Raw genomic sequence first — 53340 nt, 5'->3', positions numbered from 1 at the left:
ATCTGCCAGAACAGCCAGTTCAGGGTCTCGGTGCGGGCCGCGCCGTCCTTGGGCAGGAACGCCCCGAATTTCTCCGCCAGATGCACCAGGATCGAGCCGCTTTCGAACACCCGCACCGGCTCCGTGCCGCTGCGGTCCAGCAGCGCCGGGATCTTGGAGTTCGGGTTGATCTCCACAAAGCCGGACCCGAACTGGTCGCCGTCACCGATCTGGATCAGCCAGGCGTCATATTCGGCGCCGCTATGGCCTGCGGCCAGCAGCTCCTCGAACATCACGGTGGCCTTCACCCCGTTCGGCGTCGCCAGCGAATAGAGCTGAAAGGGGTGCTCGCCTGCCGGCAGGTCCTTGTCATGGGTGGCGCCGGCAACCGGGCGGTTGGTGGAGGCGAACTGGCCGCCATTGCCTTTTTCCCATTTCCAGACTTTCGGCGGGGTATAGGGGGTGTCGCTCATCTGTCGGGCCTTGTCCTGATTGTTTCCTGTTCCGGGTCACCCGCGCACGCTGGGGCGGCCGGCTCCGGCTGAGATAAGGGGTTATTTGCAAATTCCAATGACTGGAAGGTCTGCGCGCGGAAATTTTACAATCCGCTCACGCGCCTGTCCTCGGCGGACACAGAGCCGTGAGCCCCCCTTCGCATTTGCCGCCGCCGCGGTAATGTCAGTGCCAAGGCCGGTGCAGATGCCGGTGCCAAACAGAAGCGATCACCGATGAAAGGGATGATTTCATGAAGCGTCTTGTTTTTGCTGCTGCGGCAGCGCTGTCCTTTGCCCTGCCGGCCTTTGCCGGGGAGCAGTATGTCGACGGCACCGGCTATGCGGTGTCGGGCTATGACGTGGTGGCCTACCGCAGCCTGGAGATGAACCCGCCCGGCACGCCGCAGACCGCCCCGGTGCGCGGGCACGCGGATTTCACCGCGGACTACAACGGCGCCACCTGGGCGTTCTCGAGTGCGGAGAACCGAGACAAGTTCATGGAAAACCCGGCCTATTACGCGCCGCAATATGACGGCCACTGCGCCTATGGCGTGTCCAAGGGCGGCAAGGTGCCCGCCAACCCGAACCTGTGGCGCATCGTCGATGACAAGCTGTACCTGAACATCACCGATGTGGTTGTGGGGTTCTGGGAGGAAGACATCCCCGGCAACATCAACCTGGCTGAAGGCAACTGGCCGGGGATCGAGCCCAAGGCAGCCTCCGGCAGCGTCATTCCGAATTTCACGTCCGAGGGGCCGGTGGCGAACTGAGGCCGTAAATCCGGCAGCCCTGCGTCCGGGCGGACGTGGCGCAGGGCGGGGCGTCAGGGCGTCCTGCGGCGCTGTCCGGTTAGTTGCTGACCATCAGCGGCTTGCCGGCCTTGCCGATTTGAAAGACCACGATCTTGGCCCGGTCCGTGGTGCTGGCGTTTGAGCCGACCATGCTGACATTCGGCCGTTCGTAAAAGGCTTCGCCGGGGCCGTACTCAACGGGGTCTTCGCCGTCGATGTCGATCTTCACTGTGCCTTCAACCACATAGACGAAGACGTGCCCGGGATGGAAGTGATGGTCGGTCTCCCAGTCCGGGTCCACGTCGAAGACGACAATGTTGGCTTCGGTGCCGGGCATCCCGTCCAGTTCGGTTTTCAGGACCGGTTCAGAAACCGAATCCGCCGCTGCGGGGGCATGGGTCAGGGTGAGCGCAACGCCAAGAGCGGCACAGGCCGCGACTGCTGTGGGTTTCATTTCGGCCTCCTTGATGAAACAGGCCCGCCGCCGCCGAAGCTGCGGCGGACACCGCCATCATACACGTTTTTTCACGTTTCCGGGAGGTGGAGACAGGAGGGCGGAGGCGGGAGGCAAAGGCGGACAGACCGGTTCTCCGCAGCCTGCACGAAAAAGGCGCCCTTGCAGACGCCCTTGTTTCTTTCTCTGGGCGGTGCGCTCAGCGGCGGCGGTCGCGGCGCGACGACATTGGCTGGAAGGCCACGCCCACATGCGCCTCGCAATAGGGTTTGCCCTGCTGCGAGGGCAGGCCGCAGAACCAGAAGTCCTCGGTCGCAGGATCGCCCACCGGCCATTTGCAGGTGCGCTCGGTCAGTTCCATCAGGCCCAGCTTCTTGGCCTTCTTCTCGATCTCGTTCACCTTGGCCAGTGCCTCGGGGCTGATTTCATTGGCCGAGGGCTGCGGCGGCAGCGGCTGGCCGGCCGGAATGATCTGACGGCGCGCAGGCGTCGCCGGCTTGGCGTCTGCCGCAGGCTGGGCCGCGGCCGGGCGGGCCGGCTCTGTCTTGGGCTGCGGCTTGGGTTTGGGCGCGGCCGCAGGCTTGGGCGCGGCAGCGGCGGCGGGGGCTGCTGCGGGCTTTTCCTTGGGCTCAGCCGCCTTGGCGCTGCCGCTGTTGCGGTTGGACAGGCCGAGGCGGTGAACCTTGCCGATCACGGCGTTGCGGGTGACGCCGCCCAGTTCTTTTGCGATCTGGCTGGCCGACTGGCCTTCGCCCCACATTTTCTTGAGCAGTTCGACGCGCTCGTCTGTCCAGGACATCTGTTGCCTTTCCAAGCTAATAGCGGCCCCAGGGGTTCTGCGGCCGCCATCATATTCCGTGTGATCGCTCTATTTTAATCACTGCGGGCGGAGTTACAAGGCATCTTGCGCCTCAAGCGGCAGCCGTTATGCAGGCAAGACAGCAAAAAACGCAAGGGGACGGCATGGCGGATCGGGGATATCAGGTTGAACTGGGCGCGCGCAGGTTCGGGCAGGTGAACTGGCTCGGGCTGAAAGCGCTGGCCTGGCGCGAGGTGAAACGGTTCCTGGTGGTCTGGACCCAGACCCTGCTGGCGCCGCTGGTGACTGCGGCGCTGTTCCTGATGATCTTCAACATTGCCATCGGGCCGAAGCGCGGCGATGTGATGGGGGTGCCGTTCCTGACCTTTCTGGCGCCGGGCATCATGATGATGACGGTGATCCAGAACGCCTTTGCCAATACCTCCTCCTCCATCGTGATTGCCAAGGTGCAGGGCAATATCGTCGACACGCTGATGCCGCCGCTGTCGGGGCTGGAGATCCTGCTGGGCTACCTGGCGGGCGCGGTGGCGCGCGGCACTCTGGTGGCGCTGGGCATCGGGCTGGGGCTGATGGCGGTCCTGCAAATCGTGCCCGCGCATCCGCTGACGGCCTTGCTGTTCATCGTGCTGGGCGCGACCTTCCTCGGCGGCTTGGGCATTGTGGCCGGGGTCTTTGCCGACAAGTTCGACCAGATGGCGGCGATCACCAACTTCATCGTGACCCCCTTGGCGTTCCTGTCCGGCACCTTCTATTCGGTGGAGGCGCTGCCGCCGGTGCTGAAGGCAATCTCGCATCTGAACCCGGTGTTCTACCTGATCGACGGGGTGCGATTCGGGGTGATCGGGACCTCCGACAGCCCGCCGCTGCTGGGGCTGGCGGTCTGCGGCGGTGCAACCTTTGCCGTCTGCCTGCTGGCCTGGGTGATGCTGCGCACCGGCTACCGGCTGAAACCCTGACGCCGCGGCGCCGCTACTGCGCGGGCAGCGGGTCATCGGCAGGCAGCGGCGCGGCCCTGTTGCGTCCCAGCCGCGGATGCAGCTTGCCCGCCAGCAGGGCGGCAAAGGCCATGGCGCCGGCCCCTGCGGCAAAGATCCCGGCCAGCGGCGACACCATCAGCACCAGCCAGGCCGCCCCCGGCGTCACAATGCCGGAGATATCGCGGTAGCTGGAATAGACCGCCGACATCTCCGTGCGCTCGGACGGTTTCACCGCCATCAGAAACGGCAGCCCGCCGCAGATGTCGAGCAGGATCAGCGCCGCCGACCCGGCCATCAGCAGCGCCACCGACACCGCAGGCCAGCCCTGCAGCGCCGCCGCCGCGCCGAAACAGAGGGTGACGGCCAGGAACCCCGTGCGCACCGCGATCCGGATCGAATGCCGCTGCACCCAGCGCTGCAGCAGCGGCGCGGCAAACAGGCAGCCGTTGGTGATTGACAGCAGGATGCCGCCCAGTTCCTGCCCCAGCCCCTTCTCGATGGCAAAGATCGGCAGGTAAACCACATAGATCCACCAGCCGGAGGAGCGGATCACCGCAAACAGCCAGCCGGTCACCAGCCGCGGCTGCTGCAGGAAGCGCGGCAGGTATTTCAGCGGGCTGGAGGCGGGGCCCCGGGCACGGGCGATCTGCTTGCCGTTGCCCATCCGCATCCACCAGAAAGCCGCCAGCATCACGAGGGCCGCCGCGGCGGAGATCAGAAAGGGGGCGGGCGCCCAGACCTCCAGCAGCAGCACGCCGGTCATCGGCCCGGCGGTCCAGCCCAGTGCCGAATAGAACATCCGCGAGGTCTCGCATCTGCCCAGCTCGACCCGGGCGATGTAGTCCAGCACATAGGCGTTGAAGCAGACGAATGTGGTGACCGCCGCCATGGTGTTGAGCGCCAGCGCGGCCAGCACCGACGCGGGGCTGCCTTCGATGGCAAAGCCCGCCGACAGGACAAACATCAGCGCGCCCAGGCTGTAGGCCCAGCGGCGCGGCACCAGCCGGACCAGCGCGGGCACCATCAGCCCGGCAATCAGCGACAGCACGCCGACCGCGAAATAGGAGGCGGAGACCAGACCCGCATCCCCCAGCGCCCGGTACATGATCAGCGGAAACACAGAGATCAGCGTGCCGCGCACCACCGCCTCAAGCCCCGCCAGGATCCCGAAGTCCCGCACCGAGGGCACCGGCGCATGGCGCAGCCATTCTGGAATCCGTCTCTCATGCATCTGCGTGCTCCTGTCCTGCTAAGGGGCAGGGTGGCGCGCCGGGCAGGCGGAGAATGCCGGTTTTCGACGCAGATGTCGCCCATGGGCCAGCGGCGGAAATATCTTTCCCGCGGGCCGCGGTCCGCCGGGTCTACTTCCCGGCGGCTGCGGCGCGGCCCGCAGGCGGACGCACCCGGCCTTCGCGCCAGGCCAGCACGGCGGCCCCGGCCAGGATGATGCAGGCGCCGAGGACGGAGATGGCATCCGGCACCGCGCCGAAGCCAAGGATGTCATACAGGGCGGCAAACACCAGCGTGGCATAGCTGAAGGGGGCCACGAATGAGGCATCGGCGCGCGCCATGCCGTTGATGAAACAGGCCTGCGCGCAGGCCATCAGCAGCCCCAGCACCGCCAGCGCCGCCCATTGCGCGGAGCTTGGCATCTGCCAGACCGGCAGCACCGCGCAGCTGGCAATCGCCAGCCCCAACAGGTTGTTGACCCATAAGACCTGCAAGGGCGCTTCGCGGCCCGCCAGCTTCTTGATGAAAATCAGCTCCAGCCCCATCACTGCCGCCGCGCCCAGGGCCAGCAGGGCTGCGGGCTGGAAACTGGCGGGCGTGGGCCGCAGCAGAATCATCGCGCCGAGCATGGCAATCAGCGCCGCGCCCCAGCGCCAGGGGCCGACCCGCTCGCCCAGGAGCGGGATCGCCAGCAGCATGCCGAAGACCGGGTTCAGAAAGGTGATCGCGGTGGCATCGGCCAGCGGGATATAGGCCACGGAGGCAAACATCAGCGTGACACCCGCCCAGCCAAAGGACGTGCGCCCGATGTGATAGCCCCAATGCGGCCGGGTGAATTTGGGCCGCAGGATCAGCACCGCCGTTGAGATGGCCATGAAGGCAAACAGGAAGCGGCCATGGCTGATCTGCAGCGGGTGCAGCGGCGCGCCCAGCAAATCCGTCCCCAGCGCCTTGGCCATCAGCGTGGTGCCGGCAATGAAGGTTGTGGCTGCCAGGATCAGGGCAGCGGCCAGGGGCGGGTTTTCAGCGGTGTCGCGGCGCATGTGCAAGCGGTGCGGCAAGCCGCCGCGGGATGCAAGGGGAAAGGCTTCGGCCGCGGCTGTATTCTGCGGGCGCTGCCCCGCTTTCTTGCACAGGGCAGGGGCGCTGCCCCTCTTGGCCTCAGGGCCAATTCACCCCGGAGTATTTCGCCAAAGGTGAATGGGACGGGCGGCGCGCCGCGGCGGATTGGCGGATCGAATGACACAAATGGGGTTTTCTTTCGGCGAAACCTCCATTATGGAACCCATCCATGATCAAACGCGCAGATATCACCGTTTCGCGACGCCGACGCCGCCTGGCGTGACCGGCCCCTGATCTGTTGCGCCTTCTCTGCGGCGCCTCCCCCCTCGAATTCCATTGATCCACCGTTGACCCAAGGCCAGGCTTACGTCACAGCTTTGGCTTCTACCTTAGAAAAAGGATGATCCCGATGATCCCGTCCGTTCTGCCGACCTACAACCGTGCCCCGCTTGAGTTCGTCAAAGGCGAAGGCGCCTGGCTGACCACGGCGGACGGGCGCCGCTTTCTGGATCTGGGGTCGGGCATCGCCGTGAACGCGCTGGGCCATGCCCATCCGGCACTGGTGGAAGCGCTGACGGCGCAGGCGCAGAACCTGTGGCATGTTTCCAACCTCTACCAGATCCCGCAGCAGCAGGCGCTGGCGGACAAGCTGGTGGAGCACACCTTTGCCGACACCGTGTTCTTCACCAACTCCGGCACCGAGGCCTGCGAGCTGGCGGTGAAGATGGCGCGCAAGTATTTCCACGACAAGGGCCAGCCGGAACGTGTGGAGATCATCACCTTCGACGGGTCTTTCCACGGCCGGTCCTCTGCCGGGATTGCCGCCGCGGGCTCCGAAAAGATGGTCAAGGGGTTCGGCCCGCTGCTGCCCGGCTTCGTGCATCTGACCTTTGGCGATCTGGACGGTGTGACTGATGCGATCAGCGAACGCACCGCCGCGATCATGATCGAACCGGTGCAGGGCGAGGGCGGCATCCGCCCGGTCCCCGACGCAGAGCTGAAGGCGCTGCGCCGGATCTGCGACGAGCACGGCCTCCTGCTGATCCTGGATGAGGTGCAATGCGGGGTGGGGCGCACCGGCAAGCTGTTTGCCCATGAATGGGCGGGCATCACGCCCGACATCATGATGGTGGCCAAGGGCATCGGCGGCGGCTTCCCGCTGGGCGCGGTGCTGGCCACTGAGGACGCCGCCAGCGGCATGACCGCAGGCACCCACGGCTCCACCTACGGCGGCAACCCGCTGGGCTGCGCGGTCGGCTGCGCGGTGATGGATCACATCGCCGACGACGCCTTTTTGGCCGAGGTGAACCGCAAGGCGGGCCTGCTGCGGCAGAAGCTCGAAGGGCTGGTGGCCGACCACCCCGAGGTGTTCGAAGAGGTGCGCGGCGCCGGCCTGATGCTGGGCCTCAAGTGCAAGGCGGCGAACGCCGATGTGGTCCAGGCGGGCTATGGCAACGAGCTGATCACCGTGCCGGCAGCGGACAACGTGATCCGCCTGCTGCCGCCGCTGACCCTGACCGATGAGGACATCGCCGAGGCCGTCCGCCGCCTGGACAAAACCGCCGCCCAGGTCGCCGCCGCCTGATTTTCACCTTTTCATAAATACTCCCGGGGGTCCGGGGGCAGGCAGCCCCCGGCCTTCGCCAGCCAGAAGCGATAGAACTATGAACCATTTCCTCGACATTCACAAAACCGGCCCTGCCGATCTGCGCGCAATCATCGATCAGGCCAAGGCCACCAAGCAGGCGCGCCTTGGCCGCCCCAAGGCCGCACTGGATGATGAGCTGCCGCTGAAAGACAAGATGGTGGCGCTGATCTTCGAGAAACCCTCGACCCGGACCCGGGTGTCCTTCGACGTCGGCGTGCGCCAGATGGGCGGCCAGACCATGGTGCTGTCGGGCAAGGACATGCAGCTGGGCCATGGCGAGACCATTGCCGACACCGCACGCGTCCTCAGCCGCTATGTCGACATGATCATGATCCGGACCTTTGACGAGACCGTGCTGACCGAGATGGCGGAATACTCGGACGTGCCGGTGATCAACGGCCTCACTGACCGCACCCACCCCTGCCAGATCATGGCTGACGTGCTCACCTACGAAGAGCACCGCGGCCCGATCCAGGGCAAGAAGGTGGTCTGGTGCGGCGACGGCAACAACGTCTGCGCGTCCTTCCTGCATGCGGCCGGCCAGTTCGGCTTCGACCTCACCTTTGCAGGCCCGGCGCAGCTGGACCCGGAGGAGGAATTTGTCGGCCTGGCGCGCAAGGCGGGCTCCAAGGTGGTGATCGAGCGCGACGCGGCCAAGGCGGTCGAGGGCGCGGACCTGGTGGTCACCGACACCTGGGTGTCGATGCATGACAGCCAGTCCTCCAAGGAACGCCGCCACAACATGCTGCGGCCCTATCAGGTCAATGCGGAGCTGATGTCGCACGCCAAGCCGGATGCGCTGTTCATGCACTGCCTGCCGGCCCACCGCGAGGAGGAGGCGACCAGCCAGGTGATGGACGGGCCGAACTCGGTGATCTTTGACGAGGCCGAAAACCGGCTGCACGCGCAGAAGGCCATCATGCGCTGGTGCGCCGGCAGCTGAGGCCGGCGCCTGCATAGCCGCCTGCACAGCCAAGCTTGAGGCCAGAGGGCCGCCGGCAGGGCGGGGCTCTCCCGCCCGCCGCGCCCCCTTCGCTGGAAGGGGGCGTGCCGGTTGGGCGTGGCGCCGGGCCTGCGGCCCGGCGCGGTGCCCGGACCGCAAGGGGGTGCGTTTAAGCCCCCGAACCCCTTGTCTGGGGGGCGCATTGCCGCCACCATCCTGCTGCCGGACAGGGGGAGGTTCCGCGATGGCAGACACATCATCAAAACCGCTTGCACTGATCGTCGGCGCAGGGGCGGGCCTGTCGGCCTCCCTTGCCCGGGCGCTGTCCCGGGAGGGCTATGCGCTGCATCTGGCGGCGCGGAGTACTGATAAGCTGCACGGGCTGGCGGCGGAAACCGGCGCCGCGTTGCACGTGCTCGACGGCACGGACGCTGCAGGAACTGCTGCCCTTGTCGGCAATCTGCCGGGCGATCTGCGGGTGGCCTGCTATAACCCGTCTGCCCGTGTCCGCGGCCCGGTGGCAGAGCTGGAACCGGAAGCGGTGCGCAAGGCGGTGGAGGTCACCGCTTATGGCGCTTTCCTGCTGGGGCAGGCGGCGGCCCGGCGGATGCTGGCGCAGCAGCCCGAAGACGGGCGGCGCGGCACCATCCTGTTCACCGGCGCCTCGGCCGGGGTGAAGGGCTTTGCCCAGTCGGCGCCCTTTGCCATGGGCAAATTCGCGCAGCGCGGGCTGGCGCAATCAATGGCGCGGGAGCTGCACCCCAGGGGCATCCATGTCGCCTGGGTCAATATCGACGGCGGCATCCGAAACGCCGCGCGGCCCGAGCGGACAGAGGCCGCGGACAGCCCGGACAGTATGCTGGACCCGGAGGCGATAGCCCGCGAGTATATGCACCTGATTAACCAGCACCGCTCGGCCTGGAGCGACGAATTGGTGCTGCGGCCCTGGGTGGAAAGGTTCTGAGCGCAAAAGAAAAGCCCCCGCAGGCGGATGCTGCGGGGGCTTTCTGATGTCACGGGCAGAACTGTCAGCCGATGAAGGTGTTCAGCAGCAGGTAGATCACCGCCGACAGCAGCGCGGCGGCCGGAACGGTGATCACCCAGGCGGCCACGATGGTCATGAAGTGGCTGCGGCGCACCAGCTTGCGGCGGCGGCGCTCCTCCGGCGCGATGCGTTTCTCTGCCGGGCGGCCTGCGGCGGTTTTCTTCAGGCGGCGCTCCATGTGCCACTCGCGGAAGAAGCCGACGCCGAACACCGCACCTACCGCGATATGGGTGGAGGAGACCGGCAGGCCCAGCCAGCTGGCCACGATCACGGTGATCGCTGCGGACAGCGACACGCAGTAGGCGCGCATCGGGTTCAGCTTGGTGATCTGGCTGCCGACCATGCGGATCAGCTTGGGGCCGAACAGGAACAGGCCGAAGGAGATGCCGAAGGCGCCGATCACCATAACCCAGGTCGGGATCGCGACTTTGGTGGCAAAGTCGCCGAACTCGGTTGCGTGCACGATGGCGGCCAGCGGGCCGACCGCATTGGCCACGTCGTTGGCGCCATGGGCGAAGGACAGGAGCGCGGCAGAGATCACCAGCGGCAGGCCGAACAGCGCCTTCAGCGACTTGTTGCGGTTCTCCATGCCCTTGGACTGGCGCTTGATCAGCGGCGCGGTGATCACATAGGACAGGGCGCCAACGCCGGCGCCGATCAGCAGCGCGGTTTCCAGGTCGATCTTGACGATCTTCTTCAGGCCCTTGAGGGCCAGATAGGAGGCAAAGGCGCCTGCCATGATCGCGACCAGCACCGGCACCCAGCGGCGGGCGGCGGCGATCTTGTCGTCCTGATAGATGATCTTGGCCTTGATGAAGGCCAGGAACAGGGCGGCAATCACCCCGCCCAGCACCGGCGAGATCACCCAGCTCGCGGCGATCTTGCCCATGGTGGGCCAGTTCACCGCGGCGGTGCCTGCGGCGGCCACGCCTGCGCCCAGAACGCCGCCCACGACCGAGTGGGTGGTGGACACGGGCGCGCCGACCCAGGTGGCCAGGTTCACCCACAGCGCCGAGGAGATCAGCGCCGCCATCATCGCCCAGATGAAGACGTTGCTGCTGGACACCGCGGCCGGGTCGATGATGCCCTTGGAGATGGTCGAGACCACATCGCCGCCCGCCAAGAGCGCGCCGGCGCTTTCGGCAACGGCGGCAATCACGATGGCGCCGCCCATGGTCAGCGCGTTGGCGCCCACTGCCGGACCCATGTTGTTGGCCACGTCATTGGCGCCGATGTTGATCGCCATGTAAGCGCCAAAGGCAGCGGCGGCGATCACCACCATGCTCATGGCGGAGCCGCCGAAGAAGACACCGGCGCCGAGGCCTGCCAGCACGATGAAGGCCAGCGCAATGCCCGGCGCCACCAGCGGGCGGGAGACATAGGCGGTGGCGAGTTCGAGCTGGGAGATCCGGTTCAGGTCCTTGTCCAGCGTGGTCCATTGCGTGCGCTGGGGTGCATCGCTCATAGTCGTATTCCTGATTCTGAGGTCTGCGGACGCGCCTAACCCCGCTGCGGGAGCGGTTCAAGCGTTTGACATGAAAATGTCACATAACTTTTACAATTGACGCAGCAGCGCCTGCAGCTGCGGCTCCTGCACCAGTTCCGCGGCCTCCTCCGGGCGCATCCACCGGCGGGTGCGCTGGTGGGACTCGGGGTAATCATCGGCAAGCGCCTCGACTTCCGCGGCAAAAATCAGCGTGGTCACCGGCTCATCGGCGCCGTGGCCGCGGCGCTTGAGGTAATTGAACTCGCCTATCGGCTGTTTGGAAACGCGGGCGGAGCGCACGCCGGCCTCTTCCCAGGCTTCCTGCAGCGCCGAGGCCGGCCCGTCCTTGCCCTCGACCGGCCAGCCCTTGGGGATGATCCAGCGGCCGGTGCCGCGGCTGGTGATCATCAGCACCTCCTTGCCGTGCGCGCGGGTGCGGTAGCACAGGGCGGCAACTTGCAGGCGGTTCGGTCGTTTCAGCATCGGCCTGAGGATTTCCTCCCAGGCGCGCGTCAGGGTGCGGGTCATGTCTGCTCAGCCATTGGTGTGGGGTTGGCCCCGTGTTCTTGTGTGCAGTTGCGGAAAGGTATGCAGGCTTGCCCGCAATATCAAGGCTGCCGCTTGAACGGCGCCGTCCCGCGCGGTTTTGCGGCTGCGGATTGACGGCCCGTTTGCGGCATCCTGCGCAGTCTGGCAGGCAAGGGTGAAAAAAGCACTTACCAGGCAGGTTCCGGTGCGGCGGCGGCGCTCCCGCCCGCTGTCCGCGCATCGCAGATGCCGCCGCCAGCCGTTGGGCCGGGCAGCGCGCCTGCGGCCCGCTGCGGGCCTGCGCCGCGCTGCAATGGGCTATTTCCGCCGTTTCGCGCGCAGGGTCGGGTCTTCCTGCGTGGGGTCCTCGGGCCAGGGGTGCTTGGGGTATTGCGCCCGCATGTCCTTTCGCACATCCGCATAGGAGCCGGCCCAGAAGCCGGGCAGGTCGCGGGTGATCTGGATCGGGCGCTGGGCCGGCGACAAGAGCGACACCTTCAGCGGCACGCCGCCTGCGGACGGATGGCGGGTCACCCCGAACATTTCCTGCAGGCGGACCGAGATTTCGGGGATCTCGCCGTCATAGCTGATCGGGATCTTGCGCCCCAGCGGCGTGATGAAACTGCCCGGCGCCTCGCGGTCCAGCAGGTGCGTCTGCTCCCAGCTGAGCGCCGCCTTGAGCGCGGGCAGCAGATCGAAGCGCTTCCAGTCCTCCGCCGATTTCACCCCGCCGAGCATCGGCAGCAGCCAGTCCTCCAGCGTGTCCGTCAGGCCGGGGAGGGAGAAATCAGGCAGATCGAAACCTTCCGCCCGCACCAGCTCCACCCGCGCCGCCAGCCGCGCCGCAGCGCCCGTCAGCCGCAGGCCCAGGTCGCGCACCCCGTCCAGCATCGCCCGCGCCACGGCGTCCGGCGGCACGTCTTTCCAGATCCGGTCGTCCAGCACCATGGCGCCAAAGCGCTCCTGCTGGCGCGCCGCCACCCGGCGGTCGCGTTTCGACCACGCGCAGACATCCGTCCAGACGATCTGATCCGCAAACAGTTCGCGGATTTCCGGCAGGGAAATCTGCGCCGCCATCCGGATCTTCGCCTCGCGCGGGTTGCCGTCGGTGTCGAGCGCCACGATGAACGGTGCGCCTGCCAGCGTATCGCCGCCGTCGAGGATGGCGCCCTTGCCGCCCGACAGCACAAAGCGCGGGTTGTCGCCCTTGCGGCGCTGGCCCACACGGTCGGGATAGGCCAGTGCCGCCATCATGGCGGCGGACAGCCCCGCATCCCGGCGGCCCGCCTGTTTCTCCAGCCGCCGCGCCTCGCTCTTGATGCGCTCTACGACCGGGCGGTTCAGCTGATAGGGGTGGCTGCGCTCAAACCCCTTGATGTCCCTCAATGCCTTCAGCCGCAGCGACAGATCCGCAGGCGCGCCGCGCAGCGGATCGCGCTCGCCCAGAAGCGCGGCCAGGGGTGCCGCCGCGGGTCCGGCCTGCAACAGCATATGGCCAAGCCGCGGATGCAGCGGCAGGGTGGCCAGCGCCTTGCCATGCCCGGTGATCCGCCCCTGCGCGTCCAGCGCCCCCAGCATGTGCAAAAGCGCCTGCGCCTCTGCCAGCGCGCCTGCGGGCGGCCGGCTCAGGAACGAGAGGTCCTCCGGCGCCGCGCCCCAAAGGGCCAGCTCCAGCGCCAGCGCAGTGAGGTCGGCGCTTTCGATCTCGGCCGGCGGAAACGCCATCAGCGCGCCTTCCTCGCCCTTGGTCCACATCCGGTAGCAGATGCCCTCCGCCACCCGCCCCGCGCGGCCCTGGCGCTGGGTGGCCTCGGCGCGGGTCACCTTCTCCGTCACCAGCCGCGACATGCCGGAGCCGGGATCGAACCGCGCGCGGCGCGCCTGGCCCATATCCACCACCACCCGGATGTCCTGAATGGTCAGCGAGGTCTCGGCGATGGAGGTCGCCAGCACCACCTTGCGGCCCTGCGCCTCGGGCTGGATCGCCGCGCGCTGCTCGGCAAAGGGCAGGGCGCCGAACAGCGGGCGGATATGGCAATGGCCGGGCAGGCGCTTCTCCAGCGTCGCGGCGGCGCGGCGGATCTCGCCCTCGCCGGGCAGGAACACCAGGATGCCGCCGCCGGTGGCCTTTGTGTCTCTCTCCGCCTGCACCACCAGATCGGCCAGCGCATCCGCGCGCCGTCCTTGCGCGGGCAGGGGGCGCTCCAGCCAGCGGGTTTCCACCGGATAGCTGCGCCCCTCAGACGTTACCATCGGCGCGTCCATCAGCGCCGCCACCGGTTCGGCGTCCAGCGTCGCCGACATCGCCAGCAGCATCAGGTCCTCGCGCAGCGCGCCCGCCACCTCCAGGCACAGCGCCAGCCCCAGATCGGCGTTCAGGGAGCGTTCGTGGAATTCGTCAAAGATCACCGCGCCGACGCCGGGCAGGTCCGGGTCCGATTGCAGCATCCGGGTCAGGATGCCCTCGGTCACCACCTCGATGCGGGTCGATTTCGAGACCTTGGCATCGCCCCGCACCCTGTAGCCGACGGTCTGGCCCGGTTTCTCCCCCAGCGTCTCCGCCATCCGCTCCGCCGCGGCGCGGGCGGCGAGGCGGCGCGGTTCCAGCATGACGATGCGGCCTGCGGTCAGGCCGGCCTCCAGCATCGCCAGCGGCACCCGCGTGGTCTTGCCCGCACCGGGCGGCGCCTGCAGCACGGCACGGCCGCGGGCGCGCAGGGCGTCCAGGAGGTCGGGGAGGGCGTCTTCGATCGGCAATCTGGTCATGCCCGCCTTATCGCCAAAGGGGCGGGGGAGGTCTAGCGGTGTGTATGGAGCCTTGCCTCGGAAACACGCGCTAAGGGCAGAGCCCGTCCGCGGGCGGAAGCGAAGCGCCCGCCGTTTTGCCGGAGGCAAACCTCCGGTTTGACGGGGGCGGACGGGCGCTGCCCGGCGTGCAGCCGGGCGGACCAGCCCATTTGCGTGATAGTTTTGAAACGCCTTTGGGGTGTCGATCCGTTACTCCCACTGCGCAAACCGCACCAGCCGCGGCGGATTTGCCGCCTTTCCTGCAGCGGCGTCTGATGTAGGGTGCGCGCCAGACCGCAGGGGGCTGGACTTTGCGGCACGGCTTGCGACAAGGTCCGCCCATCACGACAGGAAGGCACGCATGGATACCGAACAGCTGACGCAGAAGATCCTCGATGGCGACCGCCGGGCGCTGGCCCGGGCCATCACCCTGGTGGAAAGCGGCCGCAAGGATCACCGCGCCAGGGCGGGCGAGCTGTTGTCGGAGCTGGCAAAGCACAAGCGCCAGTCGCTGCGCATCGGCCTGTCGGGCACGCCGGGCGTCGGCAAATCCACCTTCATCGAAAGCTTCGGCATGATGCTGACCGGGCTTGGCCTGCGGGTGGCGGTGCTGGCGGTCGATCCCAGTTCGGCGCGCTCCGGCGGCTCCATTCTGGGCGACAAGACCCGGATGGAACGGCTCAGCCGCGACAAGAACGCCTTTATCCGCCCGTCCCCCAGCCAGAGCCATCTGGGCGGCGTCGCCCGCCGCTCCCGCGAGGCTGTTGCCTTATGCGAGGCGGCAGGCTTTGACGTGGTGCTGATCGAAACCGTCGGCGTCGGCCAGTCGGAAACCGTGGTGGCGGAGATGTCGGACCTGTTCCTGCTCTTGCTGGCGCCCGCGGGCGGCGATGAGCTGCAGGGGGTGAAGCGCGGCATCATGGAAATGGCCGATCTCATCCTGGTGAACAAGGCCGACGGGCCGCTGAAACCCGTCGCCACCCGCACCTGCGCCGATTACGCCGGCGCCCTGCGCCTCTTGCGCAAGCGCCCGCAGGATCCCGAAGGCTTCCCCAAGGCGCTGATGGTGTCCGCGGTGGAGGAACACGGGCTGGACAAGGCCTGGGAGGAGATGCAGGCGCTGGCCGCCTGGCGCAGGGAAAACGGCCACTGGGAGCGCCGCCGCGCCGATCAGGCCTGTTACTGGTTCGATCAGGAGGTGCGCCAGGCGCTCCTGGCGCGGCTGGAGACGCCGGAGGCCAAGGCGCAGATGGCGGAACTGGCTGCGACCGTGGCGAGCGGCGGCAAAAGCCCAGGCGAGGCGGCGCGGATCATGCTGCAGGCGCTCGGCGCTGCCTGACCCCGGCTGCCGGGGTGAAAAGGGCGGCCGCAGGGGCTTGCGGCGGGCCGTGAACGGGTGCAGTAAGCCCGGTAAGAAAGCTGAGTTGAATCACTTGACGCTGTTGCCGGTTGAGCGTAAGAGCAGCGGACCAGTTTTCGGGCGCAGCCAATGGCCGCGCCCCTTGTGATTTGGCGCCGGACTGCCAGCGCCTCCAGAAACGAAGGATGAAGATATGTCGCGCCGTTGCGAACTGACCGGAAAAGGCCCGATGACTGGCAACAATGTCAGCCACGCCAACAACAAAACCAAGCGCCGCTTTCTGCCCAACCTGAACGACGTGACCCTGCAGTCCGAAGTTCTGGGCCGCGGCGTCAAGCTGCGCATCTCCGCAGCCGCCCTGCGCTCGGTCGACCACCGCGGCGGCCTGGACGCGTTCCTGGCCAAAGCCAAGGACGAAGAGCTGTCGGCAAACGCGCTGAAAGTGAAGAAAGAGATCGCCAAGGCACAAGCCGCTCAGGCTTAATTTCCTGGCCTGATCCCTTCACCGGATCGGATTACGCACACCGCGCAGGGGCACCCTTGCGCGGTGTTTGCGTTTGCGCAATCTGCCGCAGGGTTGCGCCTTGCGGGGGCCGCGCCGCGGGGGCATATCTTGCGGTGATGATCCGTGCCTTGCGCATATCCCTTGGCCTGTTCCTGGCCCTGACGGTCACCCTGACCGCCCACAGCGCCGCCGCCCGGCAGGGGGAGCGCGATGCCGCCGGCCAGATGGTGATCTGCACCGGCACCGGCCCGGTCACCATCTATGTGGACAGCGAGGGCCAGCCGGTAAAGCCGCCGCACCATTGCCCCGATTGCGTGGTGCATGTGCTGGACGCGGTGATGCAGCCTCCGGGGCTGGTGCTGCCGGTTGAGGTTTGCGGCACGGTGACGGCGGGCCGGCAGGCGGTGCCAGCCTCCGTTCAGCAGATCCTGCGCGCCACCGCCCGCGCGCCGCCGGCCATCGCCTGACCGGCCAAGCACACCACCAATTTCAATACCGAATACCTACCAGGAGGAGACAGGATATGTCCCTGAAGTCTGTTGTCTTTGCAGCCGCGGCTGCTGCTGCCTTTGCCACCTCCGCCTTTGCGGGCGATGCCATGATCATGGTGCACGGCCAGTACGCGCGGGTGTCCTCGCCGGCTGCCAAGGCCGGTGCCGCCTTCATGGAAATCATGAACAAGGGCGAAGCCGATGACCAGCTCATTGATGTGCGCTCGGACGTGGCCGCCAAGGTGCAGCTGCACACCCACAAGGAGGGCGATGACGGCGTCATGAAGATGATGCATGTGGAGGAAGGCTTTGCCGTGCCCGCAGGCGCGACCCATATGCTGCAGCGCGGCGGCGACCACATCATGTTCATGGGCCTGAAGCAGGCGCTGAACCACGGCGACGTGGTCAAGGTCACGCTGGTGTTCGAGAAGGCCGGCGAGGTCGAAATTGACGTGCCGGTTGATCTGGAGCGCCAGGACGGGGCCCACGGAAACATGGACCACTCCACCAGCACCAACTAAGGCCCGCAGGGCAGGGCGGGCGCGGCGTCAGGCTGCGCCGCAGCCCTCCTTCGCGCCCAAAGCCCGCCCTTGCGGCGGGCTTTTTGCCGCTTATGGCCGGCCCAGCAGCTCCGCCACCCAGGCGGGCACGGTTTCGCTGGCCGGGCCGAAGCGGCGCTCAGCAAAGCGGGAGGCAGCGGCCGACGGCGCGAGGTTCAGCTCCACCGTATGCGCACCCGCCAGATGCGCCTCATCGACAAAGGCCGCGGCGGGGTAAACTTCGCCGGAGGTGCCGATGGCGGCGAACAGATCCGCCTCCGCCAGATGGGCATAGATCTCCTCCATGAAATACGGCATCTCGCCGAACCAGACCACATCGGGCCGCCCGGCAGGCGCGGCGCAGGCGGGGCAGGGCTGGCCGGTCTGCATCTCCAGCGGCGCGGCCCAGCGGTGGTTGCAGGCCGCGCACAGCGCGCCTGCCAGCGTGCCGTGCATATGCAGCACCTGCGCGGCGCCGCCCGCTTCATGCAGGGCGTCGACATTCTGGGTGACAATCACCACCTCGCCCGTGTGCTCCGCTTGCAGCCGCGCCAGCGCCCGATGCGCCGGGTTGGGGTCTGCCCCTGCTGCCTGCGCCCGCCGCGCATTATAGAAGCCATGCACCAGATCCGGGTTGCGCGCGAAGCCTTCCGGCGTTGCCACATCCTCGATCCGGTGCTGCGCCCAGAGGCCGCCCTCGTCGCGGAATGTGCCCAGCCCGCTTTCGGCGGAAATCCCGGCGCCGGTCAGAATGACGATCTTCGCGCTCTTTTCCATTGCCCTGAAACCCCCTATCACTGCTCCCGTCCAAAGGAGCCGTTTGCCCATGCCTACCCGTATTCTGTTCGTCTGCCTAGGAAACATCTGCCGTTCCCCGGCCGCCGAGGGCGTGTTCCGGGCGCTCTGCCCCGAGGCCGAGACCGACAGCGCAGGCACCGCTTCCTATCACGTGGGAGAGCCGCCCTACGGCCCGATGCAGGCGGCGGCGCGGGCGCGGGGGCTGGATATCTCGGACCTGCGCGCGCGGCAGTTCCGGCGCGCTGATTTCGACAGCTTCGATCTGATCATCGCCATGGATGCCAGCAACCTGGAGAATATCGAGGCGCTGCGCCCCGCAGGCAACGAGACCCCGGTGCGCCTGTTCACGGACTACGCGCCGGAAAGCGGCGCGGACCATGTGCCGGACCCCTATTACACCCGGGATTTCGGCGGCTGCCTGGACCTGATCGAACAGGCCGCCAGGGGGCTCAAGGCGGCGCTCTGATTACTCCGCAATCACCCGGAAGCCGCCTGCCAGGAACGGCAGCTGCTGCACCGCGGGGTCGATCATCTTGCTTTGCACCAGGCGGCGCACGGTCTCGGCCACATCGCGCGGCACCCGGTCGGCCCAGTCGGCGGCAGTGAACAGCGAGATCGTCCGCGACATCTCGCCAAAAGGCAGCGGGAAGGCGTCGATCTGGTCGTGGAAGCGCCCCGCGCGCATGAAGCCCAGCGGCGTGGTGATTGCCCATCCGATCCGCCGCGCCACCATCGCCATCAGCGCCAGATGCGAGCCGACCTCGAACCGGTCCTCGAACTCCAGCTTCTGGCGGCTCAGCAGCGCTTCGATCTGCTGCGAGATCAGCTGCTCGCGGGCATAGCGCAGGAAGGGCAGGCCGCTCAGCTGCTCTGCCGCCTGCGCCGCATCCGAGACCGCGCCGCGCGGGGCCACCAGGATGAAGGGATCGCGCACCAGCGGATATTCCACCAGCCCCTCGTGCAAGCCCCCGGCGGTGGCGGCGACGGCGATGTGCAGCTCGCGCGCCTCCAGCGCGCGGATGATGTCATGGCTGGAGGCGGTGATCATCTTGAACCGGCATTGGGTCAGGCTGTCGGCCAGGATGGTGGCCAGCCGCGGCGTCAGGTCATTGTCGAAATCGTCGATCAGCCCGATCGACAGCGCCTGCAAGTGGGTCAGGTCCATCACCGTCAGCTCGCTCTGCGCCAGCCGCAGCTCGCCCAGCACCGCCTCGGTCCGCGACAGGAAGCTGCGCCCCGCCGCCGTCAGCACCATCGGGCGGCGGCCGTGGTCGATCAGTTCGCTGTCCAGCGCCTTTTCCAGATTGCGCATCTGCTGGCTGACGGCGGGCTGGCTCAGGCCGGTCAGCTCAGCCGCCTGCGCCACCGAGCCGGTCTTGGCCAGGGCCTCGAACACTTCCAGCCCGCGCAGGGTAACACCTTTGATCAACATCTGAACTGCTCCAATACCTTGCGCCGTTGTTTCCGGTTTTGGGGCAGTGCGGTCAAGAGGGGCGGGGCCGAGGCCCCTGGGCGCTGCGAAAATGCCGCAGCGAAAATGCATCAAAACAGCGAAAAAAGGCGCCCCCGCGGGACGCCTTTGCACGGGCCGGGCCTGCGGTGCGGCTCAGCCGCAGCTGCGCGCCGCGTGGTCGCCAAAGGCCTTGTAGCGCTGCCACAGCCGCTCGTCATTGCGGTTGCTGGACTGGCGCACGACCTGGGCCTTGTGCGGGTCGGCAAACCACTTGGAGACGGTCTTGCGCTCCGCGCGCGTCAGGCTGCGGTTGGCCACATTCTGGATGCAGCTGCACAAGGACGGCGTCGCGGCGGTGCGGTCCGACTGGCGGCAGGCGCGCTCAATGGCGCCGGCCGAGACGCCTGCGGGCGCCAGTGCTGCAAGCAATCCTGCGCAAAGCGCGGCTGTCAGGAAAGGTTTCATCTGCTCATGCCCCGGTTCTTGGCAAGCGGGTCTGATGCCCGCGGGAATGGACCGCAGTATGGCGCAAGCCGGGGCGCGTTTCAATCGTGGTGAACGGGGTGTTTCAAAGGCGCTGGAGCGCTGCGGCGTGCGGCGCTCCAGCGGTCTGGCGCTCAGGTCTGGTTCGGCCCGCGCATGGCGCGCACGGCCTGGCGCACGGCTTTCCAGTCTGCGGCCTCGGCGTCCTTGCCGGCTTCTTCGCATTCGCGCATTTTCTGCGCGGCTTCGGCCTCGGCCTTGTCGCCATGCGCGCTGTAGAGCGCGCGGGCATACTCAGCGGCTTTGATTGCATCCATGCGGGTCGTCCTCCTTTGCTGTGGTTATCACCCGTCAGCGGGGCGCGCGTCTCGCGGTAGGCATGGAGTATAGCGCATTTTGGCCGGGCGTGCAGGGAACCGGGAGAATTTGAGGGGTTCGGGCGCATGGCGGCGGGCGCAGAGGCCAAGGGTGGTGCCGCAAATCGGAGGGCAGCGCCCGGTCCAAGGGCGGGTGCCAAAACGGGGCCGGTCCAGACCTGCCCGGTACAAGTTGAGCAAATGCTTGCGTGTGATTGGCGGCACACTCGCTTTTGCCCGTTCGGGCAGCCAGAAGATGCAAGGCATGGCCCTTACAAAAGTGCGTGCGGCAACGTGCCTTCAGTGCCAGTCAGGGAGGTCCAAAGCACGGTCTGCTGCCTCATTCAGTGACGCTTGATTGCCCACTCAATTCTCCTTGACCAAACCCCGAATCCAAATCATATGCCTGAGCATGACTGACCTCGCTCACATCCGCAATTTCTCCATCGTCGCCCATATCGACCATGGCAAATCCACCCTCGCTGACCGGCTCATCCAGGAGACCGGAACGGTGAAGGACCGCGACATGAAGGAACAGCTGCTCGACGCCATGGACATCGAGCGCGAGCGCGGGATCACCATCAAGGCCAACACCGTGCGCATCGACTACACCGCGCAGAACGGCGAGACCTATGTGCTGAACCTGATCGACACCCCCGGCCACGTCGACTTTGCCTATGAGGTCTCCCGCTCCATGCGCGCGGTTGAGGGCTCGCTGCTGGTCGTGGACTCGACGCAAGGGGTGGAGGCGCAGACGCTCGCCAACGTCTATCAGGCCATCGAAGCCGATCATGAGATCGTGCCGGTGCTGAACAAGATCGACCTGCCGGCCTCCGACTGCGACCGGGTGGCGGAGCAGATCGAGGATGTGATCGGTATCGACGCCTCCGGCGCCATCCAGGTCTCGGCCAAGACCGGCCAGGGCATCCGCGAAACGCTGGAGGCGATCGTCCAGCACCTGCCCGCGCCCAAGGGCACCCGCGACGCGCCGCTCAAGGCGATGCTGGTGGACTCCTGGTACGACAGCTACCTCGGCGTGATCGTCCTGGTCCGCATCATGGACGGCGTCCTGAAGAAGGGCATGCGGGTCAAGTTCATGTCGAACGGCACCCTGCACCACGTCGACCGCATCGGCGTCTTCCGCCCCGCCATGCAGGCGGTGGACGAACTGGGGCCGGGCGAGATCGGCTTCCTCACCGCCTCGATCAAGCAGGTGCGCGACACCCGCGTCGGCGACACCATCACCAACGACCGGAACGGCGCCGAAAAGGCGCTGCCGGGCTTCAAACCCGCGCAGCCGGTGGTGTTCTGCGGCCTGTTCCCGGTCGACTCGGCCGAATTCGAGGACCTGCGCGACGCCATCGACAAGCTGGCGCTGAATGACGCGTCCTTCTCCTTCGAGATGGAAACCTCCGCCGCGCTGGGCTTCGGCTTCCGCTGCGGCTTCCTGGGCCTGTTGCACCTGGAGGTGATCCGCGACCGGATCGAGCGCGAATACGATATCGAGCTGATCACCACCGCGCCCAGCGTGATCTACCACGTCTTCATGAAGGACGGCGAGCAGATCGAGCTGCACAACCCCGCCGACATGCCCGATCTCTCCAAGGTCGACCACATGGAGGAGCCGCGCATCAAGGCGACGATCCTTGTTCCGGATGAATACCTCGGCGACGTGCTGAAGCTCTGCCAGGACCGCCGCGGCATCCAGATGGACCTCTCCTATGCCGGCTCCCGCGCGATGGTGGTCTATGACCTGCCGCTGAACGAGGTGGTGTTCGACTTCTACGACCGCCTGAAATCGGTGACCAAGGGCTATGCCTCCTTCGACTATCAGATGATCGGCTACCGCCAGGACAACCTGGTGAAAATGTCGATCCTGGTGAATGACGAGCCGGTCGATGCGCTCTCCACCATGGTCCACCGCGACCGGGCAGAGATGCGCGGCCGGGCGATGTGCGAGAAGCTCAAGGAGCTGATCCCGCGCCACATGTTCAAGATCCCGATCCAGGCCGCCATCGGCGGCAAGGTGATCGCCCGCGAGACCCTCTCGGCGCTCCGCAAGGACGTGACCGCCAAATGCTACGGCGGCGACGCCACCCGGAAGCGCAAACTGCTGGACAAGCAGAAAGCGGGCAAGAAGAAGATGCGCCAGTTCGGCAAGGTGGATATTCCGCAGGAGGCGTTTATTTCCGCCCTCAAAATGGACAGCTGAGGCTGTCCATTTCCGAGGGAGCGCGGACGAAAGCGGTTGCCGCGGCCAACTGCGTGCCCGCACCCCGGCGTTCTGCGGCGGAAACGCCGACCAATCAAACAGTTGCAAGACGGGGCTTCGGCCCCGTTTTCTGTTTCCGGCCTATCCAAAGCCTCGCCCGGCCGAGAGGCCGGGCAGCGCCCGATCCGCCCCCACGGGTGGACTTCCTTTTGGTCGTGAAGATGCACTGAATAAGTCAATTGACTTAGCAAATTCGAAGCGCCCGTTGTCCACTGGAAACAAACTCAAAGGATAGGGTGAGTGGTTGAATTTCCATGCTGCAAATGGTTGAATGGACAATGGGTGGGAAAGCAGTTTTACTATGTGCGCAGGGTGGGGGAGAAGTGTGATGGGCGACCCAGATACTTTTGAGCAGTTTTCGTATGATCAGGCTTTGAAGCGTGTTACTGACCTCAACAAGTTTTCATTCAACTATAGGTTTCTGTTCGCCTCGATTGTGGCAGGATACTACACTGCGATTAACTTTATCGTTGGGGGCGTTGGTGAGCCGTCAGTACTGTCCTCATTAGACTTTTACATTGTTTCGCTGTTGGCTGTAACAGTGGCCGCCTTTTGCGGCATTGTGGTGATTTCCTTTTTTGACTTCATCTTTCAAGAGTTGATCGAAAATGCCTTGCGTAGCGTCACTGCTATCGAGAGCAGATATCCAAACGAGAACGCGGGGTTTGCTTTTATATCAAACAAGGGTGGAAAAACAGTTTCGCTTAGAATTTCTGTAGTGATGACACTGTTCTACTCTATTCCGGCTTGGTGCTTGCTGGGGGTGGTGATCCTGTTGTGCGCGTTTTGCTTTTCTGAAGTTGGAGATCCGACATTTGATTATTTCTCTAAAGCAATCTGCAGCAACTTTAAGAAAGGGGGAGTGGCTTCGGATCTTAGTTCGTGGGGTGGATCACAGGGTGGTCAAATCATTTGCAGCGGTGACTCTTATTTTTACACTGTCAGTTCTTGGGTTCGGAACTTGGCTAGTTTTTCCCTAATTGTAACAGTAGTTTTATCGATCTATTTTACTTATTTTTCTGTCTGGCGAATTTACATACGCTTTGCCTTGATGTGTCAGTCGTATTTCGAGATGGAGGAAAAAAGGATCGCTCAAGCAAAGAACGCTCAAGCAAAGAACGCTCAAGCAAAAATGGACGAGGATGGTGGAGGTAATACTGAGGCAGTAGGTGAGCCAGTTGAAGCGGGGCGTCGCTCGTGTAGTAAGAGTCGTCCATGTCTTGGCTGGTGCCTTGCCGGCTTATGGGTTCGGATTGCACAGTTGCTCGCTGAGGGTTATCGGAAAGTAGTAATTTTTCTCGGGCCGGCGAAAGTACTGAATGATGATCGTCTTCTCCCGGGTAGGATTCTACACTTGTTATTGGGGCGTTATGTTCGAGGTTTTCGAGGGAGCGACAAGTTCACCCAGAACATCAATATTTTCTTTCGTTGGCTAGGGGGGGTGCTTTTCGTTTTTGTTTTATTGGGTCTGCTGTTTATTCTGTTCGCGAGCGTCTCTGTCGAAAGCATTTTTAATGTTCTGATGTATAAAGCAATTGGTTAGTAGGTTGAAGGAAATGCCGTTCTTAAGGCCTCCCTCACTCCCCGCAGAGCGGGCAATCCTGCCTGCCGCTTTCTACAGCCGCCCCCCATGCGCCACTCTCCGCCCATCCGCCGCCGCCCCGCAACTCTCCGACTGAAACCGCCCCCGTTCCATGCTATCCTCCACCCCGTTCACCTGGGGAGGATAACACCATGAAACACCTGACTTTGGCCGCCGTGATCGCTCTGCTGGCGTCGCCGGTGCTGGCCGCTCAATGCCCCGCCGACATTGCCGCCATCGACGCGGCACTGGCCGCCGGGACCGACCTGTCGGAAGAAGATCTGGCAACCGTCCAGGAACTGCGCGACGAGGGCCAGGCCCAGCATGACGCGGGAGAGCATGACGCCTCGGTCGAGACCCTGGCCGAAGCCAAGGCGATGCTGGGGATCGAATAGCCCGCAACAGAAAACGCCCGGCGGCGGGCCGGGCGTCTTGCGCAGTCTCTGAACTGGTGGAAGGGCAGGGCGGCTCAGAAGCTGTCCTGCACGTCCTGCGCGGCGCCGCTGATCGCCTGGCCGGCCTTGGAAATGTCGCGCCCCGCGCCCTTGGTGGTCTCGCAGGCCGCCAGGCCCAGCAGCATCAGCGCACATGTGAAAATCCGGATCATCGTCGAAGGCTCCTCATCTCTGCTCAAACCCGTCGGCAAATGTCTAGCAAGCCGCCCCGCCGCAGGCCAGCGGATTTGACGCCGCGCGGTTGAGCCAGGTCAAGGCCGCGCGCCCGGCACCGGGCTACGCTGCGCAGGTCAAAACAGGAGGCAGACACAATGGATCTTTCCACCCGCAAACAGGCGCTTGAGGCGCGCCGGGCTGAACTGACCGGGCATCTGAGCGAGGTTGAGCACACGCTGGACGCACCGATGCCCAAGGACTGGGAGGACCGCGCCTCCGAGCGGCAGGGCGACGAGGTGCTGGAAAGCCTCGGCAAGGCGGAACTGGACGAGCTGCGCCGGATCGATGCGGCGCTGGCCCGGATCAAGGCGGGCACCTACGGCATCTGCGCCTCCTGCGGCGAGAGGATCTCCGACGCGCGCCTGGACCTGCTGCCCGCCGCGCCGCTGTGCAAGATCTGCGCCGCGGAGGAGGCAGGCTGAGCCTGCGCCCCCGTTCTGCGGGTTTACCAAAAATTTGCAACTTATAGGGTAGTGCAATCCTTCGAAATCGCGAGTATTTTGATCTGGATCAAGGCCATGGCTTTGACCTCACGGCACGTTGCGCGAAAATTGAGCTGGAGGGTATGGACTATGAACTTTTCCGCCAGAAAACAAACACTTGAGGTTCGCCGGATGGAGCTGGCAGGGATTCTGTCACAAACCGGGCTAGAGGCCGGGGCGGCCGCGGCCTATGCCGCGCCGCGTCTGCAGCGGGCCCCCGCCGTCGCGGTGCCGCCCAAGGCCAGCCTGGACGAGCTGCGCCGCATCGACGCGGCACTCGCCCGCCTGCGCGAGGGGTCATACGGCTTCTGCCAGATCTGCGGCGACGATATCGCCGACGACTGGCTGGACCAGCGCCCGGCCTCGCCGTTCTGCAAAAGCTGCGCCCTTTAGCCGGGGCGGGGTGCGGGCCGCCCGCAGCCGCCGGAACCCCTTAGTTTACCACAGCCAGCGGCCGCCCGGCCCGCTGGCTGCTGCCGTTTGCGCCCGGCCCGGCGGCGGCGCGCCGCGGCAGCGCTGCACCAGTTGCGGCTTTCGCGCCAAAGGCCCCGTTGCCGTGCCTGCCGGGATGTGCCACAACCTGATGCAACAGACTGAACACATGAGTTTAGCAAATGCCTGATTTCGCCGAACGCCGCCGTATGATGGTGGACACCCAGGTCCGCCCGTCGGATGTCACCAAATACCCGATCATCGAAGCCATGCTGGCCGTCCCGCGCGAGCAGTTCGTGCCCGCCGCGCAGCGCGAAGCGGCCTATGCCGACCAGAACGTGAGCCTCGGCGGCAGCCGGGTGCTGCTGGAGCCGCGCACCCTGGCCAAGATTCTGGATGCGCTGGACATCCAGAATGACGAGCTGGTGCTCGATGTGGGCTGCGGGCTGGGTTATTCCACCGCGGTTGCGGCGCGCGTGGCGCAGATGGTGATCGGCGTCGAGGAAGACGAGGATCTGGCCGAAGACGCCCAGGCGCTGCTGTCCGAGACCGGCGCCGACAATGCGATCGTTCACACCGGCCCGCTGGCGGAAGGCGCGGCCGAACACGGCCCTTACGACGTGATCCTGGTGCAGGGCGGGGCAGAGGAGCTGCCCGCGCCGCTGCTGGCGCAGCTCAAGGACGGCGGCCGGATCGCGGCGCTGATGATGACCGGCGCTCTCGGCGAGGTGAAGATCGGCTACAAGAGCGGCCGCGGGATTTCCTGGCGGTTCGACTTCAACGCCGCTGCGCCGGTGCTGCCGGGCTTTGCTGCTGCGCGCGAATTTGCGCTCTGACCGCACCGGTCGGACACGGCGGCTGACGGGGCGGGGCCGCCGCCACAGGGGAGAGGCCGGGCGCCGGTGACGCTGGCGCCTGAAGAGGGACAACTCACCGCGGCTGGCGGCGCGGCAGAACAAAAGGCAGGCAATGCGAATGAAATTCCCGGCGAGTGTGTTTAAGGCTTTTGTGTTCGCCGGCGGCGTGGCCGCCACGGCGCTGATGCCGCTTCAGGCGGCGGCGGACAACCTGTCCGACGCCATGATCAGCGCTTATAAGACCAGCGGTCTGCTGGAGCAGAACCGGGCGCTGCTGCGGGCCGCGGACGAAGACGTCGCAATCGCGCTGTCCCGGCTGCGCCCGCTGGTCCAGTGGACGGTGAACGCGGCCAACTCCTATAACGAGGGCAACTTCAACGAGACCCGCAACACCCTCTCCACCCAGCTGGAGCTGACCCAGCTGCTGTTCGATGGCGGCGCCAGCCGCCTGGACCGGCTGGCGGCTCAGGAAATCGTTCTGGCCACCCGTCAGGCCCTGCTGAGCGTGGAGCAAACGGTGCTGTTCCAGGCGGTGCAGGCCTATGTCGGCGTCCTCCAGTCGCAGGAAAACGTGTCCCTGCGCCGCAACAACCTGCGGCTGCTGCAGGAAGAGCTGAAGGCCGCCCAGGACCGCTTCGAAGTGGGCGAGGTCACCCGCACGGATGTGGCGCTGGCCGAAAGCCGCGTTGCCGCCGCACGGGCGAACCTGACGGATGCCGAGGGCACCTTGCTGACCGCCAAGGCGACCTACCAGCAGGTTGTGGGCCGGGCGCCGGGCGCCATTGCCGGCCAGCCGGCCTTGCCGCGCCAGCAGGTGTCTCTCGACGGCGCGCATACCGTCGCGCTCAGGAACCAGCCGGATCTGCTGTCGCAGCAGCACGTGGTCAAGGCGCGGGAGCATCAGGTTGCGTCTGCAACCGCGGGCCTGGGGCCGACCGTGAGCCTGCGGGCCAACGCCGGGGTCAGCCAGGACGTGCAGGACGGGCTGGGGGCCGCGAATTCTTCCAGCATCGGCATCACCATGTCGCAGGATCTTTACGCCGGCGGCCGCAATGCCGCCGTCCGGCGCCGGGCCATTGCTAACGCCGACGCAGAGCGCGGTGTGCTGATCAACACCCAGCGCGCCGTCCGGCAGGCGGTGAGCGAAGCCTACTTCAACGTCGAAACCGCGCGCGCCAGCCTGGTCTCCTCGGGCGAGCGGGTGCGCGCCTCCAAGGTCGCCTTTGACGGCATCCGCGAGGAGGCCACCCTGGGCGCCCGCACCACCCTCGACGTGCTGCAGGCAGAGCAGGAATACCTCGACGCCCAGACCGAGCAGGTGAACGCCCGCGCCAACCAGGCGATTGCGGCCTATCAGTTGCTGCAGGCGCAGGGCCTGCTGACCGCCGAGCACCTGGGCCTCGCGGTGGAGATTTACGACCCGACGCTTTACTACAATCTGGTCAAGGACGCCCCCGCCCACCGCAGCAAGCGCGGCAAGGATCTGGACCGGGTGCTCAAGGCCTTGGGGCGTAACTGATAATTCATCCTATCTGTTGTGCGGTGGCAGGAAGGCGGCTACACTTTCCGGCAAGAGGCAAGAGTGGTTTATAAAATGTCCGACCCAGTTACCCATGCTGAGATTGAAGATGTATTGTCCTCGATCCGCCGCCTGGTGAGCGAAGACAGCCGCGGCCAGCCCGCGGCACCGGAACCAGCGGCCCGTCTGGTGCTGACACCTGCGCTGCGGGTGAAGGATCCGCAAACCCGCAGCCCGGAAACGGCCGTTCGCGCGGACACCGCGGGCGGCACGCCGCCGAGAGATGAGGCGCCCGCGCCGGACGCCGCCGCCGCGGCCCGCCCGGCACAGGACGCTGAGCCTGGGCAGGACGCTGACCGCACGGGATATGCGGCAGACGGAACCGCAGCGGACGCCTCTTTTGCCTTTCGCCACCGCGACGCGCGCTCCGGTGCCGCATCCGGCCCGGTTATCCTGCGCCCCGCGCAGCAAAGCGAACCGGAGGCCGAAGCAGAGCCTGCGCAACCCGGCGGCGTTGCCGCGCAGGCGCCCTGGGCCGACCCCGATGCCACGCTGTTTTCGGCCGCATCCGGCACGCCGCCGCAGGACACCCCGGCCGGGGGGCTGGCGGACGATCTGGCGGGCGGCACAGCCGGCGCCCGCGCCGCCTCGGTGGTGCGCAAGATCGCCGAGCTGGAGGCCCGCATCTCCGGCGCGCGGGATCAGGCGCAGCAGCAGTGGGAGCCTGACAGCAAGACCGAAGCCCCCTTTGCCGCTACCCTGGTCGATACCATCGAATGGCGCGATGAGCCGGCACCTGTCCGCAGCACCGATCAGGCGGACTTTGGTGCTGATTCCAGCCCTGCGGAGGAGATCCTGGAGACCGCCGGGGACCCAGCGGGCACCGCGGACACTGACAGCGCGGCGGAGCCGGTCATCCAGGCCGCCTTCACCGGCGCTGCCATGGATGCGCTGGCGGAGGCTGGCGACAGCTATCTCGACGAAGACGCCCTGCGCGATCTGGTTGCCAGCATCGTGCGCGAAGAGCTTCAGGGCCCCCTGGGCGAGCGCATCACTCGCAATGTGCGCAAGCTGGTCCGGCGCGAAATCCACCGGGCGCTGGCCGCGCATGATCTGCTCTAAGGTTTAACGGCACCGGGCAGGCTGATAGGCACCGGGCAGTCCGCGGCCCGGGCGCGGTTCCAGCAAGGCACGCCAAGGGCGTGCCTTTTCCGTTCGGCGTGTCAGAACATACCGGCAAGGGCGGGAGCGCCGCCGCAACCGGCGGGGTCAGAGTTTGACGGGCTGCGCCAGCGCCAGCAGCTGGTCCAGATCCATGTAGCGCTCCAGATGAGCGGCCAGCGCGTCCAGCGTCTCCTCGACACCGTCCTCATACCCCGCCTGGCTGTCATGCCCCAAGGCCCCCAGCACGCTGGCGCGGAAGGGATCCGAGGAAAACAGCCCGTGCAGGTAGGAGCCTTTGACGCGCCCGTCGGCAGAGGCCGCGCCTTCGGGACGCCCGCCGATGCTGAGCCAGGCGCGGGCGCAATCGGCGCCGGTGGTGCGGCCCATGTGGATCTCGTAACCGCTTACAGCCAGGTTGCCGTCACGGGTCACCGCCTCGGTCAGCGTCACCCGCTTTTCGCCTGCCATCACCGTATGCACGTCCAGGAGGCCGAGGCCCTCCACCTTGCCGGGCCGCCCGTCGACGCCCTCGGGGTCGTCGATGGTCTTGCCCAGCATCTGGTAGCCGCCGCACAAGCCCAGCACATGGCCGCCGCGGCGGCGGTGCGCCAGGATGTCGATGTCCCAGCCCTGCGCGCGCATGTAATTCAGGTCGCCAATGGTCGATTTGCTGCCGGGCAGGATCACCAGATCCGCATCGCCGGGCAGGGCGCGCCCCGGCGGCACGATTTCCACCGTCACCGCAGGCTCCGCCGCGAGCGGGTCCAGATCGTCGAAATTCGCCATCCGCTCCAGCTGCGGCACCACCACCTTGCACGCGCCGCCCTTGTGCGAGGCGATGTCCATCATGTCCTCGGCCGGCAGTTTCCAGGCATCCCAGAACCACGGCACCACGCCCAAGCTGGGCCAGCCGGTGCGCGCGGCGATATCGTCCCGGCCGCCGTCAAACAGGCTCAGGTCGCCGCGGAACCGGTTCACCAGGAACCCCGCGACCCGCTCCAGGTCCTGGCGTTCAAGCACCGCATGGGTGCCGACGATCTGCGCAATCACCCCGCCGCGGTGGATGTCGCCGGCGATCACCACCGGCGCCTCTGCCGCGCAGGCAAAGCCCATATTGGCAATGTCGTTCTTGCGCAGGTTGGTCTCGGCAGGGGAGCCCGCACCCTCGATCAGCACCAGATCCGCATCCGCCGCCAGCCGCCGGTAGCTCTCCAGCGCCGCTTCCAGAAGGCCCGATTTGTCCCGCATGAAGGATCCGGCACCCTGGCTGCCGCGGCGCTTGCCCTGCACGATCAGCTGGGCGCCGGTATCGGTCTCGGGCTTCAGCAGCACCGGGTTCATGTCGGTATGCGGCGGACGCATGGCAGCACGCGCCTGAAGCGCCTGCGCACGGCCGATCTCGCCGCCCTCGGGCGTCACCGCGGCGTTGTTGGACATGTTCTGCGGCTTGAACGGCGCCACCTTCAGCCCGCGCCGCACATAGGCGCGCGCCAGCCCCGCCACCAGCAAAGACTTGCCGACATTGCTGCCGGTGCCCTGGATCATGATCGAACGCGCCCGTGTCATCTTGCTGCCAGCTCCCTGCCTGCACCCCGTATGTCACGGGCCTGCATAGCAGGTTAGACGCCGCCGTCCATAACGGCTGCGCCGGAACCGTCGGCACGCTGTCCGGGGGCGACCGGTTGACGCCGGGGAAATGCGTACAGGCAAAAGAAAAACGCGCCCGCTAAGGGCGCGCTTTTCAAAACTGCAGGCAGAAACCTTTAGGCGGCTTCAGCCTGCGCAGCGTTGCGGCGTTCGCTTTCCTCGCGCGACAGCGCGACCGAGGTCCGGACCCCGCGGCCTACGAAGTCCATCAGGCCTTCGACCACCCGTTCGTTGGGGTCGATTCCGGCGCAGGACAGCACTTCGCGGCCATCGCGCGAGCGCGCCCAGCGGGCGATTTGTTCCGGGCCATTGCCGTATTTCTTGTCGTCGGCGATGGCATCATCCAATGCGGCCAGGACCACGGCAGCAAACAGTTTGCGGGCGCGGTTGCCTTGCTCGTTGTTATAAGCGGTGCCGTCTACGAAATCTCGCATCTCGTATCCCTTGTTGTTCTTGCTATTGCAATTTGCGGCGTAGCGCTGCTTATGGCGGAATTGTGACGATTCGGATAGGGCACAGATGCATAGCTTTCATGCAAATTGCGCATACCTTTTTCACCGAATCCACACCATATCCTTGTCTTGCCAGCGCCAAGCCCGCCAGATATAGGGGCTGGTAAGAATTCATCAACCATCTGAAAGGCATTTTTCCATGCCCAAGATCAACGGCAATGAAATCCGCCCCGGTAACGTCCTGGAACATAATGGCGGCCTTTGGGCAGCGGTGAAGGTCGATCACGTCAAACCCGGCAAGGGCGGCGCCTTTGCTCAGGTCGAGATGCGCAACCTGCGCAACGGCTCCAAACTGAACGAGCGATTCCGCTCCGCCGATAAGGTCGAGAAGGTGCGTCTGGAGCAGAAAGACCAGCAGTTCCTCTATGAGAGCGACGGCATGCTGGTGTTCATGGACGCCGAAACCTACGAGCAGATCGAACTGCCGGCAGAGCTGCTGGGCGACCGCCGCCCGTTCCTGCAGGACGGCATGACCATCGTGGTGGAATTCCACGAATCCGAGGCGCTGAACGCGACCCTGCCGCAGAAAGTCACCTGCAAGATCGTCGAGACCGAGCCGGTCGTCAAAGGCCAGACCGCGGCAAACTCCTTCAAGCCCGCGATCCTCGACAATGGCGTCAAGGTGATGGTGCCGCCGTTCGTCGGCCAGGACGAGATGATCGTGGTCAACACCGAGACCATGGAGTATTCCGAGCGCGCCTGATCCAGGCCGCGTTCCGGACGTGAGAAAGCCGCCCTCCCTCGGGGGCGGCTTTTTCCGTTTCCGCGCGGCGCCAAGGACGTTTCTGAAACCCCTTGGCAGACGCTTTCAGAAACCTTTTGCACCGTCATCCGCCGGCAGGCGGATCACCCCGCAGGCAGCGCCAGGCTGAAGCCGCATTCATCCATCATCTTGCCATAGGCGGCGGTGAACCCGCTGAGCGAGGCTTCGTAAACCATGTCGTTCCCCGCCCAGATCTCCACCCAGCGGCCCTGCTTCATCGCTTGCAGCATCGGCAAATGGTCCTCAAACTTCAGCACGCTTTCGGCCTCCGCCAGACCTTCCTCGGTGATCCTTGAATTGATGCCTGCCGCGATGGAAAACGTCCGGTCGAAGTCAAAGATGAAATCCACCGTGCCGCCCTGCTGCATCATGGTCGGGTAATGGCGCGGCGCATATTCCTGCACCTGGGCCATCGGATAGGCAGCAGGCGGGCCGGCATCGCCGGAAAACACCTCCAGCGCCAGGACCGGGTCGCCATCGCCGCCGGTCCAGGCGCGGCAGGTCAGATAGCTGTCCTGTTCCGACACCTGCGGCTCTGTGGCGGTATGCCAGTCATTGTAATTCCAGTAATCCGCCAGCGCGGGGGAGGCCGCCAGCGCAGCCAGGCAGGCCCCGAATATCAGTCGCATGAAACACCCTTCTCGTTCATCACCCGCAGGTTCTGCCTGCGACCCTAGCGCAAGGATGTGAACAGAGGATTGTCAAACACCCAGCGCCTCCAGCCGCGCCTCCACCATTCCCCGGTAGCCGGCGCCGAACAGCCGCAGATGCACCAGCGCGGGCCACAGCTGATAGATGGCACGGCGCGCCTCATGCCCCGGCTCCAGCGCGCCGTAAGCTTCGTGAAATGCGGCAGGCGGCGTGCCGAACAGATGCAGCATCGCCAGATCCGCCTCGGCGTCGCCCCAGTAGCAGGCCGGGTCGATCAGATAGGCGCCAGCGCCGCTGAACAGCACATTTCCCGTCCATAAATCGCCATGCAGCAGGGCGGCAGGCGGCGCGGCGGGCAGCAGCTCCGGCAGCCGCGCGCACAGCGCCTCAACCCGCAGCCGCAGATCGCGGGGCAGGGCGTCCGGGGCAGCCAGCAGCCGGCGGCCCGCCCAGAACGCCGGCCAATCGGGCAGCGGCGCATTGGGGATCGCGACGGCGCCAAAGGCATAGTCCTCCGCCCAGCCGTACTGCGGGCCTGTCACCGAATGCAGCTGCCGCAGCGCACCGCCCAAGGCCTGCCAGCCCGCCGCGCCGGCCGTGGTCTCCTCCAGCGCCTCCATCAGCAGCACATGACCGGCAACGCCCAGCACCTCAGGCGCAGGCGCGCCCGCGGCCCGGATCGCGCGCAGCATCGCCGCCTCCACAGCCACCAGCGGCCCGGTCTTGGCCACCACCCGGCGGCCATCGTTCAAGGAGAGGAGCTGCACCTCCGACAGGTCGCCGCCATGCAGCGGCCGGGCGCCTGCAACTTCCGCGCCCAGCAGGGACAGAACCGTCTGGTTCAGCCCGTTCACGGCGTCCAGGTAACGCGGGCGTCTCCCGCCTGCATCTCCCCCTTGGCGCGGTCGAACCGCAGGTAGGCAATGCCCTTGCCGCCCGACTGGGTGAACAGCGTGCCAGCCGGCTTGCCCCCGGCGGTGATCTCCGTTCCCACCGGCGCCGCGCCCTCGACCTCAACCGTGCGGAAGCCCTTGCGCAGCTCGGTCTTGTGCTTCATCCGCGCGGTCACCTCCTGGCCGACATAGCAGCCCTTGCGGAAATCCACCCCGTTCAAAGCCTCAAACCCCGCCTCCAGGATATAGCTCTCCGGCCCCAGCTCGACCCCGGTTTCCGGGATGCAATGGGCCACCCGGATCGCGCCCCAGTCGCTGCCGTCATCGCCGCCTTCAAGCCCGTACAGCCGCCAGCCCATCGCCGGGTGGCGCGGATCGGCCAGCGCGCCTTCCGGGGCCGCCCCGGTGCCGCGCTTCACCTGCAGCTCCGTCATCTCCACCTGCACATCGGCGCGCAGCCGGTACATGTTCAGCCGCTTCAGCAATCCCTCGGCCAGCGGCGCGTCCACGTCCAGCAGCACCGCATCGCCATCGGCGGCCAGAAAAAAATCCGCGATGTACTTGCCCTGCGGCGTCAACAGCGCGGCATAGACCAGCCCGTCGTCCAGCCGGTCGACGTTATTGGTGACAAGCCCTTGCAGGAAGCTCTTGGCGTCGCTGCCGCTCAGGCGCAGGATACGGCGGTCGCTCATGTGTTTTCTCCTGTGTGCCTCTCGGGGCGTTTCACTGCTTGGCCCAGTGATATAGGAAGCAGGGCGGAAGAAAACAGCAAATCCGCAGAGGAAGCCCCCATGCCCGCGCCGGTCAGCATCGTGATCCCGACCCTCAACGCCGCAGAGGAGCTGCCAGCCTGCCTGGAGCATCTGATGGAGGGGCTGGGCGCCGGGCTGATCCGCGAACTGGTCATCACCGACGGCGGCTCCACGGATGAGACGGGCGCCATCGCTCAGGCCGCAGGTGCCGAGTGGATCAGCGGCGCGCCGTCGCGCGGCGGCCAGCTGCGCCGGGGCTGTGCGGCGGCCAGGGGGGAGTGGCTGCTGGTGATCCATGCCGACACCCGCCTGGAGCCGGGCTGGGCCGCAGCGGTGGCGCAGCATGTGCAGGAGGGGCAGGGGCATCCCGCCTATTTCCGGCTGCGGTTCCGGGCGCGCGGGCTGATGCCCGCCTGGGTCGCGGGCTGGGCCAACCTGCGCGCCAGCCTGTTCGGGCTGCCCTATGGCGATCAGGGCCTGCTGATCCGCCGCGAAGACTATGAGGCCGCGGGCGGCTACCCCGACCAGCCGCTGATGGAGGATGTGGCGCTGGTGCGCCGCCTCACGGGGCTGACCGCCTTGCCCTCAGCGGCGCTGACCAGCGCGGCGCGTTATCAGCGCGCCGGCTGGTTGCGGCGCGGCGGGCGGAACCTGTGGACGCTGATGCGGTATTTCCTCGGTGCGGCCCCGGAGAGGCTGGCAAAGTCCTACAGCAAATAGCCTGTTCCGCCCGGCCGGCAGGCCGGGCGCTGCCCTCAGTGTTCAAAAGGAAAGCTGGAGTTCAGCCGAACACCTTGCGGGCAAAGCGGCGGAACCAGCGCTCCTTGCCGTTGTGCGCCGCGCCTTCCGGCACCTGTTGCGCCTGGGCGGCGATGCTGGCGGTGTCCACCAGCGTCTTGCCGTCCTGGAACTGCAGCCGGTACAGATCGGCATAGATGCCGCCGCGCGCCAGCAGCTCGTCATGGCTGCCCTGATCCACCACCTGGCCGCGGTCCATCACCACGATCTTGTCGGCGTTGCGGATGGTCGACAGCCGATGCGCGATCACCAGCGTGGTGCGCCCGCCCGCCAGCCTGTCCAGCGCCTGCTGCACCACTTTCTCCGACTGCGCATCCAGGGCCGAGGTCGCCTCGTCCAGCAGCAAGACCGGCGTGTTGCGCAAAAGCGCCCGCGCGATCACCACCCGCTGCCGCTGGCCGCCCGACAGGGCCGAGCCGCGCGGGCCGACCCGGGTTTCCAGGCCATGCTCCAGCTTGGGCAGGAAATCTGCCACATGCGAGGCATCCAGCGCCGCCTGCAGCTCTTCGTCACTCACATCGGTGCGCCCCAGCACGATGTTCTCGCGCAAGGTCTCGTCAAACAGCATCGCATCTTGCGTCACCACCGAAAACAGGCTGCGCAGGTCTGCGGTGTTCAGGTCCTGGACCTCGACGCCGCCGACCGTGACGGAGCCCGTCTGCGGATCGACCATCCGCGTCAGCAGGTTGAAGATCGTCGACTTGCCCGCGCCGGAGGCCCCCACCAGCGCCGTGGTCTTGCCCGCCTCGGCCTCCAGGTTCAGCCCCTGCAGGATCCGCGCATCGCCATAGGCCAGGCCAACGCCCTCCAGCCGGATCTCCGGCAGCCCTTCCGGCGCCGGCTTCGGCGCGGCAGGCTCGCTCAGCAGGATCGGCGCGTCCAGCAGCTCCTTGATGCGCTCCAGCGCCGCCGCCGCGCCCTGCCACACGCCCGAGATATTGGCCAGCCGCCGCATCGGTTCAAACGACAGCCCGATCGAGGTGAAGAAGCTCATGAACTGGCCGACGGTCTTTTCGCCGGCGATGATTTCGTTGCCGCCATACAGCAGCACCGCCATGAAGCCGACGCCCGCCATGATGTCGGTCATCCCGGAAATCGAGGAGGTGCCAAAGGCCGCCTTCACCTCGGAGCGGACAAATTCGTCCTGCCGCTCGCCAAAGCGGCGGGTCTGATACTCCTCCAGCCGGTTCAGCTTGACCGGCACGATGCCGTGGAAGATCTCGTCCAGCCGGGTCGCCAGATCGGCGCCCAGATCGCGCGCCCGCGACGCCTTCTTGCGCACGTAGCGCTGGATCGAGGCGATCGGCAGCAGCAGCACCGGCACCCCGATGAGCAGGATCAGGGTCCAGCGCCAGTCGATGCTGAAGGCCACGCCCAGAACCGCCACCAGCGCCACCAGATCGCGGCCCGCGCCGGTGATGACCGCCTGCCAGACCGCGTTGATCGCCCCCACGTCGCTTTGCACCCGCTGCAGCAGCAGCCCCGGCGGGTGCTGCTGGTGAAACGCCGGGTCCTGGCGGATGAGCCGGGCCAGCATGTCCTTGCGCAGATGCGCGGCAGAGGTCTGCGAGACCTTGCTCAGCAGCACTTTCTGGGTGACGCTGGACACGCCGCGCAGGGTGAAGATCGCCAGAAACGCCAGGCTGACCCAGACCAGCGCGTCGGAATTGCCCGCGACAAACACCAGGTCGAACATCGGCTGCATCATATAGCCAAGCGCGCCCATGGTGGCGCCTTCCACCAGCATGAAGATCACGGCGACGCCCAGCAGTCCGATGTAATGGCGCAGGTATCCGCGCCACAGCCAGCTGAACAGCTCGCGGGAGGATTTGTGAGGCTTGCTCATGCGGGGAGGATCCGGCAGGGAATTCGGGTCATTACGGGCCTTTTCTGACATGCCGCGACCATTTAAGCAGCTCCGGGGCAGGGCGCAAGCAATTCGCCGTGACGCTGCGCACTGCGGAATTGACCCGGCGCGCCGGGCGGCTAGTGTGGCAGGACAGATCAACCGCGGCGGGCAGGGGCGTCCTCCGCGCTGCAAGGAATACCAAAAATGAGCGGATCAGTGAACGCAGCCGCAGGCCGGTCCTACCTGGCCATCCCCGGACCTTCGGTCATTCCGGATCAGGTGCTGCAGGCGATGCACCGCCCGTCCCCCAACATCTACGCGGGCGAACTGGTGGAGATGACCGCCACCCTGATCCCCGGCCTGCGCCGGGTCGCGCGCACGCAGCATCAGGTTGCGATCTACATCTCTAACGGCCACGGCGCCTGGGAGGCGGCGCTGCAAAACACCCTGCAGCCGGGCGACAAGGTGCTGGTGCCCTCGTCGGGCCGCTTTGCCATCGGCTGGGCGGAAATGGCTGAGGGGCTGGGGATCGAGACTGAGATCCTGGATTCCGGCAACCACGCGCCCTGGGACATGGACCGGATCGCCGCGGCGCTGGCCGCCGACACCGGCCACCGCATCAAGGCGGTGCTGGGCGTGCATGTGGACACCTCCAGCTCGATCCGCAACGACGTTGCCGCCCTGCGCCGGGCGCTGGATGCGGCCGGCCACCCGGCGCTGCTGATGGCCGATTGCATCGCCTCGCTCGGCTGCGACCGGTTCGAGATGGACGCGTGGGGTGTGGATGTCATGGTCACCGCCTGCCAGAAGGGGCTGATGGTGCCTGCGGGCATGGGCTTTGTGTTCTTCAACACCCGCGCCGCGGAGGCGCGCCGGGCGCTGCCGCGGATCAGCCGCTACTGGGACTGGGAGCCGCGCGCCAACCCGGAAGAGTTCTATCAGTATTTCGGCGGCACCGCGCCCACCCATCACCTTTACGGCCTGCGCGCCGCGCTGGACATGATCCACGCCGAGGGGATGGAGGCGGTCTGGGCCCGCCACGCCCGTCTGGCCGGCGCCATCTGGGCCGCTTGCGAGGCCTGGGGCCGGGACGGCCCGCTGAAGATGAACGTGCCGGACCGCGCCCTGCGCTCCCATGCGGTCACCGCGCTGCGGATCGGATCGCCGCTCGGCACCGAGTTGCGGACGTGGCTGGAACAGAACCTGGGCCTGACCCTCGGCATCGGCCTGGGCATGGCGCCGCCCCGCAGCCCGGAATGGCACGGCTTCTTCCGGCTTGGCCACATGGGCCATGTCAACGGGCATATGATCATGGGCCTGCTGGGCGGCATCGAAACCGGCCTCAAGGCGCTGGACATCCCGCACGGGGGCGGCGCGCTGGAGGCCGCGGCAACCGCGCTGGCAGGCCGCTAGACTCCCGGCCGGGCGCAGGCAAAAGGCGGCGTCACGCCTTTTGCGACTTCAGCCGGATGTCCAGCCTGGTGATGAAATGGTTGATCAGCACCGCCAGCACCAGCACGGGAACCAGCCCGTACATCACCCAGATCACAAAGAAGATCCACATCAGGTTGATCCCGGCAAAAGTGATCGCGGCAGTGAAGAAATCCGGCATGCCTTCCGGCAGTTCGTGGTCACGCATGACTAATCTCCAGGGACTACATATAAATGGTAGGTCTGGAGTGGTGAATGTCCGGTAAAACCGCCGCGATCCGGGCGCCGCTGGCAGAATTCAGCCGGCGCGGCGCGCGGCCTCCAGCGCCCGCGGCAGCGCGGCGGCAAAAGCGTCCAGCTCCGCCTCCGGCCCGCAGCTCACGCGGATGCAGCGGTTCTGCGGCGCGGCAAAGGGCATCCGCACGAAAATCCCCTGATCGACCAGCGACTCCAGCACCGCCTTGGCAAAGGCGCCGTCCCCGCCGCAGTCGATCGCCACGAAATTGGTGGCGGAGGGCAGGGCGCTCAGGCCGTTCGCTGCCGCAATCTCCGCAATCCGGCCCCGCGCCGCCTCGATCTGCCCGGCAATATGCGCCAGCCACTCCTGATCCAGCAGCGCTGCCAGCGCGCCTGCCTGCGCCGCCCGGTTCATGCCGAAATGGTTGCGCACCTTGTTGAAGGCGGAAATCAGCTCCGGATGCCCCAGCGCATATCCCGCCCGCGCCCCCGCCATGCCGTAGGCCTTGGAAAACGTGCGCATCCGGATCACCCGCGCATCATCGGCGCTGATGGGGGCCGCGGTGCCCTCGGGCGCGCATTCGACATAGGCCTCGTCCAGCAACAGCAGGCAGCCCGCAGGCAGGCGGTCCAGCGCCGCGGCAATATCTGCGCCCTTGTGCCAGCTGCCCATCGGGTTGTCGGGATTGGCAAGATAGACGATCTTGGCGTCAACCTCCGCCGCCTTGGCAAACAGCGCGCCGTAATCCTCGCGGTCGTCCTTGTAGGGCACCGTGTGAATCACACCGCCATAGCCCGACACATGGTAATTGAATGTCGGATAGGCCCCCAGCGAGGTCACCACCGCATCGCCCTGGCCGATCAGCAGCCGCACCAGGTAGCCAAGCAAGCCGTCGATGCCTTCGCCAACCATGATGTTTTCCGGCTGCACCCCGTGATGCGCCGCCAGCGCCAGGCGCAGGTCATGGTTCTCGGCATCGCCGTATTTCCAGATCTCCGCGGCGGCCTGCGCCATCGCCGCAACCGCCCTGGGCGAAGGGCCGAAAATGTTTTCATTCGCCCCCAGCCGCGCGGTGAAGGGCACGCCGCGCGCGCGCTCTTGGGTTTCAGGCCCGACAAAGGGCACGGTGGCGGGCAGGGAGAGGGCGAGCGGGGTGTAACGGGGGCCAGTCATGGCGGCAGATAACCCCAAGCGGCGGCGCGCGGCAAGGCCTGCCGCGCAGCGCCGCGCCCCGCGTCTGCCTGCCCCGACGTTGCACTGGAAACAGCCTTGCTTCCGGGGCAGGCTGGCCGGGAAAATTTCAGCGGGGAGAAGACCATGGCCAGAGTAACCACCGGCTACAAGGACAACATCGCCTATGTCACGCTTGACCGCCCGGACAAGCACAACGCGCTGGACGAGGAGATGGTGAACGCGATCATCGCCGCCGGGCAGGAGGTGGCCGCCTCGGACGCCCGCGCGGTGGTGCTGTCGGGGGCCGGCAAAAGCTTCTGCGCCGGGCTCGACATGGCCAGCTTTGCCATGCTCGCGCAGCGCGACCTCGACAGCTTTGTGATGGACCGCACCCACCACGACGCCAACGCCTTTCAGGAGGTGGCGATGGTCTGGCGGCGGGTGCCGGTGCCGGTGATCGCCGCGGTGCATGGCGCCTGTTTCGGCGGCGGGCTGCAAATCGCCCTGGGCGCCGATATCCGCATCGCCCACCCCGAGGCAAAGCTGTCGGTGATGGAGATGAAATGGGGGCTGATCCCGGACATGGGCGGCATGGCGCTGCTGCCGCGGCTGGTGCGCTCCGACGTGCTGCGCCGCCTGACCTACACGGCGGAAAAGATCGAAGCGCAGCAGGCGCTGGATTGGGGCCTGGTGACCGAACTGGCCGGCAACCCGCTGTCGCGCGCCTCTGAACTGGCCGCCGCGATCGCCGCGCAAAGCCCCTCGGCGATCCGCGCCGCCAAGCGGCTGATTGCCCAGGCCGAAAGCGGCGCCTCCCAGGCCGAGGTGCTGCTGGCCGAAAGCGCCGAGCAGCTGGCGCTGATCGGCAAGCCCGACCAGATGGAGGCGGTCACCGCCCAGTTCCAAAAGCGCCCGCCGAACTTCCGCTGAGCGCAGGGCGGTCCGGCGCCGCGCCCGCCCCGCGCCGGCCGCATTCGCGGGCCTGGAACCCCCCGCCCCGCCGGGCGGGGCGGCAGCGCCCGGCAAGGGCTTTTTGCTGGATAAGCGGCCCCGGAAACTGCAACGGCGGGTTTTTGCCAAATTTTACGTAAATCCGCCGACGCAAGCGGAAAACCGCCGCCAGCAGGCGGGATAATGCCGCGTAAAACCAGCAGAAAGACCCGTTAACCTTTTGGCAACCTCTGGGCGCAAAACCTGACTTCAAGAGGGCGCAACAGGGGCAGATCCAGCACCTGGCAGACGGACAGCGGGGGACCCGGACGACTGCGCGCACCCTCTGGAACTGCAGTGGAACCGGCCAGGCTGAAACCGCCTTGGGCCGGGCTTCAGAAAGGAGTGAGGCTGATGCATCTGGTGCGTAAGAAGTGGTTTATTTTGTTTGAGAGCGGCGCCTTGCTGTCCCGGACCGGGGACAGGATCACATATTTCTATGACGAGGCCCTGAGCTTCGGCAACCGAGAGGAGGCGCAGCGCTATCTGGCCTCAAACGAAAACCGGGTCAGCTGCACTGGCCTGCGCCCATCGCTGACCGAAGCGGCGTGAGCGGGTGGCTTGCCGCCAGCCGGATAGCGGAGCGGCACACCGCGGCAGAGGCGCGGATGCCTAGCTCCGCCCGCTGGCTGCTCGCCTTCAGCGGGGTTCTGATCTCCGCCGCGGCGCTGGTCTTCTGGGTCTGGCTCGGCGGCGCCGGCCAGGCACCGCAGGCGCAGCCCGGCTGGTTCACCGTGGCGGCGCTGCGCTACTTCTGGCTGCCCTTCCTCAGCGGCGCCGGGCTGGTGCTGGCGGTCTGCTGCGCCGGGCGCTCCGGGGTCTGATCTGCCGCCTGACCCCGGGGCGCAGGCCGGCAAGGGCCGCGCCCGCCAGCCAGCCTGTATAAAACCTGCATAAAAAAAGGGCCGCAGCCTCAGCAGGCGCGGCCCTTGCCAGTTCCGGAACCAGCCGGATTACAGCGATGCGTCGTAGATCTTGGAGATATTGGCGCCAAGCGCGGCGTCATATTCCGCGTCGCTCATCGCCGCATTCAGGCCCTCGGTCAGGGCGCGGCTGAAGGAGGCGATCATCTTGGGGTTCTGCGCCAGGCGCGCGCAGGCGTCATCGGTGCTGTAGCCGCCCGACAGCGCCACGACCCGCACCACATTGGCGTGGTCCGCCAGCTCGTCATAGAGGCCGGCCTTGGACGGGATGGTCAGCTTCAGCGCCACCTTGGCATCGGACGGCAGCGCGTCCAGCTGTGCCTTGATCTCTGCCTTCAGCAGCTCTTCCGCTTCTGCCTTGGTGGCGGAATTGATGTCGACTTCCGGCTCGATGATCGGCACCAGGCCGGCCGCAACGATCTGCTGGCCCACTTCGAACTGCTGCGCGACAACCGCCTTGATGCCCTCGGCATTGGCGTCCTTGATGACAGAGCGCATCTTGGTGCCGAAGATGCCCTTGTCGCTGGCGCGCGCCAGCAGCGCGTCCAGTTCCGGCATCGGCTTCATCATCTGCACGCCGTTTTCCTCGTCCGCCAGGCCCTTGTCGACCTTCAGGAACGGCACCACGCCGCAGTTTTCCCACAGGAACGCGGCGGTCGGCTTGCCTTCGATCTCGCTGTCCATGGTCTTTTCAAACAGGATCGCGCCCAGGATGCGGTCCTTGGTGAAGCTCGGCGAGGTGATGATGCGGGTGCGCATCTTGTGGATCTCGGCGAACATCTCGTCGTCGTTCGAATAGGCGTCCTCGTTCACGCCATAAAGCTTCAGCGCCTTCGGGGTGGAGCCGCCCGACTGGTCCAGCGCGGCGATAAAGCCCTTGCCGTTGGCGATGCGGTCGAGTTGTTCCTGCTGTACGGAAGCGTCTTTGGCCATAATGCCTCACTCTCTTGCGGATGGTGTGATGTCTTGGCGCTGTCTATAGCGCGAATTGCGCCGGAAACAACGGGGTGTTGCGCTAACGGAAGAAGGATTTCCGCGCATCGCGCGCCATGTTGCGGCGCATTTCCAGATCCGAGATCCGCGCCATCGCCGCCCGGCGCGCCTGCGGGTCCGTCAAGGCGGCATAGTCCTTGCGCGCCGCGTCCAGGTCCGCCTGCAGCCGGAACTCCTCCGGCACCACCCCGGCCTCAGCCATGATCCGCAACCCCGCCGCCAAACCTGCATCCAGATGCGCCTCGCCGCTGCGGTCGGGCAGCGGTTTGCCTTCGCCTTTCAGGCCCTGCAGCTGCCCTTCGGCCTGGGCCTTGGCCAGCTGCCGTTCGATCAGGTTGCGGAAGGCGCGGATCATGCGGAACCTCCTTGCGGGTACGGCGCAAGCTTACCAGCCGCAGCTCATCCCAGCCAGTCCTTGCGGGTGACCGCATCGTTCAGCGCCATCAGGTCCGCGCGCAGCTGCTCCAGGCCGGCCGGCCCGCCCAGGCACACCCGCACCGCCTCCTGCGGCAGGCCCGTGACGGTGAAGGCATCGCTGGGCATGATGCCGATCTGGCGCCCCGCCATGCGGCCCATCACCTCGGCCCGGCTGGTGCCGCGGGGCAGGGTCAGCCACAGGTTGAAGGCCAGCGGATCGCTTTGCGTAAAGCAGTCCTTCAGCACTTCCCCGGCCAGCGCCTGCCGTTCGGCGGCGGCCTTGCGCAGCGATTTCTGGATCGCCGCCGCGGTGCCGTCCTCGATCCAGCGGCCCAGCAGCGCCAGGCTCAGCGGCGAGACCATCACATGCATCGCGCGCAGCGCCTGGCTGAACTGCCCCGGCGCGGTGCGCTCCGGCACCGTGGTGTAGGCCAGCCGCAGCCCGGCGCCAAAGCACTTGGAAATCCCCGCGATATGCCAGCCAAGGCCGGGAATCAGGCTGCTGACCGGCTGCGGCGCGCCATTGTCGACAAAGCAGTAGGCGTCATCCTCGATCAGCGGCAGGTCATGGGCTTGCAGCACCGCCGCGACCTCCTGCCGCCGTTTGGCGGGCATGGTCCGGGTGGTCGGATTCTGCAGTGTCGGATTGAGGTACAGCGCCGCGGGCCAGTGGTCCTGGATCGCCTTGGCCAGGGCCTCCGGCCGGATGCCGTCCTTGTCGCCCGCCAGCCCGACCAGCCGGAGGCCCAGCCGCGCCGCAATCGAGCGCAGCCCGGGGTAGGTCACATCCTCGCACAGCACGGTGGAGCCCGGTTCGCACAGGACCGTCAGAATCGCATAGATGCTGGCATGGGCGCCCGGCGTGATCACCAGGCGCTCCGGCGCGCAGGGCAGGCCGTTGGCCTGCATCCATTCCGCCGCGATGGCGCGGTCCTGCGGGCTGCCGGTCACCGACTGATAGCGCAGGAGCGGCAGGAGGCTGGCCGAGACATGCTCCAGGCCCTTTTGCATCCGCGCCAGCAGGGCCGGGTCGTCCGGCTCCGGCGGCATGTTCATCATCGGGTCTTCCTCCAGCGCCCGGCGCGGATCGGGGCGCGCGGCCAGGGCCTCGGCGGCGCGCACAAATGTGCCGCGGCCGACAAAGCTCTCGATATAGCCGCGCCGCACCGCTTCGGCGTATCCCCTTGAGACAGTGGAGAAATCCAGCCCTGTCTCCTGCGCCACCCGGCGCTGCGGCGGCAGCCGGTCGCCGGGTTCCAGCACGCCTGCCTCGATGTCGGCCCGGATCGCCTCGGCGATTTCCAGATAGCGGGGCTTGCCGCTGTCCAGCCGGGCAGGAGTCCATTGTTTCATCGCGCTGCCTCCGGGGGCGGTTTTGTGTCAGGATTGATTGGTTCAATGCATGACTGCGGCATTAAATGCAATATCAATGATTGCATATTGTTTGCATTCAATTGCGGAATCGCGGTATCAGGCGGCCAAACCCAAGGAGACGCCGCGATGACCGGGATTGATCTAGCCGAACAGGAGCCGCGGGAGCTGAAGCCCGCCTTGCTGAAAGGGCTGCAGCTGCGCTGCCCGAACTGCGGCGGCGGCAAGCTGCTGCACAGCTATCTCAAGGTGAACGACAGCTGCACCGAGTGCGGCCAGGAGCTGCACCACCAGCGCGCCGACGACGGCCCGGCCTATCTGACCATCCTGGTGGTCGGCCACATCCTCGGTTTTGCGCTGCACATCGTCTACACGCAACTGCGCCCGGACCCCTGGACGCTGGCGATCATCATGTCGGTGATCACCGTCGGGGCCTCGCTGATCATGCTGCCGCGGATGAAGGGGCTGGTGGTGGCCTATCAGTGGGCCAAGCGGATGCACGGTTTCTGAGCACGCCGGAAACGCATTCAATCAAAATGCAAAAGGCGGGCCAGGGGCCCGCCTTTTTCTGTTCTTTCCCAGCGCCGCCTTGGCGGCGCCGGGCCCAACGGGAGCCGCGCATGTGTCATGCGCAGGCGACGGGCGGGAGCACCCCGCCTGCCGCGCGATCCCTCAGACCAGCCGCGACGCCTCTTTCGCGGCGCGCACGAAACCGTCGAACAGCGGATGCGGCGCGAACGGCTTGGATTTCAGCTCCGGGTGGAACTGCACGCCGATGAACCAGGGGTGGTCTTTCCACTCCACGATTTCCGGCAGGCGGCCGTCCGGCGACATGCCGGAGAAGGTCAGGCCGCATTTTTCCAGCTGCTCGCGGTATTTGGTGTCGACCTCATACCGGTGGCGGTGGCGCTCCTCGATATGGGTGCTGCCATAGACCTCGGCCACCTTGGAGCCTTCGGCCAGGGTCGCGTCATAGGCGCCCAGGCGCATGGTGCCGCCCTTGTCATCGCCGACTTTGCGCTCGACGGTCATATTGCCCTGCACCCATTCCTTGAGGTGGTAGACAACGGGTTCGAAGCGCTTCTTGCCGGCCTCGTGGTCGAATTCTTCCGACCCCGCCTCGGCAATGCCCGCCACGTTGCGCGCGGCCTCGATCACCGCCATCTGCATGCCGAGGCAGATGCCGAGGTACGGCACCTTGTTCTCGCGCGCGTACTGGGCTGCCTTGATCTTGCCCTCGGTGCCGCGCTCGCCAAAGCCGCCGGGCACCAGGATCGCGTGGAAGCCCTGCAGGTGCGGGGCGGCGTCTTCCTTGTCAAACAGCTCCGCATCGACCCATTCGATCTTGACCTTGACGCGGTTCGCCATGCCGCCGTGGGTCAGCGCCTCGGCGATGGATTTGTAGGCGTCTTCCAGCTGGGTGTACTTGCCGACGATGGCCACCCGCACTTCGCCCTCGGGGTTGTAGATGCGGTCGGCCACATCTTCCCAGCGCTCCAGGTTCGGCTTGGGGGCAGGGGCGATGCCGAAGGCGTCCAGAACTGCCTGGTCCAGACCTTCGCGGTGGTAGGCCAGCGGTGCTTCGTAGATGGATTTCAGGTCCTGCGCGGCGATCACCGAATCCGGGCGCACGTTGCAGAACAGCGCCAGCTTCTCGCGCTCTTTCTTCGGGATCGGGCCTTCGGAGCGGCAGACCAGGATGTCCGGCGCGAGGCCGATGGAGCGCAGCTCCTTCACGGAGTGCTGGGTCGGCTTGGTCTTCAGCTCGCCCGAGGCCTTGATGTAGGGCAGCAGCGTCAGGTGCATGAAGATGCACTGGCCGCGCGGCTTGTCCTGGGCGAACTGGCGGATCGCCTCGAAGAAGGGCAGCCCCTCGATGTCGCCGACGGTGCCGCCGATCTCGCAGAGCATGAAGTCGACCTCATCCTCGCCGATGGAGATGAAGTCCTTGATTTCGTTGGTGACGTGCGGAATGACCTGGATGGTCTTGCCGAGGTAGTCGCCGCGGCGCTCCTTCTCCAGCACGTTGGTGTAGATCCGGCCCGACGAGATCGAGTCGGTCTTGCGGGCGGGCACGCCGGTGAAGCGCTCGTAGTGGCCAAGGTCGAGGTCGGTCTCGGCGCCGTCGTCGGTGACGAAGACCTCGCCGTGCTCAAACGGGCTCATGGTGCCCGGATCAACGTTCAGATAGGGGTCCAGTTTGCGCAGGCGGACAGAGTATCCGCGCGCCTGCAGAAGCGCCCCCAGTGCTGCCGAAGCCAGGCCTTTGCCCAGGGATGAAACAACACCGCCAGTGATAAAGATGAAACGCGCCATATGTGTTCGGCTGCCCCCGTGAGAAGTCAGATTTCAGCTGCCCGGCGGTGATCGGAATCATTCCAAAAACCGCAGCATCACGGGACTTCATATATAAAGGATTCGCACGAAATGCGCAAGGGAACCGCAAGATGCTGTTGCGGTTCCTATAACCCTCTCAAGGTGTAGTAGGTTAGTCGGCGCTGGGAACCAGCGGTGCGTTGTCGCCTTCGCTGGGCGGCAGCAGATCGCTGCCCAGCGGCGCGGGAACCGCCGGTGCGCCGCCGTCTTCGGACTGCGGAACCGCCAGCCGGTCGGTGACCGAGGAGCCTGCGGATTTCTGTGCCGCCATGATGGTCAGGGTGATCGAGGTGCAGATGAAGGCAATCGCCAGCAGCCAGGTCACCTTGCCAAGCGCCGTGGCCGCCGCGCGGCCCGAGATGGCGCCGCCGCCGCCGCCGCCCATGCCCAGACCGCCGCCTTCGGAGCGCTGCAGCAGCACCACGGCAATGAGGCCGAGAGCCAGAAGAAGATGGATGATGAGAACAACGTTTTCCATGGGTCCCTGCGGCGGTTGGCTGAGTATCGGGCGGTAAATAGGCAAGATTGCCCGGGGGGGCAAGGGCGGAGTTTGCCTGACACCGGGCAGCGGCTGTGACGTGCAGTCAGAGGCCGCTGTCCCGGTGATTTGCGGCTGGACGCAGGCCCTTGGGGCAGGGCAGAGTTTTTTCATGCCTCATGATCATCACGACCACCCGCACGCCCTTTTGCCGCCGGACCCTGCCTTGAGGGTCAAGGCGCTGGAGACGATTCTGACAGAAAAGGGCCTGATCGACCCCGCCGCGCTGGAGGAGATCATCGACACCTACCAGAACAAGATCGGCCCGCAGAACGGCGCCCGGGTGGTGGCCCGCGCCTGGAGCGATCCGGCGTTCAAGGCGGCGCTGCTGGCGGATGCCGATCCGGTGCTGGCGGAGCTGGGATATTACGGCCGGCAGGGCGAGCATATGGTGGTGGTGGAGAACACCGCCCAGCGGCACAATATGGTCGTGTGCACCCTGTGCAGCTGCTACCCGTGGCCTTTGCTGGGCATTCCGCCGGGCTGGTACAAATCCGACGCCTACCGCGCCCGTGCAGTGCGGGAGCCGCGCAAGGTGCTGGCGGAGTTTGGTGTGGCCTTGCCCGATGAGACCGCGGTGCGGGTCTGGGATTCCACCGCCGAGGTCCGTTACCTGGTGCTGCCGATGCGGCCTGAGGGTTCCGGAGGCCTGGGCGAGGAGGAACTGGCGGCGCTGGTCACCCGCGACAGCATGATCGGCACCGGTCTGGCGAAGGCACCGGGGGAGGCGGCGGCATGACCCGGGTGCATGACATGGGCGGGCGATTCGGCGACGGGCCGGTGCTGCCCGAGGCCGAGGACGCGCCGGTCTTCGCCGAGGACTGGCACGCGCGTGCCCTGGCGGTGACGCTGGCCTGCGGCGCGCTGGGGCAGTGGAACATCGACACTTCGCGCCATGCGCGCGAGAAGCTGCCGCCCAAGGATTACGCCCGCTTTTCCTATTACGAGAAATGGATCGCGGCGCTGGCGGATCTGCTGGTGGAGAAGGGCGTGCTGACGCGTGCGGACCTGCAGGGCAAGGGGGCCGCGGGCCTGCATAAGCTGGCGGAGCGGGCCCTGAAGGCGGAGACCGTCGCCGGGGTGCTGGCCAAGGGCGGACCGGCGGACCGCGCGGGCGGGCCGGCGCCGCGGTTCTCGCCCGGGCAGGCGGTGCGGGCGCGTATCCCCGGCGGCAATGCGCTGGTGGATGGCGGCCATACCCGGCTGCCGCAGTACGCCACCGGGGCGCGGGGGTATATCCTGCGGCTGCATGGCACGCATGTCTTCCCCGACAGCAGCGCGCATGGATTGGGCGAGGCGCCGGAGCCGCTCTATGCGGTGCGCTTCTTTGCCCGCGCGCTGTGGGCGCATCCCGAGCATCCCGATGACGAGGTGGTGCTGGATCTGTGGCAAAGCTACCTGGAGCCGCTATGAGCATGTGTCCCGAGGTTGCCGCGCCGGAGCCTGTCTTTGCCGAACCCTGGCACGCGCAGGTATTCGCGCTGACCGTGCATCTGAATGAGGCCGGGCGGTTCGGCTGGGGCGAGTGGGTGGAGCGGTTTTCGGCCACCTTGAAGCGCCATGGCCTGAGCCGCGAGCTGGATGGCGGCGAGGATTACTTCCGCGCCTGGCTGGAAACGCTGGAGATGTTTCTGGCGGAGGACGGCGCCGCGAGCCGTGCCGAAGCCGAGGTGATGCGCAGCCGCTGGGAAGAGGCGTATCTGAGCACGCCGCATGGCGCGCCGGTGCGTCTGCGCGGCTGAGCGCGCGCAGGTTTGGCCGCCGGGGCCTGGGCAGCCTGGGCGGTTTTGTCTTGTTTCGTCCTGTGTCTTTGGTCCGTTCCGCTGTGCCTGTGACCCATTTAAGGGGGCGGCGCCGCCGGGTGGAGGTGGACAGACCCCACGGGGGGCCTGCTCGGACAAGCTCGCTTGGACGACCCCCTTTTTATCAGGGCCGGTCTCCGGGTGTTGCGCAGGCAGCTCCACAGATGCCTGGGCCTCGTATCATGGCCCCGCGCGCGGGAACCATGGCTGGGGGATCGCGATCGTCTGGGAGCATGGCATAAGGCCGTGAGGATCGCGTGAAGGGGGCGTACGGCGGGGACGCAACACCCTGCCCGGAATCAAGGCGCGCAGCGCCGCCGGGCTGCGCCTGCCTGCCCGTCACGCCAAGGCGTGCTTCCAGCACGGCGGCAGGCGCATTCGCGCCCGCCCAGGCAGGCGCAGCCCTCTGCGATAGAGCGAAAACCTTGGCGAAGCTGCCTCCTGCGGCGAATTTCCGGTTCCACTGCCTGCGCAGCATCGCTATATGAGCGTGGGTTTGAACCAGACTGTAAAGGACCGGATATGGCCAATGTCGTCGTAGTCGGCGCCCAGTGGGGCGACGAAGGGAAAGGCAAGATCGTGGACTGGCTGAGCGAGCGCGCTGACGTGATCGCCCGCTTCCAGGGCGGCCATAACGCCGGCCACACGCTGGTCATTGACGGCAAGGTCTACAAGCTGCACGCGCTGCCCTCGGGCGTGGTGCGCGGCGGCAAGCTGAGCGTCATAGGCAATGGCGTGGTGCTGGACCCCTGGCATCTGATGAAGGAAATCGCGACCGTTCAGGCGCAGGGCGTGGAGATCACCCCCGAAACCCTGATGATCGCCGAGAACACCCCGCTGATCCTGCCGCTGCATGGCGAGCTGGACCGGGCGCGCGAGGAAGCGGCCAGCAAGGGCACCAAGATCGGCACCACCGGCCGCGGCATCGGCCCGGCCTATGAGGACAAGGTGGGCCGCCGTGCGATCCGGGTTGCCGACCTGGCGGATGAGGCGACCCTGGTTGCCCGCGTCGACCGGGCGCTGCAGCACCATGACCCGCTGCGCAAGGGCCTGGGCGTCGATCCGGTGGACCGCGACGCGCTGATTGCCCAGCTCAAGGAGATCGCGCCGCAGATCCTGCCGTTTGCCGCGCCGGTCTGGAAGGTGCTGAACGAGAAGCGCAAGGCGGGCAAGCGGATCCTGTTCGAAGGCGCGCAGGGCGCGCTGCTGGACATTGATTTCGGCACCTATCCGTTTGTGACCTCCTCCAACGTGATTGCGGGCCAGGCGGCGACCGGTGTCGGCATCGGCCCGGGCTCGATCAATTACGTGCTGGGCATCGTGAAGGCCTATACCACCCGCGTCGGCGAAGGCCCGTTCCCGACCGAGCTGGAGGACGCGGACGGCCAGCGCCTGGGCGAGCGCGGCCATGAGTTCGGCACCACCACCGGGCGCAAGCGCCGCTGCGGCTGGTTTGATGCCTGCCTGGTGCGCCAGACCTGCGCCACCTCCGGCATCAACGGCATCTCGCTGACCAAGCTGGATGTGCTGGACGGGTTCGAGACGCTGAAAATCTGTGTCGGTTACGAGCTGGACGGCGAACGTCTGGACTACCTGCCGACCGCCGCCGACCAGCAGGCCCGCTGCACCCCCATCTATGAGGAGATGCCGGGCTGGAGCGAGTCGACCGAAGGCGCGCGCAGCTGGAACGACCTGCCCGCCAATGCGATCAAATACGTGAAGCGCGTGGAAGAGCTGATCGAATGCCCGGTCGCGCTGCTCTCCACCAGCCCGGAGCGGGACGACACCATCCTGGTGACCGACCCGTTCGCCGACTGATGGCTGAGAAGCAAGGCCTGAGCTACAAGGCCCGGCGGCGCTGGGCCTTGATCATCCTGCTGGTCGGGATGCCGCTCTACATCGTGGCCGCGGTCACGGTGATGAACTGGCTGGACCGGCCGCCGCTGTGGCTGGAGCTGATTGTCTATGTGGGCCTCGGCATCGTCTGGGTGCTGCCGTTCAAATTCGTGTTCCGCGGCGTGGGTCAGGCAGACCCGGACGCTGAGGACCAGTAAGGCGAGGGGCGCTGCCCCGCAGGTTTAACGGGGAGAGGGGCGCTGCCCCTCCGGTTTGACGGGAAGAGGGGCGCTGCCCCGCAGGTTTGACGGGGAGAGGGGCGCTGCCCCTCTTGGCCTGCGGCCAATTCACCCCGGAGTATTTTGGGAAAGATGAAGCCCGCGAGGCTTTGGAAACGGAAAAAGGCGGCCTTGCGGGGCCGCCTTTTTTGATTGTCTGGCCAAGGGTCAGCCCGCGGCGCGTTTGCCGGGTTTGAAGCCGATGTCGCCGGAGGCGGTGAACTGGCCGTTGCCGGAGCGTTCAATCTTGCCGTCGCGCAGGAGCTGGCCGAAGGAGCGCAGCCCGTCCTCGCGGTTGAAGTCGCTGCTGCCGGCGCTGCGGACCTTGTTCATAAGCTGCGGGCGCGAGAAGTGGTTGCGGCCCTCCACGAAGCTCATATAGGCGGCGGCGGCTTCCAGCAGCTCATGCAGCTCGGCGGCGCCGCGTTCTTCGGCGTAGGCGGCAAAGCCGCTGCCGCCGGTTTCGGGCTGCTCCCCCAGAACCGCGGCGGAGACCCGGCGCGGGCGCACCGGCTGGCCCGCGGCCTGACCCGCAGACGGGTCCGCGGCCGCGCCCTGGTCGATGCGCTGGGCCGCAACCAGTTTCAGCGGCGCCGGGCGGGACGCCGGGGCGGGCGGGCGCTCGGAGCTTGCCTGGCGGGTTCCCGGGCGGCGCGGGCGGACCACGCTGGCGAGATCCTCGCGGTAGGCTTTCGCGTCGTCGCTTTCGCCGGAGCCCCCTGCGGGACCGGCCTTGGCAGCCGCCACGGCGGCGCGCAGGTGGCTGTAGGCCTCGCGCGAGGAGGCCGATTCGGGGTCTTCGAGCCGTTCATCCGCGGCGGCCATCAGGCGGCTGACATCGCTGTCGGCCAGGCGGGAGGCTGCGGGCTGCGCCGCGGCAGTGCTGCTGTCATCGCTGGCGGCGGTGTCATCGGGCTGCTCCGACGCGGCCAGGATTTCCGCTTCCACTTGGGCCAGTTCGCGCATCAGGTCGGCTTCGTCCTCCTCCGACAGCGCCGCCGGAGCGGGGTCCGGCTGCGGCCGGCTGCCGGTGTCCTGCAGGCGGCCCGAGGCGAGGGCCTTGTCGAAATCGCTGCGCTTGACCTTGGTGATGCGCACGCGCGGCGCAGGGGCCGGGGCGGGCGCCTCGTCAGCGTCCTCCTCTGCCGCCAGGCTGGCAGCCGCATCGTGGCCGTCCTGATCTGCCGCGCCGCCGTCTTCAAGGTCCGCGAACAGGCTGGTGCCGAGGGCATCTTCGTCGGTCTCTTCAGCCTCTTCGGCGCGGGTGTCCGGCTGCTGTGCCGCTGCGCGGCCCAGGTCCAGACGGTCGAGGGCGCGGGCGATGTCGTCCTCGTCCTCGTCATCGAAACCGGTGGCGCCGGTGGCGTCGTCCTCCCCCAGTGCGTGGGCGATTTCCGCGGCGGCGGTTTCCAGCATGTCGTCGGCATGCTCGTCTTCGCTGAAGTCCTCTTCGGGCGCCTGGGCCACCACGGCGCGGATGCGCTGCAGCTTGGCCGCGATGCTGTCGGCGGCCGGTTCCTGGGGCTGTTGCGGCGCCGGGGCGGTGTCCTCTGCCACTGCCTCGGAGATGTCCTCTGCCACTGCGTCGGAGATGTCCTGAGGCTCGGCTTCGCTGATTTCCAGCAGCTCGACCGGTGCGGTGTCCGCGTCCTGCTCCGGCTGCGGGACGGCGCTTGCCTCTTCGAGTGCGGCGGCGATGGTTTCTTCGGCTTCGGCTTCGGCTTCGGCTTCGGCTTCGGCTTCGGCTTCGGCTTCGGCTTCGGCTTCGGCTTCGGCTTCGGCTTCGGCTTCGGCGGAGTGCTGCGCTTCGGCCTCTGGTTCCGCGGCCGCCGTTTCTGCGATGGCGCTTACGGGCGTTTCAGTTTCAACGCCGGCGGCCGGGTCTTCTGCCGGGGCCGGGG

57 protein-coding genes (2 of these 57 only partly in view) are annotated in these 53340 nt (G+C 66.7%); 30 read left to right on the top strand and 27 right to left on the bottom strand.

Going from position 1 to position 53340, the window contains the following annotated elements:
- A protein-coding gene (gene yghU, locus DAEP_RS0108825; protein WP_027244401.1) for a glutathione-dependent disulfide-bond oxidoreductase crosses the window boundary here: on the bottom strand, nt 1–452 show its 5' portion. 424 nt of this gene lie to the left of the window's left edge; the window shows 452 of its 876 coding nt (coding positions 1–452); its start codon is at nt 450–452; its stop codon lies off the left edge, out of view.
- A gap of 272 nt (nt 453–724) precedes the next feature.
- Between yghU and DAEP_RS0108820 the strand changes: the two genes are divergently transcribed.
- Nucleotides 725–1243: a YHS domain-containing (seleno)protein gene (locus DAEP_RS0108820; RefSeq protein WP_027244400.1), complete on the top strand. Its 519-nt coding sequence runs from the start codon at nt 725–727 to the stop codon at nt 1241–1243.
- A gap of 79 nt (nt 1244–1322) precedes the next feature.
- Here DAEP_RS0108820 and DAEP_RS23305 read toward each other — a convergent pair whose 3' ends face one another.
- Together DAEP_RS23305 and DAEP_RS0108810 are read right to left on the bottom strand one after the other, a co-directional pair.
- Complete coding sequence (locus DAEP_RS23305; protein ID WP_051337349.1) at nt 1323–1718, bottom strand: cupin domain-containing protein; 396 nt, start codon at nt 1716–1718, stop codon at nt 1323–1325.
- A 199-nt stretch (nt 1719–1917) separates the two neighbouring features.
- A complete protein-coding gene (locus DAEP_RS0108810) occupies nt 1918–2517 on the bottom strand; it encodes a GcrA family cell cycle regulator (protein WP_027244399.1) in 600 nt (199 codons plus the stop codon).
- Between the two features lie 164 nt (nt 2518–2681).
- On the opposite strand from DAEP_RS0108810, the gene DAEP_RS0108805 reads away from it, so the two are divergent.
- The gene (locus DAEP_RS0108805; protein ID WP_027244398.1) at nt 2682–3494 is read left to right on the top strand and encodes an ABC transporter permease; all 813 of its coding nucleotides are present in this window, start codon (nt 2682–2684) and stop codon (nt 3492–3494) included.
- 13 nt (nt 3495–3507) lie between these two features.
- On the opposite strand, the gene DAEP_RS0108800 is transcribed toward DAEP_RS0108805, so the two are convergent.
- Nucleotides 3508–4746: an MFS transporter gene (locus tag DAEP_RS0108800; protein ID WP_027244397.1), complete on the bottom strand. Its 1239-nt coding sequence runs from the start codon at nt 4744–4746 to the stop codon at nt 3508–3510.
- Between the two features lie 130 nt (nt 4747–4876).
- Nucleotides 4877–5788: a DMT family transporter gene (locus DAEP_RS0108795; RefSeq protein WP_027244396.1), complete on the bottom strand. Its 912-nt coding sequence runs from the start codon at nt 5786–5788 to the stop codon at nt 4877–4879.
- Nucleotides 5789–6216: 428 nt separating this feature from the next.
- Here DAEP_RS0108795 and DAEP_RS0108790 point away from each other — a divergent pair, with 428 nt between their 5' ends.
- The 3 genes from DAEP_RS0108790 (at nt 6217) to DAEP_RS0108780 (ending at nt 9362) form a co-directional block, all read left to right on the top strand.
- Complete coding sequence (locus DAEP_RS0108790) at nt 6217–7392, top strand: aspartate aminotransferase family protein (protein ID WP_027244395.1); 1176 nt, start codon at nt 6217–6219, stop codon at nt 7390–7392.
- A gap of 79 nt (nt 7393–7471) precedes the next feature.
- Nucleotides 7472–8398 carry an ornithine carbamoyltransferase gene (argF, locus tag DAEP_RS0108785; RefSeq protein WP_027244394.1) on the top strand — a complete coding sequence of 309 codons (927 nt, stop codon included), beginning with the start codon at nt 7472–7474 and terminating at the stop codon, nt 8396–8398.
- A gap of 244 nt (nt 8399–8642) precedes the next feature.
- On the top strand, nt 8643–9362 hold the full coding sequence (locus DAEP_RS0108780; RefSeq protein ID WP_027244393.1) for an SDR family NAD(P)-dependent oxidoreductase: 720 nt from the start codon (nt 8643–8645) through the stop codon (nt 9360–9362).
- Nucleotides 9363–9426: 64 nt separating this feature from the next.
- On the opposite strand, the gene DAEP_RS0108775 is transcribed toward DAEP_RS0108780, so the two are convergent.
- The 3 genes from DAEP_RS0108775 to hrpB form a co-directional block, all read right to left on the bottom strand.
- A complete protein-coding gene (locus DAEP_RS0108775; protein WP_008556746.1) occupies nt 9427–10908 on the bottom strand; it encodes an inorganic phosphate transporter in 1482 nt (493 codons plus the stop codon).
- Between the two features lie 90 nt (nt 10909–10998).
- The gene (locus DAEP_RS0108770; protein ID WP_008556106.1) at nt 10999–11457 is read right to left on the bottom strand and encodes an NUDIX hydrolase; all 459 of its coding nucleotides are present in this window, start codon (nt 11455–11457) and stop codon (nt 10999–11001) included.
- Between the two features lie 318 nt (nt 11458–11775).
- Nucleotides 11776–14223 (bottom strand): ATP-dependent helicase HrpB, encoded by a 2448-nt coding sequence (gene hrpB / locus DAEP_RS0108760; protein ID WP_027244392.1) that lies wholly within the window; start codon nt 14221–14223, stop codon nt 11776–11778.
- 382 nt (nt 14224–14605) lie between these two features.
- On the opposite strand from hrpB, the gene meaB reads away from it, so the two are divergent.
- From meaB to DAEP_RS0108740, 4 genes are all read left to right on the top strand, one after another.
- Nucleotides 14606–15583: a methylmalonyl Co-A mutase-associated GTPase MeaB gene (gene meaB / locus DAEP_RS0108755; protein ID WP_008557061.1), complete on the top strand. Its 978-nt coding sequence runs from the start codon at nt 14606–14608 to the stop codon at nt 15581–15583.
- Nucleotides 15584–15797: 214 nt separating this feature from the next.
- The gene (rpmB, locus tag DAEP_RS0108750; RefSeq protein WP_019296104.1) at nt 15798–16088 is read left to right on the top strand and encodes a 50S ribosomal protein L28; all 291 of its coding nucleotides are present in this window, start codon (nt 15798–15800) and stop codon (nt 16086–16088) included.
- Between the two features lie 137 nt (nt 16089–16225).
- Nucleotides 16226–16576 (top strand): DUF2946 family protein, encoded by a 351-nt coding sequence (locus DAEP_RS0108745; protein WP_036760544.1) that lies wholly within the window; start codon nt 16226–16228, stop codon nt 16574–16576.
- A gap of 56 nt (nt 16577–16632) precedes the next feature.
- A complete protein-coding gene (locus DAEP_RS0108740; protein WP_008554213.1) occupies nt 16633–17121 on the top strand; it encodes a copper chaperone PCu(A)C in 489 nt (162 codons plus the stop codon).
- Nucleotides 17122–17211: 90 nt separating this feature from the next.
- Here the strand turns inward: DAEP_RS0108740 and DAEP_RS0108735 are convergent, their stop codons facing one another.
- Complete coding sequence (locus DAEP_RS0108735) at nt 17212–17916, bottom strand: NAD-dependent deacylase (RefSeq protein WP_027244390.1); 705 nt, start codon at nt 17914–17916, stop codon at nt 17212–17214.
- 49 nt (nt 17917–17965) lie between these two features.
- Between DAEP_RS0108735 and DAEP_RS0108730 the strand changes: the two genes are divergently transcribed.
- Nucleotides 17966–18403: a low molecular weight protein-tyrosine-phosphatase gene (locus DAEP_RS0108730; RefSeq protein WP_027244389.1), complete on the top strand. Its 438-nt coding sequence runs from the start codon at nt 17966–17968 to the stop codon at nt 18401–18403.
- Here DAEP_RS0108730 and DAEP_RS0108725 read toward each other — a convergent pair whose 3' ends face one another.
- From DAEP_RS0108725 to DAEP_RS0108715, 3 genes are all read right to left on the bottom strand, one after another.
- Nucleotides 18404–19369 (bottom strand): LysR family transcriptional regulator, encoded by a 966-nt coding sequence (locus DAEP_RS0108725; RefSeq protein ID WP_027244388.1) that lies wholly within the window; start codon nt 19367–19369, stop codon nt 18404–18406.
- A gap of 174 nt (nt 19370–19543) precedes the next feature.
- On the bottom strand, nt 19544–19855 hold the full coding sequence (locus DAEP_RS0108720; RefSeq protein WP_027244387.1) for a hypothetical protein: 312 nt from the start codon (nt 19853–19855) through the stop codon (nt 19544–19546).
- A 152-nt stretch (nt 19856–20007) separates the two neighbouring features.
- Entirely contained in the window at nt 20008–20190 is a 183-nt protein-coding gene (locus DAEP_RS0108715) for a hypothetical protein (protein ID WP_008555705.1), read from the bottom strand.
- Nucleotides 20191–20641: 451 nt separating this feature from the next.
- Between DAEP_RS0108715 and lepA the strand changes: the two genes are divergently transcribed.
- The 3 genes from lepA to DAEP_RS0108700 all read left to right on the top strand — a co-directional run bounded on the left by lepA (nt 20642) and on the right by DAEP_RS0108700 (nt 24478).
- Nucleotides 20642–22441, top strand: a complete 1800-nt coding sequence (gene lepA, locus DAEP_RS0108710) for a translation elongation factor 4 (protein WP_008554941.1) — start codon at nt 20642–20644, stop codon at nt 22439–22441.
- 388 nt (nt 22442–22829) lie between these two features.
- Nucleotides 22830–24044, top strand: coding sequence for a hypothetical protein (locus DAEP_RS0108705; protein WP_027244386.1), 1215 nt, complete (start codon nt 22830–22832; stop codon nt 24042–24044).
- Nucleotides 24045–24235: 191 nt separating this feature from the next.
- A complete protein-coding gene (locus DAEP_RS0108700; RefSeq protein ID WP_008557521.1) occupies nt 24236–24478 on the top strand; it encodes a hypothetical protein in 243 nt (80 codons plus the stop codon).
- A 74-nt stretch (nt 24479–24552) separates the two neighbouring features.
- On the opposite strand, the gene DAEP_RS23535 is transcribed toward DAEP_RS0108700, so the two are convergent.
- Nucleotides 24553–24690, bottom strand: a complete 138-nt coding sequence (locus DAEP_RS23535) for an entericidin A/B family lipoprotein (protein WP_008557432.1) — start codon at nt 24688–24690, stop codon at nt 24553–24555.
- 159 nt (nt 24691–24849) lie between these two features.
- On the opposite strand from DAEP_RS23535, the gene DAEP_RS0108690 reads away from it, so the two are divergent.
- From DAEP_RS0108690 to DAEP_RS24215, 5 genes are all read left to right on the top strand, one after another.
- Nucleotides 24850–25176, top strand: a complete 327-nt coding sequence (locus DAEP_RS0108690; RefSeq protein ID WP_008556820.1) for a TraR/DksA family transcriptional regulator — start codon at nt 24850–24852, stop codon at nt 25174–25176.
- 192 nt (nt 25177–25368) lie between these two features.
- Entirely contained in the window at nt 25369–25629 is a 261-nt protein-coding gene (locus tag DAEP_RS0108685; RefSeq protein WP_245595073.1) for a TraR/DksA family transcriptional regulator, read from the top strand.
- 221 nt (nt 25630–25850) lie between these two features.
- Nucleotides 25851–26504, top strand: coding sequence for a protein-L-isoaspartate O-methyltransferase family protein (locus tag DAEP_RS0108675; protein WP_027244385.1), 654 nt, complete (start codon nt 25851–25853; stop codon nt 26502–26504).
- A 133-nt stretch (nt 26505–26637) separates the two neighbouring features.
- Nucleotides 26638–28044 (top strand): TolC family outer membrane protein, encoded by a 1407-nt coding sequence (locus tag DAEP_RS0108670; protein WP_027244384.1) that lies wholly within the window; start codon nt 26638–26640, stop codon nt 28042–28044.
- Between the two features lie 75 nt (nt 28045–28119).
- Entirely contained in the window at nt 28120–29166 is a 1047-nt protein-coding gene (locus DAEP_RS24215; RefSeq protein WP_154665044.1) for a hypothetical protein, read from the top strand.
- Between the two features lie 147 nt (nt 29167–29313).
- On the opposite strand, the gene DAEP_RS0108660 is transcribed toward DAEP_RS24215, so the two are convergent.
- A complete protein-coding gene (locus DAEP_RS0108660; RefSeq protein ID WP_027244382.1) occupies nt 29314–30774 on the bottom strand; it encodes a cobyric acid synthase in 1461 nt (486 codons plus the stop codon).
- A gap of 197 nt (nt 30775–30971) precedes the next feature.
- Nucleotides 30972–31289: a DUF6280 family protein gene (locus DAEP_RS0108655; protein ID WP_008556013.1), complete on the bottom strand. Its 318-nt coding sequence runs from the start codon at nt 31287–31289 to the stop codon at nt 30972–30974.
- 217 nt (nt 31290–31506) lie between these two features.
- Here DAEP_RS0108655 and efp point away from each other — a divergent pair, with 217 nt between their 5' ends.
- The gene (gene efp / locus DAEP_RS0108650) at nt 31507–32070 is read left to right on the top strand and encodes an elongation factor P (protein ID WP_008556228.1); all 564 of its coding nucleotides are present in this window, start codon (nt 31507–31509) and stop codon (nt 32068–32070) included.
- A 143-nt stretch (nt 32071–32213) separates the two neighbouring features.
- Here the strand turns inward: efp and DAEP_RS0108645 are convergent, their stop codons facing one another.
- From DAEP_RS0108645 to ygfZ, 3 genes are all read right to left on the bottom strand, one after another.
- Nucleotides 32214–32759 carry a hypothetical protein gene (locus DAEP_RS0108645; protein ID WP_008556565.1) on the bottom strand — a complete coding sequence of 182 codons (546 nt, stop codon included), beginning with the start codon at nt 32757–32759 and terminating at the stop codon, nt 32214–32216.
- 72 nt (nt 32760–32831) lie between these two features.
- Complete coding sequence (locus DAEP_RS0108640; protein WP_027244381.1) at nt 32832–33635, bottom strand: fructosamine kinase family protein; 804 nt, start codon at nt 33633–33635, stop codon at nt 32832–32834.
- Nucleotides 33632–34366, bottom strand: a complete 735-nt coding sequence (ygfZ, locus tag DAEP_RS0108635) for a CAF17-like 4Fe-4S cluster assembly/insertion protein YgfZ (protein WP_027244380.1) — start codon at nt 34364–34366, stop codon at nt 33632–33634. Before ygfZ ends, DAEP_RS0108640 begins: the two co-directional genes overlap by 4 nt.
- 99 nt (nt 34367–34465) lie before the next feature.
- Here ygfZ and DAEP_RS0108630 point away from each other — a divergent pair, with 99 nt between their 5' ends.
- Complete coding sequence (locus DAEP_RS0108630) at nt 34466–35146, top strand: TIGR04283 family arsenosugar biosynthesis glycosyltransferase (RefSeq protein WP_027244379.1); 681 nt, start codon at nt 34466–34468, stop codon at nt 35144–35146.
- Between the two features lie 61 nt (nt 35147–35207).
- Here DAEP_RS0108630 and DAEP_RS0108625 read toward each other — a convergent pair whose 3' ends face one another.
- Nucleotides 35208–37070, bottom strand: a complete 1863-nt coding sequence (locus tag DAEP_RS0108625) for an ABC transporter ATP-binding protein (protein ID WP_027244378.1) — start codon at nt 37068–37070, stop codon at nt 35208–35210.
- 207 nt (nt 37071–37277) lie between these two features.
- Between DAEP_RS0108625 and DAEP_RS0108620 the strand changes: the two genes are divergently transcribed.
- Nucleotides 37278–38486: a pyridoxal-phosphate-dependent aminotransferase family protein gene (locus DAEP_RS0108620; protein WP_027244377.1), complete on the top strand. Its 1209-nt coding sequence runs from the start codon at nt 37278–37280 to the stop codon at nt 38484–38486.
- A 31-nt stretch (nt 38487–38517) separates the two neighbouring features.
- Here the strand turns inward: DAEP_RS0108620 and DAEP_RS0108615 are convergent, their stop codons facing one another.
- Both DAEP_RS0108615 and DAEP_RS0108610 read right to left on the bottom strand, forming a co-directional pair.
- On the bottom strand, nt 38518–38712 hold the full coding sequence (locus DAEP_RS0108615) for a hypothetical protein (protein ID WP_008557240.1): 195 nt from the start codon (nt 38710–38712) through the stop codon (nt 38518–38520).
- Nucleotides 38713–38802: 90 nt separating this feature from the next.
- Nucleotides 38803–39915, bottom strand: a complete 1113-nt coding sequence (locus tag DAEP_RS0108610; protein ID WP_027244376.1) for a pyridoxal phosphate-dependent aminotransferase — start codon at nt 39913–39915, stop codon at nt 38803–38805.
- A 144-nt stretch (nt 39916–40059) separates the two neighbouring features.
- Here DAEP_RS0108610 and DAEP_RS0108605 point away from each other — a divergent pair, with 144 nt between their 5' ends.
- The 3 genes from DAEP_RS0108605 to DAEP_RS0108595 all read left to right on the top strand — a co-directional run bounded on the left by DAEP_RS0108605 (nt 40060) and on the right by DAEP_RS0108595 (nt 41729).
- The gene (locus DAEP_RS0108605; protein ID WP_027244375.1) at nt 40060–40845 is read left to right on the top strand and encodes a crotonase/enoyl-CoA hydratase family protein; all 786 of its coding nucleotides are present in this window, start codon (nt 40060–40062) and stop codon (nt 40843–40845) included.
- A 414-nt stretch (nt 40846–41259) separates the two neighbouring features.
- The gene (locus DAEP_RS0108600; RefSeq protein ID WP_008555795.1) at nt 41260–41457 is read left to right on the top strand and encodes a hypothetical protein; all 198 of its coding nucleotides are present in this window, start codon (nt 41260–41262) and stop codon (nt 41455–41457) included.
- Complete coding sequence (locus DAEP_RS0108595) at nt 41454–41729, top strand: hypothetical protein (RefSeq protein WP_027244374.1); 276 nt, start codon at nt 41454–41456, stop codon at nt 41727–41729. Before DAEP_RS0108600 ends, DAEP_RS0108595 begins: the two co-directional genes overlap by 4 nt.
- Before the next feature lie 129 nt (nt 41730–41858).
- On the opposite strand, the gene DAEP_RS0108590 is transcribed toward DAEP_RS0108595, so the two are convergent.
- The 3 genes from DAEP_RS0108590 to DAEP_RS0108580 form a co-directional block, all read right to left on the bottom strand.
- Nucleotides 41859–42761, bottom strand: a complete 903-nt coding sequence (locus tag DAEP_RS0108590; protein ID WP_008554008.1) for a fructose bisphosphate aldolase — start codon at nt 42759–42761, stop codon at nt 41859–41861.
- Nucleotides 42762–42843: 82 nt separating this feature from the next.
- Nucleotides 42844–43176 carry a DnaJ family domain-containing protein gene (locus DAEP_RS0108585; RefSeq protein WP_027244373.1) on the bottom strand — a complete coding sequence of 111 codons (333 nt, stop codon included), beginning with the start codon at nt 43174–43176 and terminating at the stop codon, nt 42844–42846.
- 44 nt (nt 43177–43220) lie between these two features.
- Nucleotides 43221–44591, bottom strand: coding sequence for an aminotransferase-like domain-containing protein (locus DAEP_RS0108580; protein WP_027244372.1), 1371 nt, complete (start codon nt 44589–44591; stop codon nt 43221–43223).
- A 147-nt stretch (nt 44592–44738) separates the two neighbouring features.
- On the opposite strand from DAEP_RS0108580, the gene DAEP_RS0108575 reads away from it, so the two are divergent.
- Nucleotides 44739–45119: a DUF983 domain-containing protein gene (locus DAEP_RS0108575; protein WP_008553423.1), complete on the top strand. Its 381-nt coding sequence runs from the start codon at nt 44739–44741 to the stop codon at nt 45117–45119.
- A 162-nt stretch (nt 45120–45281) separates the two neighbouring features.
- Here the strand turns inward: DAEP_RS0108575 and DAEP_RS0108570 are convergent, their stop codons facing one another.
- Nucleotides 45282–46925 carry a CTP synthase gene (locus tag DAEP_RS0108570; protein WP_008556950.1) on the bottom strand — a complete coding sequence of 548 codons (1644 nt, stop codon included), beginning with the start codon at nt 46923–46925 and terminating at the stop codon, nt 45282–45284.
- Between the two features lie 172 nt (nt 46926–47097).
- Nucleotides 47098–47463 (bottom strand): preprotein translocase subunit SecG, encoded by a 366-nt coding sequence (gene secG, locus DAEP_RS0108565; protein ID WP_008554906.1) that lies wholly within the window; start codon nt 47461–47463, stop codon nt 47098–47100.
- 172 nt (nt 47464–47635) lie between these two features.
- On the opposite strand from secG, the gene nthA reads away from it, so the two are divergent.
- The 5 genes from nthA to DAEP_RS0108540 all read left to right on the top strand — a co-directional run bounded on the left by nthA (nt 47636) and on the right by DAEP_RS0108540 (nt 51379).
- On the top strand, nt 47636–48262 hold the full coding sequence (nthA, locus tag DAEP_RS0108560) for a nitrile hydratase subunit alpha (RefSeq protein ID WP_027244371.1): 627 nt from the start codon (nt 47636–47638) through the stop codon (nt 48260–48262).
- A complete protein-coding gene (nthB, locus tag DAEP_RS0108555; RefSeq protein ID WP_027244370.1) occupies nt 48259–48936 on the top strand; it encodes a nitrile hydratase subunit beta in 678 nt (225 codons plus the stop codon). Before nthA ends, nthB begins: the two co-directional genes overlap by 4 nt.
- Nucleotides 48933–49265: a nitrile hydratase accessory protein gene (locus DAEP_RS0108550; protein WP_027244369.1), complete on the top strand. Its 333-nt coding sequence runs from the start codon at nt 48933–48935 to the stop codon at nt 49263–49265. Before nthB ends, DAEP_RS0108550 begins: the two co-directional genes overlap by 4 nt.
- A gap of 582 nt (nt 49266–49847) precedes the next feature.
- On the top strand, nt 49848–51143 hold the full coding sequence (locus tag DAEP_RS0108545; protein ID WP_008554384.1) for an adenylosuccinate synthase: 1296 nt from the start codon (nt 49848–49850) through the stop codon (nt 51141–51143).
- Nucleotides 51143–51379, top strand: coding sequence for a DUF2842 domain-containing protein (locus DAEP_RS0108540; protein WP_008556627.1), 237 nt, complete (start codon nt 51143–51145; stop codon nt 51377–51379). Before DAEP_RS0108545 ends, DAEP_RS0108540 begins: the two co-directional genes overlap by 1 nt.
- A gap of 228 nt (nt 51380–51607) precedes the next feature.
- Here the strand turns inward: DAEP_RS0108540 and DAEP_RS24210 are convergent, their stop codons facing one another.
- Nucleotides 51608–53340: the 3' portion of a hypothetical protein gene (locus DAEP_RS24210; protein ID WP_027244368.1), read on the bottom strand. It continues 322 nt past the right edge of the window; the window shows 1733 of its 2055 coding nt (coding positions 323–2055); its start codon lies off the right edge, out of view; the stop codon is at nt 51608–51610.

It is taken from the genome of Leisingera daeponensis DSM 23529 (genome assembly GCF_000473145.1).
In the GTDB taxonomy this organism is placed as follows: domain Bacteria; phylum Pseudomonadota; class Alphaproteobacteria; order Rhodobacterales; family Rhodobacteraceae; genus Leisingera; species Leisingera daeponensis.
The sequence above is the reverse complement of the archived record's forward strand: the minus strand, read 5'-3'. Positions and strand labels throughout refer to the sequence as shown.

Excerpts from the sequence above, each read along its gene's own strand:
- DAEP_RS0108820 (WP_027244400.1), top strand. The coding sequence starts at position 725 with ATGAAGCGTCTTGTTTTTGCTGCTGCGGCAGCGCTGTCCTTTGCCCTG.
- DAEP_RS23305 (WP_051337349.1), bottom strand. The coding sequence starts at position 1,718 with ATGAAACCCACAGCAGTCGCGGCCTGTGCCGCTCTTGGCGTTGCGCTC.
- DAEP_RS0108810 (WP_027244399.1), bottom strand. The coding sequence starts at position 2,517 with ATGTCCTGGACAGACGAGCGCGTCGAACTGCTCAAGAAAATGTGGGGC.
- DAEP_RS0108805 (WP_027244398.1), top strand. The coding sequence starts at position 2,682 with ATGGCGGATCGGGGATATCAGGTTGAACTGGGCGCGCGCAGGTTCGGG.
- DAEP_RS0108800 (WP_027244397.1), bottom strand. The coding sequence starts at position 4,746 with ATGCATGAGAGACGGATTCCAGAATGGCTGCGCCATGCGCCGGTGCCC.
- DAEP_RS0108795 (WP_027244396.1), bottom strand. The coding sequence starts at position 5,788 with ATGCGCCGCGACACCGCTGAAAACCCGCCCCTGGCCGCTGCCCTGATC.
- DAEP_RS0108790 (WP_027244395.1), top strand. The coding sequence starts at position 6,217 with ATGATCCCGTCCGTTCTGCCGACCTACAACCGTGCCCCGCTTGAGTTC.
- argF (WP_027244394.1), top strand. The coding sequence starts at position 7,472 with ATGAACCATTTCCTCGACATTCACAAAACCGGCCCTGCCGATCTGCGC.
- DAEP_RS0108780 (WP_027244393.1), top strand. The coding sequence starts at position 8,643 with ATGGCAGACACATCATCAAAACCGCTTGCACTGATCGTCGGCGCAGGG.
- DAEP_RS0108775 (WP_008556746.1), bottom strand. The coding sequence starts at position 10,908 with ATGAGCGATGCACCCCAGCGCACGCAATGGACCACGCTGGACAAGGAC.
- DAEP_RS0108770 (WP_008556106.1), bottom strand. The coding sequence starts at position 11,457 with ATGACCCGCACCCTGACGCGCGCCTGGGAGGAAATCCTCAGGCCGATG.
- hrpB (WP_027244392.1), bottom strand. The coding sequence starts at position 14,223 with ATGACCAGATTGCCGATCGAAGACGCCCTCCCCGACCTCCTGGACGCC.
- meaB (WP_008557061.1), top strand. The coding sequence starts at position 14,606 with ATGGATACCGAACAGCTGACGCAGAAGATCCTCGATGGCGACCGCCGG.
- rpmB (WP_019296104.1), top strand. The coding sequence starts at position 15,798 with ATGTCGCGCCGTTGCGAACTGACCGGAAAAGGCCCGATGACTGGCAAC.
- DAEP_RS0108745 (WP_036760544.1), top strand. The coding sequence starts at position 16,226 with ATGATCCGTGCCTTGCGCATATCCCTTGGCCTGTTCCTGGCCCTGACG.
- DAEP_RS0108740 (WP_008554213.1), top strand. The coding sequence starts at position 16,633 with ATGTCCCTGAAGTCTGTTGTCTTTGCAGCCGCGGCTGCTGCTGCCTTT.
- DAEP_RS0108735 (WP_027244390.1), bottom strand. The coding sequence starts at position 17,916 with ATGGAAAAGAGCGCGAAGATCGTCATTCTGACCGGCGCCGGGATTTCC.
- DAEP_RS0108730 (WP_027244389.1), top strand. The coding sequence starts at position 17,966 with ATGCCTACCCGTATTCTGTTCGTCTGCCTAGGAAACATCTGCCGTTCC.
- DAEP_RS0108725 (WP_027244388.1), bottom strand. The coding sequence starts at position 19,369 with ATGTTGATCAAAGGTGTTACCCTGCGCGGGCTGGAAGTGTTCGAGGCC.
- DAEP_RS0108720 (WP_027244387.1), bottom strand. The coding sequence starts at position 19,855 with ATGAAACCTTTCCTGACAGCCGCGCTTTGCGCAGGATTGCTTGCAGCA.
- DAEP_RS0108715 (WP_008555705.1), bottom strand. The coding sequence starts at position 20,190 with ATGGATGCAATCAAAGCCGCTGAGTATGCCCGCGCGCTCTACAGCGCG.
- lepA (WP_008554941.1), top strand. The coding sequence starts at position 20,642 with ATGACTGACCTCGCTCACATCCGCAATTTCTCCATCGTCGCCCATATC.
- DAEP_RS0108705 (WP_027244386.1), top strand. The coding sequence starts at position 22,830 with ATGGGCGACCCAGATACTTTTGAGCAGTTTTCGTATGATCAGGCTTTG.
- DAEP_RS0108700 (WP_008557521.1), top strand. The coding sequence starts at position 24,236 with ATGAAACACCTGACTTTGGCCGCCGTGATCGCTCTGCTGGCGTCGCCG.
- DAEP_RS23535 (WP_008557432.1), bottom strand. The coding sequence starts at position 24,690 with ATGATCCGGATTTTCACATGTGCGCTGATGCTGCTGGGCCTGGCGGCC.
- DAEP_RS0108690 (WP_008556820.1), top strand. The coding sequence starts at position 24,850 with ATGGATCTTTCCACCCGCAAACAGGCGCTTGAGGCGCGCCGGGCTGAA.
- DAEP_RS0108685 (WP_245595073.1), top strand. The coding sequence starts at position 25,369 with ATGGAGCTGGCAGGGATTCTGTCACAAACCGGGCTAGAGGCCGGGGCG.
- DAEP_RS0108675 (WP_027244385.1), top strand. The coding sequence starts at position 25,851 with ATGCCTGATTTCGCCGAACGCCGCCGTATGATGGTGGACACCCAGGTC.
- DAEP_RS0108670 (WP_027244384.1), top strand. The coding sequence starts at position 26,638 with ATGCGAATGAAATTCCCGGCGAGTGTGTTTAAGGCTTTTGTGTTCGCC.
- DAEP_RS24215 (WP_154665044.1), top strand. The coding sequence starts at position 28,120 with ATGTCCGACCCAGTTACCCATGCTGAGATTGAAGATGTATTGTCCTCG.
- DAEP_RS0108660 (WP_027244382.1), bottom strand. The coding sequence starts at position 30,774 with ATGACACGGGCGCGTTCGATCATGATCCAGGGCACCGGCAGCAATGTC.
- DAEP_RS0108655 (WP_008556013.1), bottom strand. The coding sequence starts at position 31,289 with ATGCGAGATTTCGTAGACGGCACCGCTTATAACAACGAGCAAGGCAAC.
- efp (WP_008556228.1), top strand. The coding sequence starts at position 31,507 with ATGCCCAAGATCAACGGCAATGAAATCCGCCCCGGTAACGTCCTGGAA.
- DAEP_RS0108645 (WP_008556565.1), bottom strand. The coding sequence starts at position 32,759 with ATGCGACTGATATTCGGGGCCTGCCTGGCTGCGCTGGCGGCCTCCCCC.
- ygfZ (WP_027244380.1), bottom strand. The coding sequence starts at position 34,366 with ATGAGCGACCGCCGTATCCTGCGCCTGAGCGGCAGCGACGCCAAGAGC.
- DAEP_RS0108630 (WP_027244379.1), top strand. The coding sequence starts at position 34,466 with ATGCCCGCGCCGGTCAGCATCGTGATCCCGACCCTCAACGCCGCAGAG.
- DAEP_RS0108625 (WP_027244378.1), bottom strand. The coding sequence starts at position 37,070 with ATGAGCAAGCCTCACAAATCCTCCCGCGAGCTGTTCAGCTGGCTGTGG.
- DAEP_RS0108620 (WP_027244377.1), top strand. The coding sequence starts at position 37,278 with ATGAGCGGATCAGTGAACGCAGCCGCAGGCCGGTCCTACCTGGCCATC.
- DAEP_RS0108615 (WP_008557240.1), bottom strand. The coding sequence starts at position 38,712 with ATGCGTGACCACGAACTGCCGGAAGGCATGCCGGATTTCTTCACTGCC.
- DAEP_RS0108610 (WP_027244376.1), bottom strand. The coding sequence starts at position 39,915 with ATGACTGGCCCCCGTTACACCCCGCTCGCCCTCTCCCTGCCCGCCACC.
- DAEP_RS0108605 (WP_027244375.1), top strand. The coding sequence starts at position 40,060 with ATGGCCAGAGTAACCACCGGCTACAAGGACAACATCGCCTATGTCACG.
- DAEP_RS0108600 (WP_008555795.1), top strand. The coding sequence starts at position 41,260 with ATGCATCTGGTGCGTAAGAAGTGGTTTATTTTGTTTGAGAGCGGCGCC.
- DAEP_RS0108590 (WP_008554008.1), bottom strand. The coding sequence starts at position 42,761 with ATGGCCAAAGACGCTTCCGTACAGCAGGAACAACTCGACCGCATCGCC.
- DAEP_RS0108585 (WP_027244373.1), bottom strand. The coding sequence starts at position 43,176 with ATGATCCGCGCCTTCCGCAACCTGATCGAACGGCAGCTGGCCAAGGCC.
- DAEP_RS0108580 (WP_027244372.1), bottom strand. The coding sequence starts at position 44,591 with ATGAAACAATGGACTCCTGCCCGGCTGGACAGCGGCAAGCCCCGCTAT.
- DAEP_RS0108575 (WP_008553423.1), top strand. The coding sequence starts at position 44,739 with ATGACCGGGATTGATCTAGCCGAACAGGAGCCGCGGGAGCTGAAGCCC.
- DAEP_RS0108570 (WP_008556950.1), bottom strand. The coding sequence starts at position 46,925 with ATGGCGCGTTTCATCTTTATCACTGGCGGTGTTGTTTCATCCCTGGGC.
- secG (WP_008554906.1), bottom strand. The coding sequence starts at position 47,463 with ATGGAAAACGTTGTTCTCATCATCCATCTTCTTCTGGCTCTCGGCCTC.
- nthA (WP_027244371.1), top strand. The coding sequence starts at position 47,636 with ATGCCTCATGATCATCACGACCACCCGCACGCCCTTTTGCCGCCGGAC.
- nthB (WP_027244370.1), top strand. The coding sequence starts at position 48,259 with ATGACCCGGGTGCATGACATGGGCGGGCGATTCGGCGACGGGCCGGTG.
- DAEP_RS0108550 (WP_027244369.1), top strand. The coding sequence starts at position 48,933 with ATGAGCATGTGTCCCGAGGTTGCCGCGCCGGAGCCTGTCTTTGCCGAA.
- DAEP_RS0108545 (WP_008554384.1), top strand. The coding sequence starts at position 49,848 with ATGGCCAATGTCGTCGTAGTCGGCGCCCAGTGGGGCGACGAAGGGAAA.
- DAEP_RS0108540 (WP_008556627.1), top strand. The coding sequence starts at position 51,143 with ATGGCTGAGAAGCAAGGCCTGAGCTACAAGGCCCGGCGGCGCTGGGCC.